This window comes from Paenibacillus sp. sgz302191 (assembly GCF_057749925.1).
Window position 1 is genome coordinate 1 of sequence record NZ_JBYLHY010000036.1, and the last position, 57,671, is coordinate 57,671.

Sequence of the window (57,671 nt, forward strand, 5' to 3'; positions counted from 1 at the left end):
CTGATAATAAGTATCGTTACGTAAAGATGGAACGCCGTATGCCGCGAAAGTGGCACGTACGGTGTGAGACAAGGGAAAAGGCAACCCTAACGGAATATGCCGAGGGTGAGCCTTACCTATTGTCATCTTCATGCAACGCAATATCGCACGCTGGTAGCTGTGAGCGGTACGAAACCTCTCCTTCATGAGTTGCAGTGCTGAAATAGGCCCACGACTCTTCCTGCACAGGTTGCGGTGTTGAAGTGAGCCACGTCTCTTCCTTCACGAGTAGCGGGGCTGAAGCGGGCCGTCCCTCCTCCTGCCCGGGTTGCGGGGCTGAAGCGGGAGGGGACTAGGCGGCTTGGCAGTGAAAAAACCTGCCAAAGTGCAGGTTTTTTCTGTAAAAACGGTTCATTTTGGTGAAAAGCCTGCGATAGTGCAGGAATTTTCGGTGAAAATGAGTCTGAGCCCATGTTCGCGGTGAAAAGCCTGCACAATTGCAGGAATTTGTCGTGGTCAGCGTTTCCATCGGGCAAAAACTGTACTTTTGCAGGTTTTCTTCGCGCAACCGGGCAGATTGTACGACCGTCTCTGGCGTGAGGGTTTCTCCACAACAGGGCACCGCGCGCAGCTCCCAGCACGCGGTGCCCTGCTGCATGTAGTCGGTCGGTCGACCAATCGTTCGAAACAAGCGCACCGTGAAGCAAAAGAATGTACTTTCGCAAGTTTTCCGACCGCTGAGCAGTCGGTGATAGCCCGGTCAGCGAGTTTTTCGAAAGCGCCGCATTGCAAGGTTTTCTACATTGGCTAAGCCGGTATCACACGAGCGGGCGCGAGGCATTTCAGCAATCTGACGCGCCTCTTTCACCCGCCTCACTTGGATGTGACGCGAAACGAGCCGATGCCGATCGTTCCCAAATTCCCGTCGGCATCCGTAACCCGGCCTTGCGCGGTTATCATTTTGCGGGACTGGTGGACGACCTCCGCCGTAACGAGCAGCCGCCCGGCATGGAGCGGCGACACGAACGTTACATTCAAATTCGTCGTCACCACTTTTTCCTGCGGCCGCTGCGCCATCGCGGCGATGCCCATCGCATTGTCAAGCAGCGAGGAAAGCACGCCTCCGTGTACGATGCCGATCGGGTTTAGATGATGCGCCTTGGCATCGATGGCTATCGTCACCTTACCTTCGTCCATGCCGACAAACTCGCAGCCAAGGTAGCCCCAGAACGTCGGCTCGGCGAGCTCCGCCATTCGCTGTAATTCTTGATTTTGATCCATGCAGCTCCCTCCCTCCGCTCTTTTCCGTATCCGCCGCTCTCTTTATTTGGCTTCCCGCTCTTCCTCCAGCAGCTGGCGGCGCAGCACTTTGCCGACCATCGTTTTCGGCAGCGACTGGCGAAACTCTACTTTTCGCGGCACCTTGTAGGCAGCCAGCCGCTCGCGGCACCACGTTTCCAATTCTCGCTCATCGAGCTTCATTCCTGCTTTTACGACTACGAACGCTTTCACCGTTTCTCCCCGGTAAGCGTCGGGAATCCCTGCAACCGCGGCTTCCAGTATGGCCGGGTGCTCGTAAAGCACTTCTTCGATTTCCCGCGGATATATATTGTAGCCTCCTGCGATGATCATATCCTTTTTCCGGTCGACAATCGCAAAATACCCGTCCTCATCCATCGTCGCCATATCTCCCGTGTACAGCCAGCCGTCAATCAGCGCTGTTTCCGTTTCTTGCGGGCGTCCCCAGTAGCCTTTCATCACCTGCGGCCCTTTTACGATAAGTTCGCCGATTTGCCCATAAGGCAATTCTGCGCCCGTGGCGGAATCGACGACTTTCACGTCCGTATCGGGAAACGGAACGCCGATCGTGCCGATTTTGCGGTAGCCCCACAGGGGGTTGGCATGGGTCACCGGGGAAGCCTCGGTAAGTCCGTAGCCTTCGATCAGTCTGCCGCCCGTTAGATCCTCAAACCGCTCCTGCACCTCAAGCGGCAGCGGCGCGGAACCGCTGATGCATACATTAACGGACGACAAATCGTACTCCCGAATCCGCGGATGGTTAATCAAGGCGATGTACATCGTCGGCGCTCCCGGGAAAATAGTCGGCTTCAACTGCGAAATAGCGCTCAAAATCGGCTCCGCTTCAAACTTGGGTATCAGGATCAGCATGCCGGCCGTAAGCGCGGACTGGTTGAGCAGCACCGTGAGCCCAAATACGTGAAAACAGGGCAAAGCCCCCAAAAAGCGTTCCTCTCCGTCCTTGATCCGGAAGCACCAGTTCCGGCTCTGATACGTATTCGCAATCAGATTGAAATGCGTCAGCATAACCCCTTTGGATACGCCTGTCGTCCCGCCCGTATACTGCAGCAGGGCCAGATCGTCCACCGCATCGACCTCCGCGCAAATCGGATCGGGCCGGGAGGCGCGCAGCAGCTTTTTGTAGCTGTACACGCCCTTGCCGTAAGGAATGCGCAGCCGGATGCCGTCCTTTCGCACTTTGACCGGGTACAGCGCGCTTTTCGGAAAAGGCAAATAATCTTTGATCGATGTGACGATCACGTGCTTGAGAGCGGTCTTTTCCTTGATTTTGTGCACACGCTCGAAAAGCAGGTCCAGCGTAACGATCGCAACCGCGCCGGAATCGGAAAGCTGGTAAGCCAGCTCGCGTTCCTTATACAGCGGATTCGTCTGGACGACGACCGCGCCGAGCATCAGGATGCCGAAATAGGCGATAACCGCCGACGGACAATTCGGCAGCATGATGGCGACGCGGTCGCCCCTGCCGATGCCCAGACACTGCAAAGAGCCGGCAAAACGGAAGGAAGACTCCTGAACTTCTTCGTAATTCAGCGTCTTCCCCATAAAATAAAGCGCCGGGCGAGCCGGAAATTTCCTGGCTGATTCAACAAGAAAGAGCGCAAGATTATGCTTCGGGTAGTCGTACGTCGGCGCCACTTCGCCGGGATAATGGCGCAGCCAAGGCTTTGCGGAATTCATACAAAACCATCCCCTTCAGCTTCCTGGAGTGGAGCTTGCCTGTCTTCGCAATTAAAGGGCGACTATACGATATATTTCTCCCCTTGTACGACACGCGCTGCGATTTCGCGCTTCAAGCTTACGGTATTGACCGGGGAGCGGCGGGACAGCTTTTTCAGAATCGACAGCTGCGTACGCAGCATATCGCCTTCCTCCATCGCGCTCAAACACGTTCTCGCCAAGCTCTCCACCGTGCCAAACGCATCGTGCACAAACACGGCCGTCATCCGGACCGCATGCTCCGCCTTCTCTTCCCCCGCCCGGTCGATCAGCTTGCGGGTGCGCAGCAGCACGCTTTCGGCAGCAAAAATTTGAATCATCATATCGGCCAAACCGCCGAGCACTTCCTGCTGCTGCTCCAGCGCCGGCCCGTACTTTTGCACGGCCAAAGCCCCCGTCATCAAAAATATGTTTTTCGCCGCCGAAACGAGATGCGCCTCTTCCGCAAGCGTCCCTTCGAACGATTGACCGGGCACGAGCGAAAGCAGCTCGGCTTGCAGTGCCTGCGCTTTTTGCAGCAGCGGCAGCTCGCCTTTCATCGCTTTTTTGATGAGCGTGCCGGGAATGAGCAGGCGGTTGATTTCGTTCGTACCTTCAAAAATCCGGTTAATCCGCGAATCCCGATAAATACGCTCAATGTTGTACTCCTGGATGTAGCCGCAGCCTCCGTGAATTTGCACCCCTTCGTCGGCGATTCGGTCCAGCGCTTCGGACGCGAACACCTTGTTGATCGAACATTCCAGCGCGTATTCGGCGATTGCTTTGGCGGATTGCTTGCCCGCATCCCCGCTCGCCAAATCCATATCCCCCAGCAAGCCGTCGAACAGTCCTGCCGTTCTATATACCATACTTTCCATCGCATAGGTTTGAATATTCATTTCGGCCAATTTGCCCGCGATCAGCGGGAAGCGCGAAATCGGCGTGCCGAACTGCTCGCGCGTATTGGCGTAGCGGCTGGACAAGCGGATCGTTTCCTTGGCCGCGCCAAGACAGCCTGCGGCCAGCTTGAACCGGCCGATGTTCAAAATGTTGAAGGCGATCACATGGCCCCGGCCGGCTTCACCGAGCAGGTTTTCCACGGGAACGTGAACATCCTCGAAAAACAGCGGGCGCGTCGAGGAGCCTTTGATGCCCATTTTTTTCTCCTCCGGCCCCAGCGTGAAGCCCGGAAGACCTTTTTCCACGATAAAGGCGCTGAAATCCGTTCCGTTGATTTTGGCGTAGACGATAAAAATATCAGCAAAACCCGCATTCGTAATATACAGCTTCGAACCGTTCAACATGTAATGCTTGCCGTCCGCGGACAGGCGGGCCGTCGTTTTGGCGCCGAGCGCGTCGGAGCCTGAAGCCGGCTCCGTCAAACAATAAGCGGCGATTAACGCCCCTGTCGCAAGCCCGGGCAAATATTTCCGCTTCTGCTCCGGCGTGCCGAAGAAGACGATCGGCAGCGTGCCGATTCCGACGTGCGCTCCGATCGACAAAGCGAAGGAAGAAGCGCGGGCCAGGTTTTCGGTGATCGCGGTCGTGCTGACTTTATCCAGCCCCAGGCCGCCGTACACTTCCGGCACATCCGCGCCCAGCAGCCCCAGATCGCCCGCTTTGCGCATGAGCCGGACGGTAAGCTCGTAGTCCAGCTTTTCCAGCTGCTCGTCGTGCGGCAGCACTTCCCCGTCGACAAAATCGCTCGTCGTCTCCGCAATCATGCGGTGTTCTTCCGTAAAATCCTCCGGCGTCACGATGCTGCGGAAATCCGTGTCCGCAATGATGAAACTGCCGCCGACCACTTTGTTTTCCATGCCGTCTCCCTCCTCAGCTGCCGGCCGCTTCCTTGGCCGGATGAACTTCAAACACGCCGGCGGCTCCCATCCCGCCGCCGATGCACATCGATACGACGCCAAAACCGCCTCCCCGGCGCCGCAGCTCATAGATCAGGCTCGCCGCCAGCTTCGCCCCGGTGCAGCCGAGCGGATGGCCGAGCGCGATCGCCCCGCCGTTCACATTGACCCGCTCCTCATCCAAATCCAGCTCGCGGATAATGTGCACGCATTGGGAAGCGAACGCCTCATTGATTTCATACAGGCTTACTTGGTCTTGCGTCAGACCGGCCATGCGCAGCGCTTTCGGAATGGCCTCGACCGGGCCGATGCCCATCACTTCCGGCTCGACGCCCGAGAGGGCGAACGCGCGAAACGTCGCCAGCGGCTCCAGGCCGAGCGCTTCGGCCCGCTCGCGGCTCATCAGCACGGCGGCGGCTGCGCCGTCCGACGTCTGTGACGCATTGCCGGCCGTCACGGTGCCGGCAAGGCTGAACGCAGGCCTAAGCTTCGCGAGGCCTTCCATCGACGTGTTCGGCCGGACGCCTTCGTCCGTATCGAACACGAACTTCCGCTCGAACGCCCGCCCGCGTTCGTCGATGCCTTTGACGATCGTGCCCACCGGCACGATCTCGTCTTTGAAGCGGCCCGCCTGCACGGCGGCGGCGGCCCGCTGGTGGCTGCGCACCGCGAAGCGGTCCTGGTCTTCGCGGGAGATGCCGAAGCGGCTGGCGACCGCTTCGGCCGTATGACCCATGCCCATATACACCTCGGGCATGTCGGTCGCAAGCCGCGGATGCGGCGAGAGCTTGAAGCCCGTCATCGGGACGTGGCTCATGCTCTCAACGCCTCCGGCGACGATCGCCTCCGCATGGCCCAGCATAATGCGCTCCGCCGCATAGGCGATCGCCTGCAGCCCGGAGGCGCAAAACCGGTTGACCGTGATCGCCGGCACGGTCACGGGAAAGCCCGCGTACAGCGACATCGCGCGGGCGAAGTTCAGCCCCTGCTCGCCTTCGGGCATCGCGCACCCGATGATGACGTCTTCGACGTCCTCTTTGGCGAGCCCCGGCGCCCGCCGGACGGCTTCCTCCAGCACGGCTTTGCCGAGATCTTCCGCCCGCGTCTGGGCCAGACTGCCTTTCTTCGCGCGGCCGACCGCCGTGCGCGTGATCGATACGATAACTGCTTCCTTCATCGGCTTCACCTCACAGCTTGATAGGAATAGGAATCCATAGCTTCAATTGCGCAGCGGCTTGCCTTTGGCGAGCATATACTGCATGCGCTGCTGCGTCTTCGGTTCGCCGCAGAGGCTGAGGAACGCCTCGCGTTCCAAATCGAGCATGTACTGCTCGCTGACCGCCGTCCCGGCCGGCACGTGGCCGCCTGTCAGCACATGGGCTAGCTTGCCCGCGATCAATTGGTCGTGCTCGCTGATGTATCCGCCCTGACGCATGCTGCTCACGGCAACTTGCAGGACGGCGCTGCCGTTCTCGCCGACGACACGGATCGGCTCCGGCCGCTGCGGCTCGTAGCCGGCCTGCTCCATGCGGAGCACCGCCTGCTTCGCTTCGTAAATCCGGTGATCGGCGTTGACGACGACCGTATCTTGAGGCCGCAAATAGCCGATTCGCCGCACGTCGTGCCCGCTCGCCGACACTTTGGCCATCGCGATCGTCTCAAACACGCTATTGACGAACGGCTGCAGGTCGACCTCCGGATTGTCGGTCAGCCGGCTGATGCACAGCGCCATCTCTTTGCAGCCGCCGCCTGCCGGGATAAGGCCGACGCCCGTTTCGACGAGCCCGAAATACGTCTCCGCGGAGAAGACGATCTGATCGGCCGGCAGGCACACCTCCACGCCGCCGCCGAGCGTCATGCTATGAGGCGCCGCCACTACAGGCTTTTCAAGCCCTTTGAGCTTCGTCATCGTGTTTTGAAACAAGCGGATAATGCCGTCCACTTCATCCCACTCTTCATCCTGGGCCTCCATCAGAAGCAGCATGAGGTTGGCCCCGACGCAAAAATGTTTGCCTTCGTTCGCGATGACCAGACCGCGCCAGTTGCGGCGCACTTCGTCTACGCTCTGCGAAATCATCGACAAAATGTCCGCGCCGATCGCATTGTTCGGCGAATGGAACTCGAGACATGCGACGCCGTCCCCGATGTCGATCAAGCTCGCTCCGCTGTTCGAGCGGACCGTTTTGTTTTGCCGCTTGAGCGCTTGCAGCGAAATGTTTTCCGGCCTCGTCTCCAGGCCCCGGTACTCGTTGTGCCAGTAATAAAAAGTGCCTCCGCTGCGGTTTTGGTAAAAACTGTCATGTCCTGCCGCAATCCAGTCCTTTACCCAAGCCGGAACCGCGTCTCCTTCCGATTCCATACGCTCTACGGAACTCGCCAGCCCGATGGCGTCCCACGTTTCAAAAGGGCCTAGCTCCCAATTAAAGCCCCATTTGAGCGCCCGATCCACCTCAGCAATCGAATCGGCGATTTCGTCCAGCTTCTCCGCCGAGTACAGCAGCACCGGCTTCAGCAGCCGCCATGCCAACTCGGAATACCGGTCCTTCCCGTTTAGCAGCGCTTGCAATTTGGCCTCGGCCCCTTTGGCCTGCTTCGCCGCTTCCAGCGAGGGCGAGCTTATTTTGCGGCTGGGAGCGTATTCCATCGTCTGCAGGTTCAACGCCAAAATCTCCTTGCCCCCGTCGCCGGCCACTTTTTTATAAAAGCCTTGCCCCCGCTTCTCTCCGAGCCAGCCTTTGGCGACCATTCCGCGAATCGCTTCGGGGGTGCCAAACACCTCTTTTTCCTCCGCGTCAGCCGCATGCCGGAACACATTGTCCGCCACATGGACAAAAGTGTCGAGCCCGACCAGATCGAGCGTCCTCAGCGACGCGCTTTTCGGCCGGCCCATGGCGGGACCGCTCACCGCATCGACTTCTTCCACGGAATAGCCTTTGCTCAGCATTTCGCGCAGTGTGACCAGCAGTCCGTACGTGCCGATCCGGTTGGCAATAAAATTCGGCGTATCTTTCGCCTGCACGACGCCTTTGCCCAGTTTCTTTTCGCCGAATGCCGCCATGAATGCCACGATCGCCGGGTCGGTGCGCTCGCCCGGAATGATTTCGAGCAGCTTCATATAGCGTGGCGGATTGAAAAAATGCGTGCCCAAAAAATGCTTTTTAAACGCGTCGCTGCAGTGTTCGGCCATTTCGCGAATGGAAATGCCGGACGTATTGGAGCTCACGATCGTCCCCGGCGTCCACACCGCTTCGATACGGCCGAGCAGCTGCTGCTTGATGGGCAAGCTTTCCACGACCGCTTCGATAATCCAATCCACAGCGCCGAGCTTTGGCAAATCGTCTTCGATATTGCCCGGCGTAATTTTTGCGGCAAACGCTTCGCTGAAAAGCGGGGCCGGGTTCGTCTTTTTCAGCTTTTCAACGGCGTTCAGAGCGAGCCGGTTTCTTACTTTGGGATCGTCCGGCGCAAGTCCTGCCGCCTCTTCCTCGGGGAGCAGGCTTGCGGGCACGACATCAAGCAGCAGTACGGGGATGCCGACATTGGCTAAATGAGCGGCGATACCGGAGCCCATCACTCCGGAACCGATAACTGCGGCTGTGCGGATTTTGGTCATAGCGGATAACCTCCTGGGCGTTGTGCTTCGGCCTCGCTTGCAGCGCTTGGCATAAAGCCGAATGCTCATCACAATGATTTTATGCCGTTCCGAATACGGACATTTCCAAAATTTCTGCAATATCGCGCGTTTGTACCCGTTCTTCGATCTCCTTCAGCTTCGTTCCGTCTTCCATCATCGTCAAACAGTACGGGCACGCCGAACCGATCACCGTCGGATTTACGGCCAGCAGTTGCTCGATTCGCGCCAGATTGACGCGCGTGCCTGCGCTCTCCTCCATCCACATCATGCCGCCGCCGGCGCCGCAGCACATGCTGTTTGCGCGCGAGCGCGGCTGCTCGACAAGCCGGACGCCGGGGATCGCTCCAAGCACGCTGCGCGGTTCCTCGTACACTTCGTTATAGCGTCCGAGATAGCAGGAATCGTGATACACAATTCGCTCCCGCACCTCGTGGCGGGGCCGCAGCCGTCCCTCTTTTACCCATAAGGCAAGCAGCTCCGTGTGGTGGTAAACTTCCGCCTGCAGACCGAAGTCCGGATACTCGTTTTTAAACGTATGATACGTGTGCGGGCAGGCCGTGACGATTTTCGTCACATTGTATTTTTGAAAAACCGCGATATTGTCGGCGCACAGCTGCTGAAACAAAAATTCATTGCCCATTCTGCGCGGCGTGTCGCCGGAGTTTTTCTCCTCGCTGTCCAAAATCGCGAAGGAAACGCCTGCTTCGTTCATCAGCCTGACGAAAGCGCGGATCACCTTGCGGCTGCGGTTGTCGTACGAACCCATCGAGCCCACGAAGAGCAAGTATTCGAAATCCGGGTTCTCTTTGACCGTGCGGATGCGAAGCTCGCCGTCCGGGTCGGTCTCCTTCACCCACTTGGCCCGGTCGCTCCTGCTGATGCCCCATGGATTGCCCTGCCTCTCGATATTAAGCAAAGCGCGCTGGCCATCGTGCGGCATGCTGCCCTGCGTAAGGACGAGATGCCTGCGCATATCGACGATTTTGTCCACGTGCTCGTTGCCGACCGGGCATTGGTCCTCGCAATTGCGGCATGTCGTGCAGGCCCACAGCTCCTCCTCCGTGATGACGCCGCCGATCAGCTCGGTCGCAAGCGGGTTCGGATCGCCGCCCCCGGCAAAAGCGAACGCCGGAACCCACGGCGATTTGGAGGTGACCGCTGCGCCTTTTACCGTTAAATGATCGCGCAGCTTGGTGATCAGATGCATCGGCGACAGCATTTTGCCCGTCGTATGAGCCGGACAGACGCTCGTGCAGCGGCCGCACTCCACGCAGGCGTACAAATCAAGCAGCTGCTTTTGCGTAAAATCTTCGACCTTCCCGGCGCCGAACGATTCCGCTTGCTCATCTTCCAGATCGAGCGTGCTGAGCTTCCCCGCCGGTCCGGTGCGGCGCAGCAAAATGTTGACCGGCGCCGTTATCATATGGAAATGTTTGGACTGGGGCACATAAACCAGAAAAGACAAAAAAATCAGCAAATGAACCCACCAGCCCGCATAAAAAGCCGCCGCTGCCGCAGATCGGGACATCCCGCCGAAAACGCCCGCAAGGAGCGACGAAATCGGCGCGAGCGCAGAGGGTTCCAATCCTTCCCTCAGCCGTTCGAAGCCCATCGTGAAGAGCACCGACAGCATCAAAAAGAAGATAAAAAACAGTACTGCGCTCGGTTTCCAGCCCCTTTTGAGCCGCTGCAGCTTTTCGACGTAACGCCTGTAAGCCGCATAGCCGATAGCCAGCACGATGAGCGCCGCCGTCAACTCCTGAACGAAACCGAACCATGCGTACCCGGGAATCGGCAGCCCTTTTCCGATCAGCCCTTTCACAATCAGGTCCAGCGCCCCCAGCTGCAAAATAAGAAAGCCGTAAAAAATGATGATGTGCATCACCCCGCTCCGGCGGTCTTTCAGCAGCTTCGTCTGCCCGAATACCTGGACCGCGAATTCGCGCAGCCGCTCCTTCACCTCCCTGTTCAAATTCACCGGCTTTCCGAGACGAATGTACAAATAGCGGCGATATACAGCCAAGCCGAACAAATAAACCGCATATCCGGCCACCGCAACAAACAGCGCAAACTGAACGAACGTACCGTTCACATCGATCACCCTCCCGGAAACCAACTTTCTTCAAAACACAGCATCGGACAACGCAAAAAAGCAACATTCACCCGCTATGGCAACCATACGTGAACAATGCTTCATAGATGCTGCGACCTGTGCGTGAGCTCCGGCTTGCTGCGTTTTCCGTAAACCATTCATTGACAGGGGGTCAGCCTTATTTTATGATGAAATCACCAAATGAATGAGTATTCATTCAGAAATATTTGTATTCTGCACCGGGGTGATCCGATTGACAAGCGGCAAAAAGCCTGATAAATATTACGCGATTCTCGAAGGCGCCCTCCGGGTTTTTGCGGAACACGGCTTCCACCGTTCGCAAGTATCGCGGATAGCCAAAGAAGCTGGCGTTGCGGACGGCACCATCTATTTGTACTTCAAGCGCAAGGAGGATATTTTGACCGGCTTGTTCCGGGAAAAGCTCGGCGAGCTTGTTGAAAAGTTCAACAGCGGACTCGACGAGCGCATGAGCGCCAAAGAAGCGCTGTACAAAGTGTGCGAGATCCACTTTTCGGAGTTGGAAGCCAATCTCCCGCTCGCCTACGTTACCCAAATTGAGCTGCGGCAAAGCGACCTGGAGCTGCGCAAAGAAATCGGCACCGCCGTCAAGCCATATATTGTTCTGATCGAAAATATACTGGAAAAAGGCAAGCAAGACGGCAGCTTCCGCGCCGATCTGGACGTCAAGCTCGTCAGGCTCCTCCTGTTCGGAGCGATGGACGAAGTCGTCACCTCCTGGCTCATCTCCGGGCAAAAGTACCGGTTATCCGCGCAGGTGAAGGGCACGATCGATTTTTTCATGAAAGGCGTCGAAAGCTAGCACTCTCTACATGTATATTCGGAAAGGAGCTTGGCTATGGACATTTTTGTACTGCTGAAGCAAACGTTCGATACGGAGGAAAAAATCGCCGTCGAAGGCGGAGCGATTGTGGAGGAAGGCGTTAAATTTGTCATTAACCCATACGACGAATATGCCGTCGAGCAAGCGATACGGATCCGCGACGGTCTCGGAGGCAAAGTGACTCTGCTCTCCGTCGGTCCCGAACGGACGGCGGAAGCGCTGCGGACTGCGCTCGCGATGGGGGCGGACGAGGCCGTGCTGATTGCAGACAGCCGCATTAGCGGGGATGAATACGAAGTTGCCGAAATTTTGGCCGCTTATTTGAAGACGCAGCCTGTCGACCTGATTCTCGGCGGCAATTTTTCCGTCGACAACGGTTCCGGCCAGGTGGCGGTTCGGCTTGCCGCCCTGCTCGGCCTCCCGCATGCAGGGGCCGTAACGAAGCTGGACATCGCCGGCGGCATCGCTGTCGCGCAGCGCGACGCCGAGGGCGACACCGAAGTGATCGAAGTCCCGCTCCCCGCCCTTTTCACCGCTCAGCAGGGCTTGAACGAACCTCGTTACCCTTCTCTTCCCGGCATCATGAAAGCCAAGAAAAAGCCGTTCCGGCAGCTCACTCTTGACGATATCGGCGCTGCCGGGACCGCCGCCCGTACGGTTCGCGTCGGGCTCGCGCTCCCGCCGCAGCGCAAGGCGGGCCGGATTTTGCAAGGCGACATTCCGCAGCAGGCCGCAGAATTGGTGCTGGCTCTGCGCCACGAGTCCAAAGTTATCTGAAAACAGGAACTCAAAGGAGGATGTTTGCATGGCACAACCATTTCTCGTTGTTGCGGAAGCCCGCGGCGGCAAGCTTCGCCAAGTATCGCTCGAAACGCTGCGCGCGGCCCGGCTATCCGCGGAGGCGGACGACCGCATAGCGGCTGCGCTCATTGGCGGCCCCGGCAGCAAAGCGCATGCCGGGCAATTGGCGGCCTGCGGCGCCGATGCCGTCTACGCCGTTGAGCACCCGGATTTGGACGCGTACAATCCGGAAGCTTATTTGGCCGCCCTGCTTGAGGTCGTACGGACCGCAGGGGCAAAAGCCGTTTTCCTCGGCCACACGGCCGTCGGCCGGGATTTGGCCCCGCTCGCGGCCGCGAAGCTGCAAGCCGGCCAGCTCTCGGACGTTACCGCCATCGAGCGCGGCGCGGATGGCGTCGTCTTTACCCGCCCGCTTTACGCAGGCAAAGCCGTCGAAAAGAAAGCGTTTGCCGATCCGGACGGAACGTGGATCGTGACGATCCGGCCGAACAACATCGCAGCCCCGGAGCCTGACGCTTCGCGTCAAGCCGCCGTCATCGATGTTGCCTATCCCGCTCCCTCCCTGCGCGCCGTCGTCAGGGAGGTCGTCCGTAAAACGTCCGGCGCCATCGATTTGGCAGAAGCCAAAATCGTCGTCTCCGGCGGACGGGGCGTGCGCAGCGCCGATGGCTTCAAGCCGCTCGAAGAGCTGGCTGCCGTCCTCGGCGGCGCTGTCGGGGCTTCCCGCGGAGCGTGCGACGCGGGGTACTGCGATTACGCGATGCAGATCGGCCAGACCGGCAAGGTCGTGACGCCGGTCCTCTACATCGCGTGCGGCATCAGCGGCGCCATCCAGCATTTGGCGGGGATGAGCGGATCGCGCGTCATCGTCGCGATCAACAAGGACCCGGAGGCGCCGATCTTCAAAGTCGCCGACTACGGCATCGTCGGCGATCTGTTCGAGGTCGTGCCGCTGCTGACCGCGGAGTTCCGCACGCTGCTGCCGTAGGCGGGTGCCGACCCCCTTACGGCCCCCGGCTCCCCACGCCCGAGTCGATAGCCATGATCTGCCGGGCGGTGCGAAGAAAACCTGCAAAAATACATGAATTTGCACCCTTGATCCACTAGCCACGAAAAATTCCTGCAATTGTGCAGGCTTTTTCGCCGCGCAGATGGACTCAGGTTCATTTTGACGAAAATTCCTGCACTTTCGCAGGCTTTTCACCAAAACGAACCATTTCTGCAGGAAAAAACTGTACTTTCGCAGGTTTTCTCCTGTCCTGGCTTGCAAACCGTCCCATGAACGCCCGCCATGCAGCCGCATAACCGCGATAGGGTAGGCACGAACGGGAAAGCACAACTGCGCCAAACATTAGGCGCCCGTTACTTCGAAAATATCACAAGTAATACGACGTGTTTCCATTTCTGCTTAGCCACTCTTCCTGAAGAAGACCCATGATCACCTGATCCCGGAAGCCATTCATCGTCCACAAGGCTTTACGCCGTACACCCTCGACAGTGAAGCCTACTTTTTCGTAACACCGAATCGCCCGTTTGTTATCAGCAAACGTGTCGATGTCAATACGGTTTAGGTTATAGCGCGCAAATAGAATCTTTACAAATTCCGACAATGCAGCCGTCCCGTACCCTTTGCCCCAAAAGTGGCGGTCGCCAATCAGCATGCCAATTGTTGCCCTTCGCGCTAACCGGTCCATATTGTTGAAGGAAATCTGGCCAATTACTATAGGCTCCTCTTGAGCATCCTCTTGTACCTCAATCACAAAAGCGCGCTGCGTATCTTGGGGTGACTGTTTTCGGACCTCTTCAACTAACTGCTCTCGTGCAGGAATCGCATTGCCAAACCCTCCTGCCGCCCAGAACATCACTTCTTCATCCAACTTAAACTTATAGATCGTATCCACATCGCGGAGTTCAACCGGTCGAATATTAACCATAAATTAGGCCCCTCTCATAAATTTAATAATTTTATGTTAAATTATTCCAGATAGCTAATCAAGTAGAATGAAACATCATCCAACAGGCCATTTGCGGACTGGATGATGTTGATGCAGCGCGCAACCGATCTGAAAGCTGTCTTGCAGCGATTTCATCCGTCGCCGCATCGCCGAGGCTGATTTTTTTTACTCTTTCACCCACACGACCGAATAGCGCCAAAACAAGTGAAGCTTGAACCGATGGGAAGGCAGATGGGCATCGTACAGCTTTTTAAGCTCGTGCGAAGTCATGTACACGTCATTCGCGCCGTGCTCTTGCCAGGCCAACTTCTCGGCTTCCGTCTGCCACGCTTTTTTTCGCCACAAATGCAATCGGCTGTACGGCGCGGCCCACAGGTTGGCGAGCTGTTCCCACCTGCTCTGCTCATACAGATCCAAAATGGCGAGCACGCCGCCCGGGCGAAGCGCTTTTTTCAGCTTGGGCAGCAGCAGGCCGAGATCCAGGTGGTGGAAAACGGCAAGCGAAGCGATGAAATCGAGCGATCGTTCCTCTAACGGCAGTTCCATAATATCGGCGTTCAAGTATGTAATATGGGGATACGATTCGGAGCGTTTCCGCGCCCTTTCCAGCATGCCTGGGGATAAATCCAAACCGGCAACATGCTTCGATTTTTCAGCGACAATACGCGTGAATTCACCCTTTCCGCAGCCGATATCCAGTGCGTGCCCGCAATTGCGAGGTGTGTACTGCACCAAAAACCCGTGATAGTGCGAGTTGTGATTCCATTTCTCCTGCTCTACGCCGGCCAGCTTGTCGAAATCTTGACGGATTGTATCCTTGTCCATCGAGCGATTCGTCTCCTCCTTCAAAACGTTGTACAATAGAGTAGACGAACACACATATCATTCAGTTTATTGCGAGGAAAGGATGGAGGAAACGCATGTCCCTGACAGAAGTCGTACGGCAATTTTTTGAGCAAGTCCGTTCCGGCAAAAACCCCGATACCGCCCATCAATGGATGGCCGGCCAAGTTCTCGCCCATCAAATGACGGCTGAGCAGGAGACAACCGTGCAGCGGACTCCCGGCAACTACGCCGATCATGTCCGGGAGATGGCGGCCGCCTACGGTCCGTTCGATTTGCAAATCCAGGAATTGCTTTGCCAGGATGACCGGGTCTATGTGCGCTGGAAGCAGACGGGCACCCATGTCGGCGAAGTCGACGGCTTCGCGCCGACGGGCAAGACGGTTGTCGAAATCGCCAGCGCCGTTTACCGCGTAACCCAAGGCAAAATCGTCGAGTACTGGATACAGATCGACCGCAAAGGCATTCGCGCCCAATTGGAGCGAAATGCCCGGGGCTAACTAGGGGTTAGAGCCTATTCCAGTTCCCGCTGAGTTTATTCTCGCTGCGCACCCCTGCTCGTAGTAGCGATAACCGTTCTCACCATAATGAGCGGGCTTGAGCAGTCCGATCTCATCGTAATAATGCAGCGTGCGGACGCTGATCCCGGTCATTTGCAAAACTTCTTTGACGGTGTAGGCCATCTGTCGTTCACCAAAAAAATAGATGGCGTCCGTCCGCCACCTACAATTGCGCATAAGTATCCAGCCATTTCACAATGTCCCGCATCACTTCATCCCGGTTGATCTCGTTCAACATCTCGTGGCGTCCGTCCGGATACAGCCTGCCGGTCACCTGCCGCAAGCCGAGCTCGCGGTACATGTCGAGCAGCCGCCGAACCCCTTTGCCGCAATCGCCGACCGGATCCCGATCCCCCGAAAAAACAAAAATCGGCAAATCTTTGCGGATTTGGACCAGCAGCTTCGGCTGATGAATGGTTTTGAGCCCTTTGAAAAAATCCCGGTAAAACCCGGCTGTAAAAACGGCGCCGCAGTAAGGATCGGCGACGTAAGCATCGACTTCCAGCGGATCCCGGCTGAGCCAATCCGCCGCTGTACGGTTAGGCGCAAATTTTTTGTTATACGCTCCAAAAGTAAGCGCATGAATGATGCCGCTGCGATGATCGTCCCCTCTAAGCCAGGCTTCAACGGCTGCGATGGCCAGACCCGCTTCGAGAACCGGACCTTGTTTGCCGTTCGATCCGGACAAAAGAACACCTTGCACCCGATTCGGATGCTCCGCCATGTAGGTTGCCATGTACAATTGCACGACAAACGATCCCATGCTGTGTCCCATGACGAACAGCGGCGAATCGCTATCGTAGCGGGAACGCACATATTCGGTAATTCCCGCCGTGTGCCATGCCATCCTGTGAAAGCTATTTTGCCCCAAAATGCCTACCCGATCCGGCGAACCGGCCGTTCGTCCATGGCCAATCTGATCATGGGCAAAAACCGCGTAACCATGCGCTGCCAAAACTTCGGCAAACCGCTTGTAGCGCCCTGCCGTTTCCGACATGCCGTGTACGATCTGCACGATGCCCTTAACACCGGACTCTTCCTCTGGAAGCCATTCGTATACGAAAATTTCCGTGTCCTCCGTGTCCAGCCAAATGAAATTCCGCTCCCGCATAGGCTCCTCCCGCCAAATTGTCGTTACTCTCAGTATAAAGGCTTCAAGCATACGAAAACAGCCCCCTTTCCAAAGAAAGAGAGCTGGCGGCAAGTCGTCATCGGGACGGATCGCGGTTCAGGTGTACAGGCAGGCGGCAGGCGTTCAGGCTTTGCTCTGCTTGACGGCTTTTACCGCTTGAAGCTGCTGCGCTTGAGATTCGAATCTTTTGCGTTCTGTCCGGTCAATCTGAGCGATTTTCCCGTCGTGAACTACAATTTGTACAGAGCCGTACTCCATCCCGTTAAGCATTTGTTTGATTCTGTCCACCCAAATATCATCCAGTTCCAAAGGTTTGGCCATCATGAATCCCTCCAACTATTAAATCGTCCAATCGTTCCATTCTTTTTTGCGTTTCTGTACAAAAGACAGCCAATCCGCTGTTTTCTCGAACAGCTCTTTGGTGGCGGAAGCAGTCGAGTACGTATGATCTGCATGATAAATAAGTTCCATGTCACACTGGCCTTCCTTGCGGAGCCAGAACATTTTTTGATAAAGCGGGGCGTAGTCGACCGGAATCGTCTCGTCGGCCGTGCCATGTATGACGAGCACGTCACCGTTGAACTTGCGAAGCTGCTCGAACGGCTGGTGCCGGGATAACGACTCGAAGAAACGGCTTGTCAGCATATAGCCATGATGATCGATCGAGCCTCCCTGCGGCAGTTTTTCATATTCGCTTTTGCCGACGATTCTTACGATATCGTTGTGCGGATGTGCGACGGCAGACCACAGCACGAGCGTTTTTACGCGATGATCTTTGGCTGCGGTCAACAGCGCGGCAGCTCCTCCGAGGCTGTGCCCCACGAGAATAACCCGGCTTAAATCCACGCAATCGATCGTAAGCGCATAATCGATAACGCTGCGGGTCTGATCGATCAGAACGTCAAGACCGCCGGCTCCGTAATCGCCTGTGCTTTCGCCGCAGCCTCCGTAATCAAACCGAAGAACGAGGTACCCCTTGGCGCTGAACTCACGAGCAGCTTTAACGAACAATCGATCTACCCCAATCCGGCTGCCGATGAAACCGTGGCAAATAATAATAAGCGGCCAGCGCTCGCAATCGGTTGTCGGAGCCCCCTGCGCAGTATGGGTCGGGTAATGCAGCGTCGCTGCCAATTCGGTATTGTCGCTCTGAATCGTGATCGTATGTTCCATGGGAAGACTTCCTTTCTTCGTGTCAAGTTGATCTGTTATGTTGAACCGGTGCGGATACTTCTTCTCCAGCTTCTAGGGTTTCCCGGTCAGATAAACGGTATCCGAACAAAAACGTCCTGTCCTGCCCCGCCCTTCCGCCCGCTGCACCGCTTTTGGAGTGTTAAAGTAAACGCTGTTCTTATCCAAGCCAACCCCTCTCGCGCTGCCATTAAAATAATTTTGAATAAAATGCCCAGCTGCCGCTGGAATTTACAAAATTACCGACATCATCTCCGGAGGTCCGGTGGATAATAATAAATAATTCCGATGTGTTTACTAAGATTAATTTACATTTATATTAGCACCACCCCGAAGAGGTGTCAATGCTGTTTTTGGAATATTTTTCGCAGCTCCCTCTTGATGACAAAAAGCCGCCAGTCAGGCGGCTTTTTCCGAAGCTCGTCTTATTTTCCGTCACCGTCAAGCAGGTTCCCCAAGCCTCCCAGAACGCTGCCCTCCTCTTTGCGCCCGAAAGGGCCGGAGGCCGCTACGATGCGATCAGCCAAACGGCTGAACGGCAGCGATTGGATCCAAACGCGTCCGGGACCTCTAAGCGTTGCGAAGAACAGCCCCTCGCCGCCGAACAGCGCCGTTTTCACGCCTCGCACCATTTCGATGTCGTAATCCACATCTTGCGTCATAGCGACGAGACAGCCCGTATCCACGCGGATCATCTCCTCGTGGCGGAGCACTCTCTCGCAGATGGTGCCGCCGGCATGGACGAAGGCGAGGCCGTCGCCTTCAATCTTTTGCATGATGAAGCCCTCGCCGCCGAAAAAACCCGCCCCCAGCTTGCGTTGGAACGCGATGCCGAGCGAAACGCCTTTTGCCGCGCAGAGAAAAGAATCCTTTTGACAGATCAGCTTGCCGTCCAACTGCCGCAGGTCCATAGCCATGATTTTGCCGGGATACGGCGCCGCAAAGGCGACCTGCTCTTTGCCATCGTAGCTGCGGTTCGTAAAAATGGTCATGAACATGCTCTCGCCCGTTAAAAGACGCTTGCCTGCACCGAACAGCTTGCCCATAAAGCCTTATTATCGTTGCTTCCGTTGCCAAATATGGTTTCCATCTGTATGTTTTGATCCATCATCATCATGCTGCCGGCTTCCGCAACGACGCTTTCCCCCGGATCAAGCTCGATTTCCACGTACTGCATTTCGTTCCCTAAAATCCGATAATCGATTTCGTGTGCGTTCATCAAATTACTCCACCTAAAATGTATACAAATTAGTATTGTATACGGTCTAAGGCAGCGAGAGTTTCATGAAGGCCGGAACTTCTTACAGCGGATTTCGTTCGGCTTTGCGCTTTTTCCTTGCTTCGTAGCGGGAGTGGGCGGTTTCGAACAGCCTCTTCTCCTCCTCGGTTTCCGGGATGACCGCCGGTACAGGGCAAGGCTGCCCCTGATCATCCAATGCGACGAATGTCAAGTACGAAGTTGCCGTCGTTTTCTTTTCTCCTGTCAGCAAATTTTCCGATTCCACTTTCACGTACACTTCCATGGAGCTGCGGTGCGTCCAGGTGACAAAAGCTTCCAGCTGAATCGCTTCGCCAAGCTTGACCGGGGCCAAAAAGTCCAGGCTGTCGCTGGAAGCCGTCACAACGGACCGGCGGGAATGGCGCATGCTGGCTATAGTTGCCACCTTGTCGATAAAATGCATGACGCGGCCGCCGAACATCGTATTGTGAAAGTTCGTATCGGCCGGAAAAATAATTTCGGTCATAATCGTGCGGGACAATCTGGCTGGTTTGGCTTCCAATGCAATTTCCTCCTGATGATAACTTGCCATGCCATGCTTGTGAAAAGCGGAATTTACTCGTAATTCAGCTTCAATGCGGATGCCGCCTGCTTGGCGCGGCTTCTCGCTTCTTCGACCGTCTCGGCGCTGCTGAGCGCGACCGCCATGCGGCGTCCTGTTTTCGTCTCGGGCTTGCCGAATACGCGAACTTGCGTGTTCGGTACGGACAGCGCATCCTCCAGCCCGCTGATTGTGTAGGACACTTGCTCCCGGTCCGCTTTCAGCGTATAGCTCGCTCCCGGCGTCAACAGCCGGATGCCGGTTATCGGCAGTCCGAGAATAGCTCTCGCATGCAACGCGAATTCCGTCAAATCCTGGGTCGCCATCGTCACCATGCCCGTATCGTGCGGCCGCGGGGAAACTTCACTGAAATAGACGCCGTCCTGCGAAAGGAACAGCTCGACCCCGTAGATACCGTAGCCCCCGAGCGCATCCGTAATCGTTTTGGCGATATGCCGGGCTTCGGCAATGTGCGCTTCGCTCATGGCATGAGGCTGCCACGATTCTATGTAGTCGCCGTCTTTTTGAATATGCCCGATCGGCTCGCAATACGTCGTTCCCGATACGGAACGGACCGTGAGCAGCGTAATTTCCGAATCAAAATGGATGAACTCCTCGATGATGACGCGGCCGTTCTTGGCGCGCCCGCCTTCCATCGCATAGTTCCAGGACTGCTCCGCGTCTTCCGGCTTCCGGCATACGCTTTGCCCTTTGCCGGAGGAGCTCATGATCGGCTTGATCACGCAAGGCGTTCCAATGCGCACCACAGCTTCTTTCAACTCTTCAAGCGTATCGGCGAACGCATATTTCGCGGTGCGCAGCTGCAGCGTTTCCGCCGCCAGACGGCGAATGCCCTCGCGGTCCATCGTCAGACGGGATGCCGTTGCGGTAGGGATGACGCGAAAGCCCTCCTTCTCCAGCTCGACGAGCACAGGCGTGGCAATCGCTTCGATTTCCGGCACGATCAAATCCGGGCGCTCCTGTTCAATCAAGCTTCTCAGCTGCTCGCCATCCAGCATGTCGATGACATGGCTGCGATGCGCGACTTGCATGGCTGGCGCGTTCGCATACCGGTCGACGGCAATCGTTTCGATCCCGAGCCGCTGCGCTTCAATGACGACCTCCTTGCCGAGCTCTCCGGAACCGAGCAGCATCATTTTTTTCGCGCGGGGGGTTAAAGGTGCTCCGTACATGAATCAAGTTCCTCCTGACTGCACTTTCGATCATTTTTACCTGTCTTATTGTAAAGGATTTGTTTATGAAAAGATAGATTTAAGCAGCAGTTTGCGCAGAACGGGGGCAAGCTGCTCCGGCAGTTCGCCAACGTTCGGCACGACGATGCTGCTGCGCCCGTAAATGTTGCGCATCGTCAACTGCTGCGTCTCATGAACCTGGCCGTTCGCAAGGAAGACGCTGATCACTTCCAGCCCCTGGCGGCGCGCTTGCAGAACGGCCTCGCAGGTGTCGAGGATGCCCGCATCGTTGTAATTCGCTGCCGAAGGCTCGCCATCCGAGAACACCAGGAGCACGCGCTGCCGCTCAGGCCGCCGCAGCAGCCGCTCCGCCATGCGGCGGATCGCGAAGCCGTCGCGGTTGTCCTGCTGCGGCTCAAGCGCGAGCAGAGCCGCTCCGCTTCCGGGCGCGCAGGAGGAGCCGAAGTCGACCGCAACCTGGAACAGGTTGGGCGCTTCCTGCTCCGTGACGCGGTCCGCGTCCTCCCAGAATCCCACCACCTCGTGGGGGATTCGCAAAAACTTCAGGGTCTCGTGGAACATCACGAGCCCGAGCTTCGTTTCGTCCATTTTGTCGTACATGGACGCCGAGCAGTCGACGAGCAGCGCGAACGCTGCGTCGAGCTGCGGCACAGGCGCGCGCTTCTTGTAGAAGAGGCGCGGCGCCTCCTCGACCACGGCTCGCGTCAAGCGCTTGTCGAGCCGCCCGAACAGCCGATCGCCGCGCGGGGCGATCCGCTTCTGCTCCAGCGTGCGCCGTATCGCGCGCCGGAGCTTGTTCGCGAGCGGCGCCACACGCTCGCTCATGCGCCTGTAGGCGGCCTCCTGCTCCGCGGTAGGCCGCCCAGGCGCCAGCCACGTCGCCGTCGCGCGCACGCCGGCGACGACCTTCCCGTGCCCTGCGGCTGCGGGCACGGCCTCGCTTCGGCGCCGCTCGCCTCCGGCGGCGCCGGTCTGCTGCGCGCGCAGCGAACGCGCCTGCGCGATCGCGAGCGCCTGGTCGGCGGCGTCGCCTTCGCGCGGCGACTCTCCTTGCGCGGCCGTCCGGGTGCCGCGCTCCAGCTCAAAGCGCAGCAGCCCCGGGCTGCGGTCACTGCTCTCGCGGTGCCAGGTCGGCATCCGCTCCTGGCCCGGAAGCTGCCGTTCCCCCGGCTCTGCAGGGAGCGCATCGTCACCGGCGAGCCGCTTTGCTCGCGCCAGCTCGCCGCGATAACGGGCCGGCAGCGGCTCGTCCACGCCGCTGCCGGCCTGTGTCCAAAAGTACAGCGCCTGCGCATCCCGCTGCACCCGAAAAGACAGCGACTCCATGATCGACTCGCAGCAAGAGCCTACTTCCGCCGTATGCTCCGCATCTTCTGCCATTTCCAGCAGCGGGTAGAGCGGCAGAAGCCAGGAGTGAAGCGTCCGGTACGTCTCGGCCGCCTGTTCGTCCGCCTGTTCCGGCAAAGCCCAGGCCGCTCCCGTAAACCAGCCATAAATGAGCAAAACCAGCGCTTCCGCGCGCTCATTCTTGCTCATATGCATTTTCAACTTATGCTGAAAAAAAGCCGCATAAATACGATGCCTGCTGTCAAATACTTTCGAAGTTCCGGGCCGAAGCCTGCGGCATATCCGTTCCAACCGCATGTCTTCGCATAGAGCAAACAGTTGATTTGCCAACCTGGGCAGAGCCGCAGACATGCAAAAATCCAAATAGTTGTCCACAGCCGAAGCCCCCGTAAACCATGCGCTGCCGATGCCGCGCAAATAGACGTCGCTCTTCATGCCCGCCTCCCGGTCGGCCGCAGGAAAATCGCGCCAAAATTGACTCACCGTCATTTTTGCCGCCGCTTCGTCATAATGAGAATGATATGCCGCTTCAACCTCCAGCTCCTTGACACGCGTAAACATCCGGGCCAGATCGGCCAGCTGCATATGCAGCATCGAGTCGATTTTATCGTCCAACAAGCTCAGTTTTCCTACAAACATCGGATTAGAACAACGTCTCCGCCGCATTGACTACGGCAGCACGTTCCCTCTCATCCGTCAATTTATCCGCAATGGCGCGGGTCACGGCACGTACGGGAGGAATGTACGCGGCCAAATCGCACGCATCCAGCAAAGCGCGGATCGATCCCGCTTCGTCCGGAAGCTGCCCCATTTGTATCAAAGTCAACAAATCCGCTGAAAGCTGAACGAAAGACCTCAGTAAAACCTCATTTTGTTGAATCGACTTCGTCCGCAGCAATTGATACAGCGACTTCCCTTGCAAATATGGCACATCAATCGTCACAAAACGATTTTTCAAAGCCTCATTAAGAGGCACCGTTCCGATATATCCTTCGTTAAGCGCAGCAATAACCCGAAAACCGGAACCCGCTGTAACCACTTCCCCCGTAAAAGGATTCGTAATCGATCTGCGATGATCCAAAACACCGTTAATCAACGGCAGCGTCTCGGGCTTTGCCATATTGATTTCATCTATATAAAGAAAATGCCCCTTGCTCATCGACTTCATAATCGGCCCGGGCACGAATTCAATGCGTGCCGTTCCTTTTTCATCATGCGTCAGCGTTTTAAAACCAAGGAGCGCTTCCGCATCGAGATCCGTCGAACAGTTCACGGCATGAAGCGGTTGTCCGAAAAGAAAAGACAAATGCTCCGCAAGTTTCGTTTTGCCCGATCCCGTAGGTCCTTTCAACAGCACATTTTTTCCTAAAAATAAAGCGATAACCGCATCCGAAAGCACCTCTGCCTGCGGCGACTCGAACTCGGGACTGCCAATCAAACTTCCGTCTTCTTGCGTAAGACCGGTTTCATTCCGCTCTTTTTGCGCGCGAATTTGTCCTTCCATTTCTTGCGGTATGAATAAAGTCGACATTGTTTGCCCTATCCTTTCCTGACCTATCTACCTATAACTATTTATCAGGAAGAAAATGTTGTCAAGCCGCACCCACCCCGGCAAATGGAAAACCCCCAGCTTGTTAAGCTGAGGGCAAGCCGCTCACTCTAGTGCCGCTGCTGCTGCATCCCGGCATTGTTGAACGCTTGATTTTGTTGATAGGACTGCTGCTGCATATGAACAGCTTGTTCCAGTTGGGCACATATTTGCATGCAATGCTGCATTTGCTGCATCGCGTTCGCGTGTCCTTGCAAAGCGTGTTGGATCATCTGAGCCGCTTGATGTTCCCGCTGCGCCAATTGCTCGAGCTGCTGCGCATTTTGCTGCTCCTGATGCAGCAATTGTTCGTACAATTGGCTGCCTTGCTGGGTTTGCGCCATCATCTGGGAAATCACTTGCTGGCATTGATTGATTTGCTGCAAAATCTGATGCATCGTTTCAAAATTCCTCCTGAAAATCATATAGTAGGCAGAACGGACTGCCCGACCATTATTATGGCTAATGTTTGCAAAATTAAACCGTTTTTTATGGAATCAAACGTTTTTGGCCTGTCGTATAATCCGGAAATGCATGCTGCACCATCGTATTAAATTCATTCAAATAACCGTCCATCGTCTTCCGCTCGCGCTGCTGCCTATCATAAAACAGCATTCTAGTTACAAAATGCGGATTAGTCGAAATAAAAACATTCGCTTCCGGATAAGCGCGGCGCAGCGCACTTCTAATCGCTTGCGAACTCTCGGCCGACAACGGCTTTGAAGAAACCCAGTCCAGTTGAGCACCTTTGCCTGAACCAAAAAGCCCGGCCCCTGCCGCCGGATCATTCTCGCTGCCTGGAGTCTGTTGTAGGTCCTGACCGGCCTGTTGAACCGCCACATAAATATTACTGCCGGCAAGCGCAACAGCGGCTGAACCTACGTGAGCGGTTTTCATCAGCTGATCCGCCAAATCCCGGTTCATAGCCAAATGCACATTGTCGTGAGCCATGGAGCTGTCCACAGTCGGAACTTTCCTGACAGGCTGCGAAGTCTGGCTCAACGTCTTGGCGCCCAAAGAGGGATTCTCATTATTTTTCAAACTCGCATCCCAATTCCCTGCATATTTACTCGCGGATCCGGCCTGCTTTTCTGTTGATGCCTGGGAACACGCCGCCAACAAGAGCGCACAACAAGCAGCAAGCAGCAGTGCTTTCGTCCATATATTTCTCATGAAATCAAATCCCTTCTGCCCTTACTTGTTATCTGCCGGCCGGGCGTTGTGCGCATACGCAATAAGAGCAATATCTTGTTCCAACTCACGCTTCATCCGCTCTTCCAGGACGCGTAAATCCTTCAACAAATCCTCCCTGCTGTTCAGATCGGCAAACTGATACGACTCCATCTCCATATAACTCAAACCCCCTATTCAGGCAATTTTTGAACATTAATAATATGGACCAAAACCTTAATTCTTACGATAAAAAACAACTCCCCCCAAACCTAGGTCTCCCATGTCCGTGGTATATTCATTTCCCAGCCCTTATTGCCACTATCCCCTTCGGTCAGAAACTTCTCCTTAAACATTCACAGATCGATAACCTGATCACCCCTCTCTGACGTGTATCCCCATTTCCTTATCCTTAACTGCCACTATCCCCTTCAGTCAGAATGCCCCAAAATACGATCCTAGATCGTAAAGAAAAAGCAAGAAATCGGATTAGGTCTGATGAAACCATGAACCTAGAGCATGAAATCGAGTGTCGATCCGGGGGTTGATACCTTTTTACATTGGTCACCGAAGTTGCTGTTAGTAAGGACGGGCAATAGTGCATGGGATTTTCCCCTGAGCCGCAGGGATAGTGGTCACATAGAGTCATCTGCGAAATGCTACTCTCACCATCACCCATTAATTCCCAATTAATAATCCCGCGACTTCCCGTTACTTACTGCTGCCATCCCTTTCTGCTAGTATGGTTTTCTTAACACCAGTCCTGGAGCGTAAGTAATATGTCTTTCTTAAGCCCAATCTTAAACCGTGAACCTGGAGCATGGAATCGAGTGTCGGTCCGGTGAGGGTACCTTTTTACATTTATGTCACGGAAGTTGCCGACCGTAAGGATGGGTACAAGTGTATGAGGTTTCCCTGAGCCGCAGTGATAGTGATCATAAGAAGTCGTCTGCGAGATACGCCCTTTGGAATGGCCACTCCTAATCCTTTATCACGCGTACATTAGGAGGTTGTTTGCTTCCTTTACCCCTGGTTTTTGGGGAAGACTCTGAACATAAAAAAACCTGCAGACCGACAAGCGGTCGCAGGTTTTACGAGGTTGCTTTTATTCTTTTTTCTTACGAGTGTCGTCCAGGTCTTCCAGCAGTTTGCTAACGGATTCCGGGTCGACATGGCCGAGATCGCGGAATTGCCGGAGTTTGAGCAGCAGTTCGGCTGCGATTGCTTCGTCTGTCTGGTTGTCTTCTCCATAGGAGGGATCGAACCAGATGTAGAAGCCTTCCGGACCGTTGCGCAGAAACGGTTTATGCCAATGATCCGGATACGCATAGGGCTGCTCGCCGAAAATAAGTCCGAGCACGTCATCGCTATCGATAGGCATGAAATGATGGAACGTTTCCGGCACTCCTGTGTCGGCCAAATTACGATGCATGTATGCGTAATGGAGGTAATGTTCTCCGGTCTCGTTATCTTTGGCGACTTCGTACATTTCGAGCTCGCCGGTTTGCAGTTCTTTGACGGTGACGACGCGGGATTCCAACATTTCGTAGGCGATTTTGGTCTTCAGCTGCAAGGATTCATCGTGCATGACGGATGTCCCTCCTTTCGGTTCGCTTTCCGGTTACCCTGACATTGTGTTGCGCAATGATCTTTTGGGGAGTTTCCATTTGTTAACAACGGAAAGCATTCTTAGTATCACGATGATGGCAAAAAGTACGGCCAGTTGCCACGTTCCCTGCACCCAGCCTAATCCGATCATCGCGCCGGCCAGCATGCCCCATACCGCGTAGATTTCATCTTTTAAAACGAGCGGCTTGCGTCCGGCCAGCACATCGCGTATAATGCCCCCGCCGATTCCGGTCAATACCGCGGCGACGATGATCGCGCTTAACGGGTGGCCCATGTTCGTCGCGTACAGTGCGCCTTGAATCGAAAAGGCCGCCAGGCCGATCGCATCAAAGAAAGCTTCCCATGTTTTCCAAAGTCGGATGTATCGTACCGGCATGAAAAACACGAGTGTCATCGCAAACAGTGCAATCTGGAAGTATAAACCTTGTTCCCAAAGCAATGTTACGGGCTTGCCGATGAGCAGGTTGCGTACGACGCCCCCGCCGAATGCCGTCACAAGCCCTAACACGTAGACCCCCAATATATCATATTCTTCTTCCATCGCCACAATCGCTCCGCTCACCGCAAAAGCGATCGTGCCGATGATGCTGAACAACTCCCAGTTCACTGCCTGCAGCTCCTGTTCCTTAGATGTCCCAATTCAGCTCTATTTCTCTTCCTGTTTGTGAGGAACGGTAAATGGCGTCTAAAATCAGGTTATTCGTATATCCGGTCATAACGGAAGTAATCGGCTGTGCGCCATCGCGGGTGCAGGCCAGAAAATGCTTTGCCATTCGAACACGCGAGCCTTCGTCGCGATCCGGGATGACAAGATCGACATCCGCTTTCCGGTCGAATACCTCGGCCAGCAGTTTGCCCGTGTTGCCGCGGATGGAAGCTCCGCCTTCAGAGCCAAGCAGCTGCACGTAAGGCTGCTCATCCGAATCTACCAGCGCAGCCCAACTGACGTCCAGGGACAGCGTCGCCCCGTTATCCAGCTTAATCAAGGCAGTCGCCAGATCTTCTACGTCGTAGGTCCCGTTCCAGTTCGGGGTTCCCCAGGAGCCGATACCTTTTTTGCGCGGTCCGAATTCCGAATAGGTGGCGCCATATACGGATACTGGCTTAGGATTGCCCATGAGATACAAGGAAAGATCCAGCATATGTACGCCAAGATCGATCAGAGGGCCTCCGCCCGATTTATTCATTTGCGTAAACCATGTACCCCAGCCCGGAATTCCTTTGCGCCGGACCCAGCCCGCTTTTGCATGATAAATATGCCCCAAGGCGCCTTTTTCCGCCTGTTCTTTCACCTGCATCGACAACGATTCCCAGCGGAGCTGGTGCGGGATCATCAGTACTTTGCCGGCTTTGCGCTCGGCTTCGACGATCTTTTGAGCTGATTCGAGGTTGATGGCCATCGGCTTTTCGAGCATGACATGTTTGCCCGCTTCCAAAGCCTGCACGGCAATCGGCGCATGCCATTCGTTGGACACGGCGATGATGACCGCATCGATGGATGCGTCAGCGAGCAATTTTTCCGATGTTTCGTATACGTTCTCGATCTGATACTCTTTCGCTCTTGCTTCCGCCAGCGGCAAATAAACATCGGTTACCGCAGCGATTTGCGCTTCCGGGATCTTTTTTAACACTTCCATATGGACATTGCCGATATTCCCGGCGCCGATAACTCCAATGCGAATCGGACTTTGCTGACTCATACGACTAACAACCTCCGCAACAATTTATAATGCAATCTTCACTATTATAAATCCGGGCATCTGCCGCCGCAACAGCATGCGGACAAAAATCATTGAATACATTGAAAATAGCCCGAAATGCGTAAGGCTAAAACTTTCCTAATAGTTCAATGAAACATATCTAACATTTGTTGTGTATCCTTAAGTTGAAAGTGATCGGAATAGGAGGGAAGAACATGCAAGCGATAACTATCAAGTTCAAAAATAAAGCGATCCCGGTGCTCAATTACACGCAAAAAAGATCGCAAATGGGCCAACTGTCCAGCAAGTTAAAGGAGCTTGAGCTTAATTTTGAATTTCGCAAAAAATTAAAAATGATCTCATTGATCGAGATCATCGGCGATGTTGCTATTTTTAAATATAATGACGGCACGAAGCTGTACCTTGAAGTTTCTTAGGATTTTTCCGGAAAATATTCCTTACTGAGCGTCTCAAGCTCCTGCAGAGAGCGTTTAGCCCATGCTTCCAGATCCGTCAGCTTGTTCATTTGCGCCATAAGCGCTCTCTTCAGTGAATCTTGATAATCCGGGACGTTGCCGGCGTAGGCTCTGATCGTTGAAATCGGCATCAAGGCGATCTCCTGGAAAGCAAGCGCTCTGCGTTGGTGAAAAAAAGCTACGCTGCCATCCATCGGATTATGCAAATCTCCTTGCGCCGGATGTTCCTTCACGGCCAAAATGCGCACCGCCGCCTTCATTGAATTCGTGAGTTCCACGATTTCTCCGTAATATCCTCCTGTTTTGTACTCTGCGGTAACGCGGTCTCCTACTTGAAAGGATCCTGTACTCATCATTCATGACCTCCGTTTATTTCGTTATTTGGCCTGCTTAGCGGCAGCAGCTTTAAATACAATTCGTCCACTGATTTCATACTGTACAAAAATTCCATTTCTTTATCGCGCTCTTTCATGACTATGCATGGAACGCTTTTGATTCGCCAATCGCGGACAAGCTGAGGCAAAAAATTAATGTTGCTTTTATAAAGAGGCAGCTCGGGCAGCATCGTCAGGATGATGCCGAGCATGCGCTCGGTCAATTGGCAAGTTCCGCAGAACGGCGTGTACAAAAATACTCCGAATGAGGGGCCGTTCCCGTCTTTCGTGTGATCCAGCAGCTGCTGCTGCGTCCATTCCTGCATGCTAGATCCCCCGTTCGTCCAGCCAAAGCAAGCTTTCGACGGCGCAGCCGATCAGATGAGGAAAATCGTCGATTTGCCCTTCGTCGATTTTGCGCCCGAACGATAAAGCGATTTCGTTGCCGTACCAGACCGGATCGGCGCCAAATTCATAGGTAAGCTTTTGCCTGATGTCCGGGCGATGTCCCCATATGCCGCTCACCTGCTTGGCGATTTGCGGGCATTCGCGATCAGGCTGCCGTACCTCGGTGTACAGCCTCACTTCAAGCGTACAGCCCGGCGCGGCCGACGGGTTTTCCAAAATTTCCGCGGCAAGGTCGCTGAGATGTGCATGCAGCTTAATTTCCGCGCGGCTCGGCTTCTTCGTGCTTATCGCGAATTCGATCGCATACGTGCGCGACATGGATGACATGTCAATCTGATCGGAGCGGCGGGTGACGATAAGGGTTCCCTCCAGATCCAAATCGTAGACGGAGCCTTCCAATACGACTTTCACGTTCTCAAAAACAGTCGGATCAAACAAACGGCGGACCTCCTTTCTTCTTTGCCCCGATTCGATTATACTAAAAGCATATTCACGTAAAGAAGGTGTTCCCGTATGTCAGACAAGCCTCTAGATCAAGAACAGCAGCCTGGAGAAACAGGCCCGAAAAAAGTCAGCCTAGCTGACGCGATCAAACAAAAGCTTGCGCAAAAAAAGGCGGATCAAGCCGCACAAAAAGCTAATCCCAAGCATGTAGCCGGAAACGGTCAGGCAATGAAAAGCCAAATGACCAAAAAAGTAAACAACCAACGCCGTCGTACCGGAGGCAGTTAGCAGCAACGCAAAGGCGCCCTGATGAAATCGTGATCGGGGCGCCTTTGTTCGTTTCTTAATCCGAATTGATAAACAGGTTAGGCGTACAGCGTTTCCCGTTGTTTTTTCACATCGTCGTTTTCCAAATATTCATCGTACGTAATCATTTTATCAATGAGTCCGTTCGGAGTAATTTCCATGACGCGGTTGGCGATCGTTTGAATGAACTGGTGGTCATGGGAGACGAACAAAATGGTTCCGTCAAAATCGACAAGCCCGTTGTTCAGCGCCGTGATCGATTCAAGATCGAGATGGTTCGTCGGTTCGTCAAGGATGAGCACGTTGGAGCCGCTCAGCATCATTTTCGAGAACATGCAGCGCACTTTCTCGCCCCCGGAAAGCACGTTCGCTTTTTTCAAAGCTTCTTCTCCGGAGAAAAGCATGCGTCCCAAGAAGCCGCGCAAAAACGATTCATCCTGATCTTTGGAATATTGGCGCAACCAATCGACAAGGTTGATATCGACATTGAAGTAGTCCTGGCTGTCTTTCGGGAAATAAGCTTGCGATGTCGTTACGCCCCAAGTGTAAGAGCCTTCGTCCGCTTCCAGCTCGCCCATAATGATTTTAAACAATGTCGTCTTGGCAATGCCGTCCGGTCCGACGAAAGCGATTTTATCGCCTTTGTTGATTGTAAAGGAAATGTTGTTAAGCACCTTAACGCCTTCAACGGTTTTCGTGAGGCTTTCAACTGCAAGCAGCTGCTTGCCCGCCTCGCGCTCGGCTTTGAAATGGATGAACGGATATTTGCGGCTCGACGGCTTGATATCTTCCAGCGTAAGCTTCTCGAGCTGCTTTTTACGGGAAGTCGCCTGCTTCGATTTGGACGCGTTCGCGCTGAAACGGGCGATAAAAGCTTCCAGTTCTTTGCGCTTTTCTTCGGTTTTCTTGTTCGCGTCGCGCGCCAGCTTCAGGGCCAGCTGACTCGATTCGTACCAGAAGTCGTAGTTGCCGACGTACATCTGGATTTTTCCGAAATCGATGTCGGCAATGTGCGTACATACCTGATTCAGGAAGTAGCGGTCATGGGAAACGACGATGACGGTGCCTTCGAATTTGGCCAGGAAGTTCTCCAGCCAGCGGATCGATTCCAAGTTCAAATGGTTCGTAGGCTCGTCGAGGAGCAAAATGTTCGGGTTGCCGAACAGCGCTTGCGCCAGGAGGACGCGGACTTTTTCGTTGCCGTCCAGGTCCTTCATTTTGACGTCGTGCAGCGATGTAGGGATGCCCAGACCGATCAACAGCTCCGCCGCATCGGATTCCGCCTGCCAGCCGTCCAGATCCTGAAATTCGCCCTCAAGCTCCGCCGCTCTCATGCCGTCTTCTTCCGAGAAGTCCGCTTTCGCGTAAATAGCGTCTTTCTCTTCCATAATTTTGTACAGGCGGGCGTGGCCCATAATGACGGTTTTCAGCACTTCAAAATCGTCGAACTCATAGTGGTTCTGCTTCAGTACAGCCATTCTTTCACCCGGAGCGATGCTGACTTCGCCTGTATTCGGCTCGATTTCGCCGGACATGATTTTTAGAAACGTGGATTTGCCGGCACCGTTGGCGCCGATCAGCCCGTAGCAGTTGCCTGGCGTAAATTTGATGTTGACATCCTCGAAAAGCGCTCTTTTGCCATAACGAAGCGTCACGTTGGATACGGTTATCATTCGGAAATTTTACCTGCCTTTATATATATTTGTTACTATCATACCTTATTTCTTTCGATTTGTTCTACCAGCTCGGATAAATAAGTCCATCTTTCCATCGCTTCTTCCAGTTCCAAGGCCGTCTGCTGCTCCTGCTCATACAGCTCTCTGACCTTGTCGAAGTCGCTGCCGGCCGTCTCGATTTGCTGCTTAAGCGAAGCGGCTTTGTCTTCCAGCGCGGCGATCCGGTCTTCGATCTCGTCCCATTCCTTCTGTTCCTTGAAGGTCAGCTTTTTCGGGCGGGCTTGCGCCGGAGCTGTGCCTGTGCCGGCAGTTGCAGAAGCGCTAACCGCAGATTTGGAAGCTGCAGCTTGTTTTTGCTGCTCTTTTCTGGCTTGCTCGGCCTCTTCCTCCTGCCGTTTCTCCTCCAGGTACTCGGAGTAGTTGCCGTTGAACGGCTCGATGCGGCCGCCCCCTTCGAACGCAAACAGATGGTTGACGGTCCGATCCAAAAAGTAGCGGTCATGGGAAACGGTGATGACGGCGCCCGGAAAATATTCCAGATAATCTTCGAGAATCGTCAGCGTCTGGATGTCCAGATCGTTGGTCGGTTCATCCAGCAAAAGCACGTTCGGCTCGCCCATCAAAGTGCGAAGCAGGTACAGCCGGCGCTTCTCACCGCCGGACAACTTGCCGATCGGCGTCCACTGCAGCGCGGACGGGAACAGAAAGCGCTCGAGCATCTGCGACGCCGAGATCGATTCGCCGTCCGAAGTGCGAATCACTTCCGCCGCTTCCTTGATGTATTCGATGACGCGAAGCTTCTCGTTCATCTCGGCGTTCTCTTGCGTATAGTAGGCCAGCTTGACCGTCTGGCCGGTCTCGATCGTGCCGCTGTCGGGCTGGATGCTCCCGGCGAGCATGTTCAGCAGCGTCGACTTGCCGCTGCCGTTCGGGCCGATGATGCCGAGGCGGTCCCCCGGCATCACGATGTAGCTGAAGTCGCTCATGAGCGGCTTCCCGCTTTCAAAAGCTTTGGTGACGGAGTCAAGCTCCATCACCTTTTTGCCAAGGCGGCTCCCCGCGAGCGCCATGTCGAGCTTATCGGCGGGACCGTCCACTTTGCGGTCCCGCAGCTCCTCGGCGCGCTGCACGCGCGCCTTCTGCTTCGTCGTCCGCGCCTTCGCGCCGCGGCGCAGCCAGGCCAGCTCGCGGCGCAGCAGGTTTTGCCGCTTGTCTTCGCTGGCGGCTTCGGACTCCATCCGCTCCGCCTTTTTCTCGAGGAACGCCTCATAGTTGCCCTCGTAGCTGTAAACCTTGCCCCGGTCCAGCTCCAGCATGCGGTTCGTCACCCGCTCCAGGAAGTACCGGTCGTGCGTGACGAGCAGCAAGGCTCCCTTCCACTTGCTTAAAAATTCCTCGAGCCATACGGCCGTCTCGTTGTCGATATGGTTCGTCGGCTCATCGAGGATGAGCAGATCGGCCGGCTGGATCAGCACGCGGGCCATCGCCACGCGCTTGCGCTGGCCGCCCGACAGCTCGCCGACGGGCTTGTCGAAGTCGCTGATGCCGAGCCGCGTCAGCACGGTTTTGGCAGTGGTACCGGCTTCCCAGGCGCCAAGCTCATCCATCCGCTGCTGGGCGCTGAACAGCCGCGACTGCTTGCTCTCGCTGGAGGCGTCCAGCTCCAGCTCGGCGAGGGCCCGCTCATAGGCGCGAAGCGTCTGCATGAGCGGCGAGTCGCCATGGAATACCTGCTCCAGAACCGTGGAGTTCGGATCGAACTCCGGGTTCTGCGGCAGGTATTCCACCCGAAAATGGTTCGCGTGCACGAGCTTGCCGCGATCCGGGGTTTCCAGTCCCGCAAGCAGCTTCAGCAGCGTGGACTTGCCTGTGCCGTTCACGCCGATGAGCCCGATGCGCTGCCGCTCGTTCACCGTGAACGAAATATCGTCGAAAAGCACCTTTTCGCCGTAGCTTTTGGTTATATTTTGAACGCTCAAAATGTTCATGGGTCATCCTCTTCCTTTCCGGCCGACAATCCGCCTCTTTTCGTATGCTGTCAACGAGCAGGCTCCAAAATATAGGCGGCCAGCAGCGCGGCCGTATGGGCGATAGCGTCCATATGCGTCCTCTCCATGCCGTGCGACGCATGTACGCCGGGACCCACGAGCGCTGCGCGGATATCGCGCCCGCCGCGCAAAGCCGCAGACGCATCCGAGCCGTATCGCGGATATATATCGACGGCAAAGCCGATGTTCAGCTTTTCCGCCAGTTCGATCATTTTCGACGTCATGTGATAATCGTACGGCCCCGACGAATCTTTGGCGCATATCGATACGTCGCGGTCGCTGCCGCTCAGATCGTCGCCCAGCGCCCCCATATCGACCGCGATCAATTCCGTGATGTCCTCCGGAATATAGGCGGAACCGTGTCCGACTTCCTCGTAAGTGGAGAAAAACAGCTTGACTGTCGCTGCAGGCTTCAGCTTGTTTTGCTTCAGCAGCTCCAGCAGCCCGAACAAGGCGGCGACGCTCGCTTTATCGTCCAAATGCCGCGACTTCACGTACCCGTTGTCCTTGATCTGCACCCGCGGATCAAACGAAATGAAATCCCCGGGACGAATGCCCAGCGCTTCCACGTCCTTTATCGCCTTGACCGGCTCATCGATGCGGATCTCCATGTTCGCTTCATCGCGCTTATATTCCCGCGCGTCTTCGTAGACATGTACGGAAGGATGAGCGGTTAATATCGTGCCGTCGTAGACGCGGCCGTCTCTTGTATGAATTTGGCAGTACTCGTTTTCGATAGAGCCCATCATAAAACCGCCGACCGAAGTAAACCGCAGCATGCCGTTTTCTTTGATCGAACGGACCATCGCGCCGAGCGTATCCACATGCGCGGAAATTCCGATGACACGGCCGCCATGTTCGCCCGGAATCGTCACCACGCCGCAGCCTTTGTTCGTGAAGGTCATATCATGTCCCAGCTTGCGCAGCTCCGCCTCCAGCTTGCTCATGATATGGTGCGTATAGCCTGTAGGGCTGGGTGTGCGCAGCAGCATTTCCAATATGCCGGCCATGTAGCTCCGGTTGATTTGTTCTTTCATGGCGGGGCTCCTTTCCGGCAGCGGTCTGGTGTTTCTTCGCGCACTAGTATCCCCGCTTGTTTGGAGGAAGCGCGAAATGAAAAAACAGTGCAGCCTCACATAAGGATACTACACTGTTTTTCATCGTTTTTCAAACGGGATCAGCTTTCATAATCTACGCAAACCGACGTTCCGTCCAAAACTTGTTTCATATGTACCTTCACTTCTTCATGAAGCGGATGCGCATCGTAAACTTTCAAATCGTCCACGGAATCAAAACGGGTCACAAGCGCGATATCGTAAGAACGTTCCAGTCGCAATACGTCCGTCCCTACTTCAATATGTTTGAGCACGGGAATTTTACCTTCCATATTAGCCAGCACTTTTCTTGTTGCTTCGATGGATTCCGGGCTGCGGTCTTTCAATTTAAACAAAACGATATGTGTCAGCATGCTAGTTTCCCCTTTTTGCTTGAATGGTCAAAATATACGCCTCTCGGCAACCGTTTTATTATACCACTAGCAAGGCAAGGCGGGAAATAGCAAAAATGCCGGAAACCTTTATGAGAGAAAATTATAAGAATGTTTAAAAAAGGAAATTCCCTGAGCATTGGCGAAATTTGCAATTACCCGGATTTCAACTACATTTGCGGAGGTAGGGAGATGACAAACCAAGAAATTCAGCGCCGTTATTCGCTGGAAAGGCACCTGGAGGAGTGCTGCCGATCCGACAGCAGCTTTTCCTTGCTGTACGATACGTTCAGGTTTAATAAAAGACAAATATGCGAAGTGCTCGAAACGATTAAACTATATTTTCCGCATTACAGCAAACACGGCGCCGCCCATTCCGGCTGCATCGTCACATCCGTAGAATTGCTGCTTGGCGAAGACCGGATCAGATCCCTGTCCGCTACAGATACATTTTTAATTTTGCTGTCGGCTTATTTGCATGACATCGGCATGTTTTTGAAAAACGAAGAAATAAGAAAAGAATGGGCGACTCCGGAATTCGGCATCTTTTTGGACGAGTTTGCGCTTGTCGACGATTCTGCAAAATTTGTGAAAAACTTTATGGCCGGGCCCGGCAGCGCGGTGGACTCGGATGTGTACATTCTTGATTTGATGGAGCATACCCGCGTCGTCATCGCCGAATACTTCAGGCGCAGCCATGGCCCAAAGGGCGAAGAAAGAATCGCCGGCAGCCTAAAGGATTTCGATATTATGCTGAACGCCGGCAATCAGATTCCGAGACGGCTTATCCGCCTTCTGTCTGTGCTCTGCTCCGCCCACAACAACACCATCGAAGAGGTCATGCAGCTGCGCCAATTGCAGTCCAGCGGTCTCGGCGACCTCATTCATCCGCGGTTCATAGCGATCCTGCTGCGGATCGGGGATTTGCTCGATTTGGACAACAACAGGTTCGACGACCTGGCTATTCTGTCCAGCTATTCGAAACTGAACCGCACGAGCCAGACTCATTACGACAAACACAATTCGGTTGAATCGCTGCTCATCACTCCGGACAAGATTCATATCCTGTCGGTCAGCGACGATGTGAACGTACTCGCCGAAATGCGGGGCTGGCTGAAACTCTTGGAAGATGAGCTCCGAAACCTTCGCGACCGGTGGCATGAAATCGTTCCGGACCGTTTGGCGGGCACGACCCCGCAGGTCGAGTTCATCGTGAGAAAAAGGAACGGCGAAGAAGATTTCACAGACAAAAATTTAAAGCTCGATTTCCCGGCTCAAAAAGCGTTTCAGCTCATCAGCGGCGAAAATATTTATACGGATAAACTCGCAGCTTTAAGAGAAATGATCCAGAATTCGCTCGATGCATTGAAAATCCAGTTTTGGCGCGATTTGCAAAAGGGCAATATTAGAACCCGCATCAAAGACGATCATTACAGCGGCATACTGCCTATCGATATCGAACAGGCCGAATTTGAAAAATACAACGTGCGGATTCATTTTTATGACGGACAGCGCGAGCAGGACCGACACATGTTAAAGGAACATATCGGACAAAATTTGCTGCAAACGCTTTGCGGCAACGATGAATTGGCGGACAGCCTCATTGTCATCGTTGAAGATAACGGCACCGGCATCTCCAAGGATGATTTTGTGAATCGTATCCTGCAGACCGGCAAGAAAGACGGCAAGCCGGGCAAATATGCCGAGGAGTGCAGGCAAATGCCGCTCTGGCTCAAGCCGACCGGAGAATTCGGAATCGGGCTTCACTCCGTATTTTCAATTACGGACGACATCGTGATCCAGACGAGATCGGAAGCCGATTTGGAAAACGGCAGACAAATATACATCCAGTCCGGGAAAATGAACGGGTACGTCCTGAGCGATATTTGGGATGCCCGTAAAACGGGAAACGGCAAACCGATGGCGCGCGGAACGCGAATTATCGTCCGAATCGGGAACGACAAAAATTTATTTGATGAAAGCGCCGCACCCATGCTGAAATCCGATTTTTTCAGGTCAAATCCGGTTGATTTCAAAATTAAATACATGCAGGCGCTGATCGAGAAAGAACATCCGCAGGCGCGTCCGCAGTTGAAGTCGCCTACAGGCACGTTTATCGTCAACATGAAGTATAAGCCTCCGGCGCATTTGTGGGGACATTCGGCGCAATTGACCGACAGTATCGATGACGACAACCATTATGCGGAAATTTGGGACCAATCGGGCGCCGTCCATGTATACATATATGACAAACGGGCCGGGCATCGGATCTGGTTTGCTCCATCGTCCGAATTCGGGGATAGCCCCCGCATCCATCTGGCCTATAAAGGTGTGACGGTGGATGACCAAGCGTTGAGCGGCGCGTTGACAAGCCTGCTTCTTTCGAGGGACACCCTCTGCGTCGATTATGCTTTTGAACAGACAGGCAGCTACGTGAATTTGAACAGAGCCAGCTTTGTGCGGGAAAAGAAAAATGAAATCGTACAAACGACCTCCGGTTTGGTACATACCGCTCTCACATTTTACAACCGTTTTTTGAAAAAACAATTCCAAAGCAGGCTTCCGGAATTTCAACGTTACAACGAATTAAATGATGCAATGCTGCACGTCATCGAGGATGCCTATGAAAGTTTGCAGCAGCAAAAAGCGGAAAAAAAGCTGGACTTCACGGCTGCTCTGTTCATCTATTCGGAAAAGCTTTCGGAACAGCTGCTCTCCCCCGAATCGTCCGGTTTCGCGATGCCGGATACCGGCTTCCCGAAAGAATTAGCGGCTATCATCTTTGCCAAAAGAATGTTCCATTGGCTGCATGTGCTTAAACGCGACTATCATCTGCACCTTTTTGATTATGATTACAGCAGTATGCTTCAAACATTTATCGACAGCTACGTCACCTCGATTCAAGAGTATTGCTGTCCGAACTTGAGCGCAGACGTCTTTGTGCGGGAGTTTATCAGACCTTTAACATCCGTATCCGGCGGCTACTCGTTTGAAATATCGCTTGTCAGAAACGCGCTGCCCGACTACTCCGTTTCATGGCTAAAGTCATACGTCCCTTATTGGAAACAGTCGAACGCCTTGAAAATGTTTTTGTATCACATCAAATACGGTATAGCTGCGGATGCCGATGACAAATTTCTGCAAATCATGCGCGTCCTGTCCGACGGCTACATTCACGACGACAATTACGGCCATTTCAACAATGGCTGGGAAAACGAGATGAAGCATCCCGTTACGTTTATTGAGCGCGGCAGCGAGCCCAGACAAGCGGCAAGAGCCTACTTCGGCTCGGAAGCTGTCCTTAAAAAGGAACGGTTGTTTTTTCCTTTGCCTACCGGGAGCGATCGAATTGTTTCCTTCCTGCCGCTTAAAACGCTGGATGTTATTTCAGATCAGGAACAAACGTATTTTCGCTTTGTGACCGCGGAATACAATGATGCCGTCGAAACCGCCTGCATACAGCTATCTGAAGATGCAAAACAATATCTGTTCGCGGATTTGCTGCATTACGAGACCGAAGAGCGAAATTGGTCCCCTTTTAACAGCGAATACTGCATCATGCCGGCTATCGAACAATATAAAGATATTGCGGTAAACGGCCTGCCGCTAGAGCTTCAAATTATTTATAACCAAAGCCTATACTCTCAAATCAGGCAGGGCAGCTATTTTTTAATTCCTTTCGCCAGATCGGAATTCGCGGATTTAATTAACGCCGTTGAATTTGTTTCCAGAGAATCGGATGAATCGTTCATTGAAACTATTATCGAACATCTTGAACAATACAGTATGGACATGTCAAAGGACGAAATTTCACCTGAAAACTTGCTCGTTTGGGCAGAACTGGAGTCCACGCTTTCCAATTTGCAATCCGGCGCGACGTATATGAATATCATAAATTTCACCGTCAGCAAAAAAGCTGACCCGAATACCGACGATAAACAACGCAGGGCATCCGTAGAAACTACATATAATAAGCTGGTCATAGACTTGCTCCACTACTTGTTTAAACGAATCAACTAGCTGATCGCTGTTGCAAGAGCGCCTTTGAGCCATTTATTGAATCGATCTACCGGACGCATTCAATGAATGGCTTATTTTCGCTTGCCCATTGCTCCTTTCGCTCTAAAAGCGAAACGTAATCTCCATGCGGACGATCCGAATCGTATCCCCGTCCTTCAAGGCGTACGCCTGATAGGGGACTAACGGTTGACCGTTCAAAAACGTCCCGTTCGTTGAGCCCAGATCTTTCACCGCGTATGCTTCATCGGTTTTTAAAATTTCGGCATGAAGTCTCGATATCCCCGTTTCATCACAAATGTAATCGGTGCCCGCCCCCTCTCCGCCTCTGCCGATCGTAAAGCTTTCTTTCTCTATCGCAGCCGTATGTTGAACGCCATCTTTGTACAATTCGATTCGCGGCCCTTGCGGTTTTGATAACACCGCTCCCAGAAAGACTGTTTCATTGGCGTTCGCCGTTTGCAGCAATGTCGTATGCATATGCAAGTTTTGGTAATACTGCTGCAGGTTAACCGGTTCCGGCTCCGCCTCCGCTCCCCGTTGTCCGGCTGCGAAGGTTTCGATTCCGGTTTCTGCCGCCGGTTGAACGGCGGGCTTCAAAGAAGCCGGAGACCTTTTTGCCCAAAACTGCGGAATACCGACATAGGCGGCTACGAACCAGGCATCCGTAAACAGAACTGTGATCCCCGATACGATTCGCAGCCCGGCTTCCGTCGGAGAGGAAAAATAATCCTGCCATATAAACGCGGTCAGAAGCAAACAAACAGCGAACACGATCCATTTTGCACGCCGTGTCGGAAGTGTGATTAGAGCCGGGGACGCCGGTCCCGGCTGCTGATCGAAAAGCCGGGGCTCGTCCTCCTCCCTCGTTTTCCATACCGGCTTCGGCAAGCTGGCCGGTTGTTCCTCCTTCCGGCTTGCCAAGCCGGATTCCGCCCGACTGCCGCCGATTTGCGCGGCATCGGTTCGCTCCGCCCGCTCCACGATTGCGGGCGGGGCGCAGTTTTCGCTCCTTGGATGCTCCTGTTCGTCCAGAAGCTCAAGCAGCCTCTTTTTGCATCCGTCAAGCTCCCATTCGTTCGAAAAGGACTCGATGAATCGTGATATGCCGCTGTCTCCTCCTGTTTTCACCTTGGACGCCAACAGAACAGCCAGTCCTTCCACCTGAACTTGCAGGGGAATTTCTTCTTTTGGCCGCTCAAGCGGAACATAGGTCAAATACACGTCGGACCAGTCATTGCCGATGAAAATAAAATTATCCTTCAACACATACTGCGTTTCAAGCAGCATATAATTTTTGCTTTCTTCCAACGTGCAGACGACGGCGTACAGCAGTTTGGCGAACTGCCGGCTTGTAAGCCCTTCGGCTTTCAGAACATGGGACAGCATCCGCTTACCGGTCAAGTTGTAAAGCAGGCTGATGCGAAAATCCATTTCCTGCATGCCGAGCGGAAGCAGCCGGGGAATCCGGTTCGATTCCAGCATGCGCAGTTGAAGCCCGGACAACTCCCCCGCCGGGATGCCGCCTTCGCGATGGAGCTCCATGTAGTGGCCATGGCGGTACACGAAATCGTAGCGCAGCCCAAATACTTCCTGAACCAAAGACACACCTCTTTTCACATAAAAGCGTAGCACCAGGCCGTTATGACTCCCGGCACAACCGCATACATAAACGGAAATGTAATGTTGGCCTGCCGCTTCATCCCGAAAGCCGCTGCTGTGTCCCGATACGCTGTTATCGCGATAAGCCAGCCTGCGAGCTTGTATCCTGTCGCCGTCAATTGTTTTTTGGCGATTAGAATCGTAAGCCCGATTACGCCTGCAAATAATACGGAGTAAACGATGCACTGCATCACGAACAATACTCCCATAATCGAGCCAATAGCGGCAAACAGCTTCACGTCTCCGGCTCCCAAAGCGCCGAACAAATGGAGCAGCAACAGCATCCCGAATCCGGCGGCAGCGCCGGCAACCGAGTAAAGCGCTCCTCCCCAACCGCCTGTCGCCGCATGAACCAGCAGACCGGCTGCCGCTCCCCCGATCGTTAATTTATTGGGCAGTATGGACTTCCGAGCATCCGTCCAAAATGCAATTCCGATCAAAGCAAACAATACAAAATGGATCAAAGAACCCCTCCCTCCTTTGCTTCTTGTATGCCAGAATGCACTTGCCGGCTAAGCGCCGACCCACGCCCGCTCTACGGCTTTCTTTTTTAAAACAATCGTCCGCTTCATAAACGGAAGCGGCAGTGTATACTCCACCTGCGCTTCCAGCGCGAAATAGGCGCTGCTTCCTTTTTGCATACCCGGCAAAGTAACGGAAACGACCTTCAGGCTCTCCTTGCGGATTGCACCGCTATCGCAAAATGCGTACACAATCGGCGTAAAAGCCGCGTTGATTCGCGGTGCAACATGTTCATCGATAAATTGGTCCGCCGTATCGCTCGCCTTACTCTCCCCTTGCGTGCGCAGTTCCTTCTCCCACTTGACAATTTCCAGCAGTGCATCGGGAATATAAGCAGCGTATTCGTCGGCAAAATCTTCGGCGCCCAACACTTGATTTCTGGCGCTCTCAATGCGCTCTATGGCCGAACCTACGAAATCCGCCGCAGGGCTTTGCTCATATCTGGCTTTCGCTTCTTGCACGAGCAGCCGCACCGGATACAGTTGGCCGGCCACCGTCTTCACCGTTTCCGATACGGCGCTCTGGAGTGCCATCTCCATGACGGCAATCTGAATAAACACGATAAGTCCCACGACAAATGATAGAAAAACCGGCAGCAGCAGCGCCGCCTCCAAAACGATGCCCCCCTGCTGCCCTGCATAAAATTTTTTGAGCATGCCAAGATACACCTCTCTGATCGCAATCCTCTGAGCCTGTCCGAAGGAAGTTCCTTTCTGCCGAGCTCTTCGGACAGCCCCCCCTGGCTCAATAAGCAAATGCTGCTGTGCCTGCCAGCCGGCAACGGTTCCCTTGCACTTCGCATCCTAATAACCCGGTGCCCTCCATGAGCCGCATCAATTGCGGAACGAACCACAGCCTTATCCAGCTTGCTGCGCTCCCTTGCACGTAAGTTGTTTCCTGCACGAGATCTTTGCCGGTATTCAGTTCGATCAACGCCTGCATTCTGGCCATCAGCTTCGAATCGTTGCTGTGCAGGAGCAAAAATATGCGCAAATAGTCCTTGTAAGTCAAACTGAGCGCTGACGAAGTTATTTTTGCGGAAAGCTCGACGGCTTCTCCCTTGACGAGCTGATTCATATCTGCAAAAGCTTTGACCGCTCCTTCCGCTGCGGCAGCGAGGAGAACGAGCAGAGGAGAGCCGATATTCAGCAGCTCCTTTTCCGGATCAAGCAGCGCTTCCAAAGTGCGGATGGCCAGCCGGAAAGAAAACATTTCCGCATAAGCCGAAGAAATATTGGCCGCGCAGGAAGAAAAGCCATACAGCAAATATTCGGCCTCCTGACCGTTCAAAGCATGTGTTCCCGGATCAACCAGCTCGTTCGATGATTTGGGCTGGCCTGACAGATCTTTCTCCATGCCGTACGTTCTGTAGTTGAACTTCGTTAATGCAAACTCATTGACGTACAGTTCGTCGCGCAATGAAGCCGCCGCATCGTTAAAAGCGTCCAGCATGGACATCGCTTTCAGGCTTACGGGCTCCGATTTTTCCAAATCGTACGCTACTTCACTGCCGATACCGCCTTCTTGGGCGTTCGCCTCGCGATATTTTTGATAATAGCCTCTGCCGGCTGCGGAACTGCCGCCATCGCCCTGCAGTCGCTTGTACAGCTCGGCTTCGCTTGACAGCGAATTGACGATGCCGCAGCCGCCTATCGCTTGCTTCGCCTGGTCCAAAACGGATTGGATCTTGCTTTTTTGCTCCCGTTTGGCAGCTGTAATCGAGCTCCTTTTCTCGATCCTCGCTCTTTCAAGCGCGCTTTGCTTCGCGTAAAACCCGCTCGATGTACGCCAGTATGCATCGTTCGCGTTGTTCGCCCTGCCGGTGTTATCCGGCGTATACAAGGCTACATCTTCAATGGCGGCTTGAAATGCGGCAAAAAGGGCGCTAATGCTCGCTGCCGCCGTCTGATAGCCGTCAAAATAATCGTCTCCGAAAACGGCTACGCTTTGAAAAGTTTCGTACGCTTGGGCAGCGCCGCCAGTACCGTTCGCGATCCCGCTCAATTTGCCGCGGATGCTTTCATTGACCTGCTTCGCTTTTTTGAGCGCCGGCTCGATTTCCTTGTGCAGGCCGCTGACAACGCTGCCGTTCGCCACTGCTTCCACCTTGACAGCGGCAAGCAGCGCCGCGTATTTCACTAGCAAATCCAGCAATCTGTCCAAATCCTGCTGCTGCTGAGCCAGCGCCTGAGCCTGCTCCTCAAGCGCGCGCCTTGATTCCATAATTGACTGAATCGTTTGCCAGCTTTGCGCTCCGGCCGCAGCTAACGATGCGAGATTCATATCCAGCCCGGCGATCGAATCGCGGACTGTTTTCAATTGATTTTTCACGCTCAGCAATTGGCCTTTTACTCCATCAACGGTGTGGACGCCGATTTGCTCGGTTAAGCTGTTCAATTCGGCGATGCGGGTTTCGTAATACGAATGATAAGCCGCCGTTTTCGTATGGAGCTCTTCCATGCCCGCCCACGCTTCATCCAGCGCTTCGTCTCTTTGTTCCAGCAGCTTTTCCAGCTCTGCGGATTCTTTGGCAAACTGCGATCCTTGCCGAAAGGGCTCAGCCGTACCGGTTTTCTGAAACTTGTCCGTAATTTCCAGCACAAACTCGATGGGCGCTTTAATTTTCATATCCTCCAAAATTTGCCGTTCAAAAACAGCGTGGCTCGCCAAGGAATAGACCGGAGTCAGACGCATGTCCTGATCGACGGGAGTTTGATCGATGTAATGAAATCGCTTCGAACCTGAGCTGCCGGACAAATTGCCGGCGAATACTTCGTGAAAAACCCGTTCGGCTTCCGCTTTCGGCAAACCGAGCCCGTACAGCCCCATCGCTTGAAGATCGGGATCAAAAGCCGACATCACAGAGCGAACGGCGGCTTTTACAGCCAAATCGTGTTCCTTTTCCGCCAGCTTGATCCTCGCATAATCGATCAGAACCGCCTGAAACAAAAAGATAGGTACGACGATCAGAATCAAATAGACGGAAACAGCCCCCGTTTCGGATACGAATAGTTTCCTCAAAAACGTTCTCCTTTCTAGTTATGTACGACGACCACAATGCCTTTTTGTTCCAGCTCCCTGCGCAATTGGGCCGAAGGAACGCCTTTCCCGTTTGCGCTCTTTTTAAAAAAGTGCCAGACGACGCCTTTGACTTGCTTACCTTCTTGCAGCAGTTCCATATCTTTGGGCAATTGGTCGGCAAGAAGCTGCGGTTCTGTAAATGTATAAAAAGCTTGATGGGCTACGCCGTTTGAGTCCAGCGCGTCAACGGTGCGGCTTTTGCCAGATAGCGTAACCAGCTTCACTTCCTTCCCGCCTGTGAGAGCTTGCAAATAGCGGGCCGCTTCCCGTTCCGAACGGATTGTCACGCTTGGACCGGAACCGTCGTCATTTGCAGGTTCTACAAGCGCCGCTTTCCCTTTTTGCGGGGAAATCCGCCCTTTTATCGCTTTGATGTACGTCCTTGTAATGTCCGTCAAGCGGATCAGTTCAACAGGTTCGATCACATGGGACACCGCTTTGCCGCTCACCCGCGCAGACCCAAGCATTCGCGCTACGAATGGGGGCATGAGGAACGGCTTATTCAGTTCCACCTCAATTTGGCGGTCCAGTACGAAATTTTTATAGCGTGCAGTACCTGTGATCCCGGGTGGCAATAGAGCGGACGATTTCGCCAATTTTTTCTCGACTTGGCCTGCAGCGCTGCCGGCTTCCCCTGGCAAGGCGACTTCCGCAGTCCGGCCGGAAACGAGCAGCCCGAATAAATCGGATACGCTGTCCTGCGTCAGCCTCCAGTATAAACCGTCCGTTTCACCGGGATTGAAGTTGCCCGAAGCCAAATCCTTGCGGCTGTTGTCCCATGTGAAAGCGAGCCGTTCCGCCGCCGAGCGGGCAATGTGCTGGACGACAACCTTTTGATATACAAATATCCCCAGGAACAGAAGCGTTAACGTGCAAATCATCACGATTGGAAAAACGAGCGTCGCCTCGATCGTAAAGCTGCCTCTGTCGTCCCGGCCAAAACCTGCGAACCGCTTAAGGCGCACAGGACGTTGTCGGACTCGGAGCGCACGGCGTTACAGAACTGTTGTTTTTCAGATCCGAGTTGGCGTCGCCGATCAGTTTTTGAAACCAGGAGACGATCCATTTTCTGAAAATAATCGCTATCGCGACAAGTATCGCAACGATCAGCAAAATCTCCAGCGTGCCGAGGCCGTCCTCATCTTTCCAAAAAGCTTTCAACCATACGGTCATCCGTCTCATTTTCAATTCCTCCTTGTATGTTATTGCTGCCTCATCATGATCAATGCAGGTGCGGCGACGATCACCATCACCACAACGAAAATAAGCACCATCGGAAATACGAGCTTGGACGAGGCTTCTTCGCCCAGCGTCCGCGACACCGCTTTGCGCCTTTGCCACAGATCCAGCGACAACGCCTGTAAAGCCATCACAAAATCGTTTCCGCCCCGCTTGTAATTGAGCAGCAACGCTGAGGTAAAAAGCGACACTTCATGCAGGGCGCAGCGTTTGCTGAAATCCTCCATCACTTTGGCAAACGGAATGTTCATTTCCAATTCGCGGACCGCTTGAGCAAGCTCCTTGAATAGAGGAGTTTCCTCGCGCCCCCTCCTCGCTTCGACGCAGCGGATCCATGCCCGGCCTACGGTTTCGCCCGCATTAACGAGCAGCACGATAGTATTCAGCACTTCCGGCAGCTCCAAAATCATGTGCTGCTGCTTTTTGCGGATTTTCACGTCCAAATCGCGCACCAGCAGCAATGGAACGGCCACGGACCCCAGCAGGCCCAGCCCCAGCAAAGAGGCGTCTCCGTCTGCCGCAACCGCAAGCAGGGAAAAAAACAGCAGGCATGCGTACCCGGCTGAAACGAGCTCCGCGTAAAACATTTTGCTACCATGCAGCGCATAGCCTCTGCCGAAAAGCGTCAGCAGCTTATGATGCACCCGCGCTGTAAAATCCGGCAGCTTCTCCATCAGCTTGAACCGATCGATGATGTACAAACTGAAGGGAAGCAGCCATTTGAGCTTAAACGGATACGGTTGTTCCCGCAAAAACGGTTTATACTTTTGACGTCCAAGAAGCGTCAGTACACAGCAAACGAGCATTTCGAGCAGCACCGCCAACGTGATCCACATTTCGGTTACACCTTGATATCCATAATCTTTTGAGTCAGCCAGCAGCAAAACGCCAGCATCAGCAAACTTGCGCTCATGATCAATTTCCCGCCGCCTTGATACAGCGGTTCCATATAATCCGGCGAAGAGAACGCCAATACGGCAACAATAATAATCGGGGCGAACAGCAGCACACGCGATTCGAACTTCTTTTGCGCGACCATAACCGCGATATCCTGCGTGATTTCCAGCTTTTCGCCGATAACCGCCGCCGTCCTCTTCATCACCTCGACCAAATTGCCGCCCGTCCGCTTGCAGGTCAGAAAGACGTCCGTGAAACCGGACACATCTTCCAAATGGCTGCGGTCAGCAAAATGTTTCAAGGCTGCCTCAATCGGCTCGCCGTTTTCCACCCGCCTGCAAATGATGCCGAACTCCACGACGATGAAGCAGGCCGGGTCCGGGTAAATCACTTTTAAATCGTCCAACGCTTCGCGAAACGCAGTCTCAATCGATTTGCCGGCCGTCATTGCGGAAGAAAGGCAGCTGAGCGACTGTTTGAACTGCACGTTCAGCTTGTTTTTGCGCTGGCGGATCATTTGTTTGCGGCGAATCTTCGGAAATAAAAGCGCTCCGGAAGCTAATAACAACGCAATAAGCGCGCTCTTGTAAAAAATGTACCCGACGAAAATGGCCGGCAGAGCCAGCATGCCGACGGCGAGCAGCCGTTCTTTGCCGGACATCGAATACTCGTCGTAATCGACAAACTTGTTCCCTGCGGGAGCGGGCTTGCCCGGCTCTCTGCGGTCTGATTGAAGACCGGCCGTTCTTCTCCTTTCCAGCCATACAATGAACAGTCCGCTTAAAGCCGCTATCGCCAGCACGATTAACACAATGGTCAAATTACTTTCTCCTCTCTTTGCGAAAACCAGTCCGGCAGCCGTCTTCCCGCCATACGTATTTTGTGCATGTTGACAAGCGCATTGCCGGTATAGGCAAGCTTCCCGAGCACCTTACGTCCAGCCGTCTCTCCGGTCTCTTCAAAAACAAAAAGCGGATTCAGCTGCACTTCCCCGTTTTCAACGCCCAACACTTCGTGAATTTCCGTTACTTTACGGGTGCGGTCGCGAATTCTGCTCAAATGAATCATAATGTCCAGCGCCGAGGCGATCTGCTTGCGGACGACCTGGACGGGAAGCGAGGCGCCGCTAAGCACCATCGTCTCCAGCCGGCTTAACATATCCGCCGAAGAATTTGCATGGCCCGTCGAAAGACTGCCGTCATGTCCGGTATTCATGGCTTGCAGCATGTCCAAAGCCTCTGCGCCCCGCACTTCCCCGACGATAATGCGGTTGGGACGCATCCTGAGCGAGGAACGGATCAGATCCCGGATCGTAATCTCTCCTTTCCCCTCCGTATTGGCGTTTCTCGTCTCCAGACTAACCAGGTTCGGCACCGTCCGAATTTGCAGTTCTGCCGAATCTTCGATCGTAATGATGCGTTCGTCCGCCGGTATCCAGGCGCTCAATGCGTTCAGGAATGTCGTTTTGCCTGAACCGGTGCCGCCGCCGATAAACACATTGAAGCCCGATTCCACGATAACTTGCAAAAATTGCGCCGCTTCGGTGGAAATGCTGCCCAGCCGGATCAAATCTTCCATCGCCATCGCGCGCTCGGGAAATTTGCGGATCGTCAGGGCGGGGCCACTGAGCGAGGCAGGCGGAAGCACGACGTTGACGCGCGAGCCGTCCTGCAGTCGGGCATCCACGATAGGCGAGCTCTGGTTGACGATCCGGTTGACTTTAGCCACAATCGTTTGAATCAAGTCTTCCAGCTTTTCGGCGCTTTCGAATGCGTACGGATATCGCTCGACCGCTCCCCGGCGCTCGACAAAAATGCGTTCGTGCCCATTGACCATAATTTCCGTAACGCTGGCATCATCCATCAGCGGCTGCAAGACGTCAAGTCCCCGAAAGGAGTAAAAAATCCGCTCCACCGCTTCGCGAATTTCAGTCGATGTCCACTCTTGCTCTTTCGACGCCGCAAAAACGGTTTCTTCGATTAGCTCCAGCATTTGACGGTCTGTTACCGTATGAGTCAGGTCAAGCCGCTCCTTGATCTGCTGTTTCAAATCAGCGAACAAGGACAGGTTCATGAAGCCTCCGCTCCTCTGGACTCCGCGGGGTGCTTGCAGGCTTTTGCATACATGCCGTACACCTGCTCCGAAAACAGAACGGATTGCCACAGCTGCTCGGGCGACTGCAAGATTTTCCAATCGGGAATGTAGGGCAGCGCGCTGCTCGGATTAATTCCCAGCGATCCCATATCATTGACCTGTTTGCCCGTAAACTTATTGAGCACAAAATGCACCCGCCGGATAGTTCCGGCCAGCTTGCGGAAAGCCATCGTCTTATACAGGCCGTGCAAATCGTCCAGCACGATCCAGAACACTTCGCTGCTCAGTTCAAGCGCTTTTAACGTCCGGGGGTGAACCGACGTTTCCAGATCGATTACGATGCAATCATACTTCTGCAAAGCGGTGAGCGCTTCAATCAGCAGCCGCACATCTTCCCCGTTCATTTCCTGCATTTCGCGAATATGGTCCTGGGGAGCGATGTAGTCGAAGCCGAGCCGCGCATCCCGCGATTTGAGCAGCTCGAACTTCGGCCCGAGCAGTTCCGGGGAGCTTTTGACGTAGTAAAGCAGCTGCGAAAACTGCGGATCGTCTCCCTGCAGCCAGGCCGAAGCCGAACTTACCGATTCCAGGCTGAGATATAGAATGGCCTCACCGCGGTAAGACAACTGCTTGGCCAAGTGAATCGCCGTTACCGTTTTTCCGCTGTTTCCCGTGCCGGAAAAGACGGAAAGCACTTGCGTGCCTTTGCGTTCGCGCGATACCGCCGGGCGCTGCCGCTTTTCCCCATAAAAAGCAAGCAGTTGGCCCAATAATTGATGAAGAGCCTGATAACGGTAAAGAAATTGTACGTTAGCTTCCGCCTCCCTGGTCGTAGAGATCGTCTCGCTGAGAATGATCTTGCATAATCCCGTATCCCTGTCCGCCCAATGCGGATAGTACGACTCCGATAAGAGCAAAATGCCGTCTCCATGCGGTTCGCCAAGCAGTTCTTCGACCAGCTCCGGCTTTGAAAAAAGCTTCACCTCAAGCGTGCCCGCAAACACGGATGTGCGTACAAATTCGTCCAGCCGCTGGGCATAGGTCAAATCGTCGTCAAGAAAATAAAGCTGCGTCTTGCTCACAAAATCCCTCCCTGTCTAGGAAATCATCGAATCGAATACACGCCGCTGCCGATCAAAATCAGCCCGGCGGCGGCGAGCACGACCGCTAACCGGATACGGGCCTTATTCCCCATGCATCAACCTCCTGGACAAACAAAAAAGCACTCGCCGATCGGGGAGACAACATTGTCTCTCCAACCAGCGGTGCTTCCGCTTGTCACATGTAATTACCCAAATAATACCACATTCACCCGAAAAATCAACACTTTTCGATAAAATTTATTCCCACGGATATTTCATCGTGAAAAATCCGGCCAGCTTTTTGCTCTCTTCCCTGCGGATGCGGCGTATTTCCGCGCGATGCGGCGCCGATTCATGCAGCTTCGTCTCTTCTTCCGTCTCGGGCACGACAACGGGAACCGGAACCGGTTTCTTATTATCGTCGAGTGCAACGAATGTCAAAAAGGAAGTGGCGGCGATTTTGCGCTCCCCCGTTTTCAGATCTTCCGTCACGACCTTGACGAAAACTTCCATCGAGCTCGTACCCGTCCAGGTTACGAACGATTCCAGACATACCGAGTCCGACGGCTTAATCGGATACAGGAAATCCACGGAATCCGTAGACGCGGTAACGACGGAGCGCCGGCAATGCTTGTGGGCGGCGATCGAAGCGATATCGTCAATATAAGACATCAGCTTGCCGCCGAACAGCGTATTGTGATTGTTGACATCCGTCGGGAAAATTCGCGACGTTTTGAAGCATCTGGATTCTCTGGCATATCTTTGTTCCATGCTTGTTTCATCTCCTGCTTCTGGCTGATATGTAGATATCATACCACAATTCGTCGTGGAATAATTGGATTTATTCAATTCCAATGGCTCAGCCTTGAGGCCGGCTAACCGTGCTTTTTGAACCGTTTGAATATCGATTTGCCGGACTCCTGCGGATTCGGAAACCGGATGTCCGGGACGATCGAGCGAAGCAGCGGAGCCAGCGACTCCTGCAATTGCCGCAGCACACCAGGTTGATCCTGGATGCAATCGCCTTTCCAAACCGCCCGCATCACGTCCGCATAAGGCACTTCCGGGATCATGCCGCACGGTTGTTCGGGCAGCGAATCCAGCCATTCTTGATGCATGCGCTCTGAAGACCATTGCCGGTTGGCGATAAACCGCACGCACTTTCCCCGCTTGCGGTACGTTTCCAGCAGCTGCATATGCGCTTTGGTCCGGCTTCGATTCAGCTTGCCGGGCGAGGCGTCCAGCACAACGACAATTTCGTCCGCGCTGTGGCACAGCTCCTGAACAGACGGTTCGCCCCACTCGGCCGACACATCCCAAATGACGATCGGTTTTTTGATCGCATGGAGCAGTTTGAACGTATCGGCCGGATTCCAAGTCCCCCTCCTGCTTCCTTCGGGATCGCTCGGCACCCATGTCGTGCTGCCGTTCGTCCAGGCTCCGCGTGAACCGCTCTGCTGTCCGTCAGCGAGCGCTTCGGCGGCAAACACATAGCCCTTCGGCGCTTTGCGGTCGCCGTAAAGCAGCATGTACAAATCCGGTTCGATCGCCGGATGTTCCGCAAGGGCATGCGGGACACCGGCCGCGTTCAAGACCCGCGCGATGGAAACCGCCGCAAACGTCGAGCCTACGCCCGGGTACAAGCCTCCCACGACGATCAGTTTGTCCGCGACCGCAGGTGCGGATGTTTTAGAACTTCTTACGCTCTCACGGTTCGCAGCGCGATCGATGTCGGAGCCAAGCGCCTGCAGCCTGCGTTTGACCTCCATCGCCGACTGGCAGCGCCCATCGGGCCGCTCGTTCAGCAGCAGCTCGACTGTATCCGAAAGCAGCGGCGGCACATCGGACCGCATTTGACTTAGCGGCAGCTGCTTGAGATAGGCGTACTGCCCCCCTGAGAGCAAATAGTACATCATCGCGCCAAGCGTAAACAAATCGGAGCGCGCATCCGTCTGCTTGCCGAGAAACTGCTCCGGAGCCGCAAAGCCGATCGTGCCGATCTGCATCGTGTCCGCCTGCTGCCCCTGCGTAAAATGCCGGGCGATCCCAAAATCGATCAGCCGCACCTGCTCCTGTTCGCCCAGCATCACATTGGCCGGCTTCAGGTCGCGGTAAATGATCGGTCTCGGCTGAAACGTATGCAAATAATGAAACAAATCGCAAAGCTGCATCGCGATACCGACAACTGCGGTTACAGGCACATGGCGATGCCGCTCCTCGAACCAATGCTGCAAAGTCGGACCCGGCACGTAATCCATCACCAAATAAGCACCGCCATCGTCCGCGGAAAAGTAATCCACAAGCTGCGGGAGCTGCGGATGATGCAGCTGCGCGAGCATTTCGGCCTCCTCCAGAAAGGACTCCATGTCGATGCAAGAAGCCAAGCATTCCTTAACCGCCCATTTTTTGCCCTTTAACTTCAAATCTTCCGCCAAATATACGTGTCCCATCCCGCCTTGGCCCAGCAAGGACACAATTCTGTATCTTCCCCCTATGCTTTCTCCAATCGATTTCGGTTTTTGACCTGCGATAATGAAACCGCCCCCTTATCAAGTAACAATCACCTTGATTATAAGAGGGCGGCATGCAAAAATCTACAATTTTTGTAAGTACAGCGTCAATTCTTCCCGGTTATGAAACAGCTGCTTCGCTTTAATGAGATGCAGAGCGGGTTCGAACATGTGCATAAGCTCGCGGATCGTTTGGAACGGCTTCTTGTGCATCAACTTGACGGTAATGATCGCCGTGCCTCCGCTTTGCAGCGCATAAAGCAAATCGGCTACAAGCCGTCCCATCTGGCGCGGGCTCCAGCTCATATCGCAGACGAGCAAATCGAACTCATCGTGGCGCAGCTTGACGTCTCCCGCATTTTTTTTATGAATGGTCAGCATCGGGTTGCCTTGCAAATTAGGGTGCATGCTGGCCGGATCGATCGCCGTCACGCGCAAGCCTCGTTCGAGCAGCAAAGAAGTCCACCCGCCCGGTGCGGCGCCGATATCCAGAGCGGCCCTGGCATAGCTGAAATCAATCCCGAAGCGCTGCTCCGCTTCAAGCAGTTTAAACTTGGCGCGGGAAATTTGATCCTCTTCCTTCTGAAAGCGAATCGCGCCGCCCGACCAATCGGACAAATTGTCCTCAGGCTTCGATATGCCGGCAAACAGCTTGCTTGCGCCCACGTAGACGGACACGATCCTGTCCGCTTGTCTGACGACCGGCTCGCATTGCAAACCGCTTGCAAGCACATCGTCTAACGCCGCTTTAACGGCAAAAGGCGCGTAAGGAACGTCTGCCCGCTCCTCTTTTCGCACTTGTACGGCGACCTTCTGTCCGGCCTCTGTTAGCCCGGCGTCGGAAGCTTGTCCCAACCACCGGCGAAGATTGTCCAAATCGGCATCGGAACGGGTCAAATCCCATTCCTGATGGACAGGCTGCACATGGCGAAGAAAGATCGGCTCCCGCTCCCCGATCGTCGCCAGCACTTCCCGCCAATCTCCTGCCATTTCAAATAAAAATACCTCTGTCGGCACCAAAAGCGCGAACTTGGCGGCAGGAAACAACCGGCGAATCTCTTCCTGCGCGTATTGGGCAAACCCGTGATTTGACGTGCCTATAAATTTTGCTGATGTTGTCATAGCCGCATCCTTTATCTATCGGTTACTTTAATCCAGGGCCGCTGGCGGAACCATTCCAGTTCAAGCTTGACCCCGAAAGCCTGGTACAAATGGTCGGGCGTGAGCACATCTTCCTTGCGGCCGGCAGCGATCAGCTTGCCTTGCTCGATCAGGGCCACATGCGTGAACAGCGGAATAATTTCCTCAATATGATGCGTCACGTACACGACGGCGATGTCCTGTTTGCTCAGATCGTTAATATCTTCGAGCAACCGTTCCCTTTCGTACAAATCCAGCCCTGCCGCAGGTTCGTCCATAATGAGAATAGAAGGAGTCATCATCAAAGACCTTGCCAGCATCACTTTCTTGCGCTCGCCCTGCGACAGCGTACCCAGCGGCTGGTCGGCCAAATGTGGAATTCGTACGCGTTCCAGCATTTGAAGCGCCCGCTCCTTCACCTCTTGTGGAATATCCTGGTAAAAGCGCAAAAAAGCATATTCGCCTGTAGCGACAACCTCCCAAACCGGGTCGGCCAAGTTCAGCTTTTCAAACAGCGATTGGCTGATGTAACCGATCCGTTTGCGCACTTCCCTGACATCGCATTGGCCATAAACGTTGCCAAGCACTTCCACTCTGCCGCTGCCCGGAAATTCGTAGCCGTTCATCATTTCCAGCAGCGTCGTTTTGCCGGAGCCGTTGCGGCCCAGCAGCACCCAATGCTCGCCTTTGTTCATATGAATGTTGACATCTTGCAAAATATGCCGTTCCTGCCGAATAAAATGAATGTTGGATAAATGAATCATTGCGTGTTTGTTCCTTTCTAACCGTACTCCGAATGTGGTCAGGCCAAATGCCGCGGCGTACTTGTCATGCTTCCAGAGCTATTCTGGCAAGCAGTTCTTCGGGAATTTTGGACGGATGAACCTGCGCGGATTCCGGTTTGGCCATGTACAAAATTTGATACATTCTGGCACCCGCCGACAAGCTCGACGTATGAATATAAATGTGCCGGGGAAATTTCCGGTGCTGAACGATCCAATGAGCGACATCCATCCCCGTTTGCTTGCTTCCCCAGCCCAAGTCATGATCCAACGACAAAATGCCGACTTCGCATTCCTCCAGCAGCATGATGCATTCTTCCGCGTTTTTAGCCAAAGTAAAGCCTTTCGGGCATGGACGCATGTCGTCCAAGTATACGTGAATCAACCGGATTTCCCCCTTTCCGCCGCTCCCGGCAATTTATAATCCGATCCCGGCCAACGCTTTCACATGAGCGATTTCATGACGATGCGTGCCTTCAGCCGAAACAGCGGTTTCAAGCACGACCGGAATGTGCCGGACATATCGGGAGGCGAGAAACTGCCTCATATGGACGTCGCCGATATAGCCCCTGCCGATATTGGCATGGCGGTCCCGCCGGGAACCGAACGGATGAACCGAATCGTTCAAATGCACAGCCCCCAGATGCTGAAAATAGTCCAATTGTTCGCCTTTGGTTTCTACCTCGCGCCAATTGTCTCCCCGCCAAAGCCCGCTGGCAAAAGCGTGGCAAGTATCGAGGCAAAATCCGATTTTCTCCGGCTGGTCGCACAGCCTGCGAACTTGAACCATTTCTTCCAATGTCAGCCCGAGCTGCGCTCCTTCTCCGGCTTGATTTTCCAGAAGGATCAGCGACTTGCCGTGAAATTGCCTAGTGGCGCTATTCAAACATTGTATAATATTTTTGTATCCTTGTAACGGGTCTTTGCCCGGATATTTGCCAAAATGAACCACAAGCCCCACGGAGCCGCACGCATCCGTAATTTCCAGTCCGTTGACGAGCAGCCTCACCATCCCTTCGCGGTTCTCCGTCTCGGCGGCAGGATTGAGCGGATACGGGGCATGGCCTATCGATAATAAACCGTGCTCCCGGCTAAATAAAGCGCAAGCTTCCGTGTCCTTGGCATTCGGCGTCTTGGTCGACAGGCTGCGCGGATTCATCGGAAAATATTGAAAAGCGCCGGCTCCAAGCAAAACCGCCGTCTTGGCCGCGCCCAAATAGCCCCCTCTTGTGCTGACGTGCGAACCGATGTGCAACGTTGAACCGCTCCTTCACTTTTGGCAGTTTGGACAATAAAAACATTTGCGCGAGGACAACTGTATGCGGACAAGCGGATAACCGCAGCGGACGCACGGCTCCCCTTCCCGGTCGTATACCCGGCACATGCTGTCAAACTGCCCCGTCAAGCGGTCTCCTGTATACAGCGGAACATCCATATAGCCGCCGAAGCGGGTCGCCTCCGAGAGCACGGACAGCATCGACTCAAACAAGCGCGCCAGCTCGTTAGCTGTCAAAGAAGCCGCTTTGCGGGCAGGCAATAAGCCGGCGAAAAAGCAAATTTCGTCGGAATAACAGTTTCCGATACCGGAAAGCACCGATTGATCGGTCAAAGCGACCTTCAAGCTTATGTTTTTTGCGCGCAAAATGCGTTGAAACCGCTCGAGCGTAAACCCCGGGTCCAGCGGTTCAGGCCCCAGCTTGGCGAGCAGCGCCGCTGCTTCTTCGGCACGGCCGTGAAGATGCAGGTATCCGAGGCGCAGCCCGATAAAATATAAGTTCCGGCTGCCGAACGCAATCTCAACCTGGGCGGTCCGGTCGGGCTTCTCCTCTTTCGCGCCGAAAAACATGGAGCCGCCCAGCATCAGATGAAGCAGCAGCACATGGCCGGAATCGAGATGAAAGAGCAGATGCTTGGCCCTGCGCTCGACCCGCCCGATGCGATTCCCGGTCACAACCGACGCGAACAGCTCGGGCTCCACATTGAGCGACTTCGGGCGCTCAACCGTCACACCGGTCATTTCCTTCCCTTGAATGAGCGGCATTAACAGCCGGCGGTACGTTTCCATTTCCGGCAGCTCAGGCATTCTTCCACTTCCTCGCTGTTTTTTACCTTGTATGTCCAAAACAGCGGCAAAGTAAACAGACGTGCCGGCGCGAATCGGAAGTGGAAGCATCCGCCGGCTAGATCAGCCCTTCGCTGGCATAAACCGGCTTTAACCGGCGTGTTTTGCGCGGCTTTCCGCGCGCCGGAGCAGGTTTGCCCGGCGTATCCGGCGACGCGTGAAGCTGCGCCTTTTGCTGCTTTTCCCGAAGCCGCTTCAGTCTGCGCTCAAGCGCTTCCTCCAACTCCGCGCTTCCCTTGTCGCTGCGTTGCAGCGAACGGCGCCGCCACAGCTTGGCCCATGCCTCTTCCGCGTAGAAGAGCGCCTGGCCGTAATCTTTTGCCTTATGCTCATAAAACATCGCTAGCTCCAGATAAGGCTCCATCTGCAAGGATAGACCGGAGCTTTTCGATGCGATCCAGTGTTTCCAGAGCGCAACCGATCGCTCGTAGGCGCCTTTTTTCTTGTAAAAGGCCGCCAACAGCAGCATCGCTGACAACCGGTCCGTTTGCCGCTCTGCGGAGGCGGTACGTTCTTCTGCGGGAGCGGCATCTTCCGCCAATCGGGCGAACAGCTCGTCCAGTACCAACCCGGCCAGATCGGGCCGGCCCATCTTCTCCAGCCACAGGCCCGTTCTGTAAATTTCTTCCAGTTCCATGTCGTGGGGTAAAGTTCCGCAAGCCGCATGTTCATCGCCTTCGAGATGCCAGGCCGTCCCGCCGAGCAGCTTGCCAAAATGAATCGCAAGCGCCGCCAACGTGACGATGTCGTGCTCATTATGGATAAATACGCCTTGCAGCACGGCCGGATCTTTTTCGGCCAAATATTGAAAATAATAGACAGGCGCCATCGATCCGGGAACATCGTCGACCCGTTCGAAGCCAAGCCGGCTCTCCTCGACTTTGCTAAGCCGGCAGGAGGGCAGCGTATTCCGCCAC

General features: G+C 54.4%; 53 protein-coding genes and 2 pseudogenes (1 of these 55 running past the window's edge). 7 read left to right on the forward strand and 48 right to left on the reverse strand.

Annotated features, from left to right (window positions below; all coding sequences use genetic code 11):
- Positions 1-852: 852 nt before the first annotated feature.
- From AC3G2T_RS32995 to AC3G2T_RS33020, 6 genes are all read right to left on the reverse strand, one after another.
- Positions 853-1,260 (reverse strand): PaaI family thioesterase, encoded by a 408-nt coding sequence (locus AC3G2T_RS32995; protein WP_474687139.1) that lies wholly within the window; start codon positions 1,258-1,260, stop codon positions 853-855.
- 42 nt (positions 1,261-1,302) lie between these two features.
- Entirely contained in the window at positions 1,303-2,976 is a 1,674-nt protein-coding gene (locus AC3G2T_RS33000) for a long-chain-fatty-acid--CoA ligase (protein ID WP_488438146.1), read from the reverse strand.
- Positions 2,977-3,038: 62 nt separating this feature from the next.
- The gene (locus tag AC3G2T_RS33005; protein WP_488438147.1) at positions 3,039-4,811 is read right to left on the reverse strand and encodes an acyl-CoA dehydrogenase family protein; all 1,773 of its coding nucleotides are present in this window, start codon (positions 4,809-4,811) and stop codon (positions 3,039-3,041) included.
- 13 nt (positions 4,812-4,824) lie between these two features.
- On the reverse strand, positions 4,825-6,027 hold the full coding sequence (locus AC3G2T_RS33010; RefSeq protein ID WP_488438148.1) for an acetyl-CoA C-acyltransferase: 1,203 nt from the start codon (positions 6,025-6,027) through the stop codon (positions 4,825-4,827).
- Between the two features lie 42 nt (positions 6,028-6,069).
- Positions 6,070-8,463 carry a 3-hydroxyacyl-CoA dehydrogenase/enoyl-CoA hydratase family protein gene (locus tag AC3G2T_RS33015; RefSeq protein ID WP_488438149.1) on the reverse strand — a complete coding sequence of 798 codons (2,394 nt, stop codon included), beginning with the start codon at positions 8,461-8,463 and terminating at the stop codon, positions 6,070-6,072.
- A gap of 79 nt (positions 8,464-8,542) precedes the next feature.
- The gene (locus AC3G2T_RS33020) at positions 8,543-10,576 is read right to left on the reverse strand and encodes a heterodisulfide reductase-related iron-sulfur binding cluster (protein ID WP_488438150.1); all 2,034 of its coding nucleotides are present in this window, start codon (positions 10,574-10,576) and stop codon (positions 8,543-8,545) included.
- Positions 10,577-10,781: 205 nt separating this feature from the next.
- On the opposite strand from AC3G2T_RS33020, the gene fadR reads away from it, so the two are divergent.
- Genes fadR through AC3G2T_RS33035 form a run of 3 tightly spaced genes read left to right on the forward strand, consistent with a single transcriptional unit; the run spans position 10,782 to position 13,227 of the window.
- Complete coding sequence (fadR, locus tag AC3G2T_RS33025; RefSeq protein ID WP_488438151.1) at positions 10,782-11,417, forward strand: fatty acid metabolism transcriptional regulator FadR; 636 nt, start codon at positions 10,782-10,784, stop codon at positions 11,415-11,417.
- 36 nt (positions 11,418-11,453) lie between these two features.
- Positions 11,454-12,215, forward strand: a complete 762-nt coding sequence (locus AC3G2T_RS33030) for an electron transfer flavoprotein subunit beta/FixA family protein (RefSeq protein ID WP_488438152.1) — start codon at positions 11,454-11,456, stop codon at positions 12,213-12,215.
- 28 nt (positions 12,216-12,243) lie between these two features.
- Positions 12,244-13,227 carry an electron transfer flavoprotein subunit alpha/FixB family protein gene (locus tag AC3G2T_RS33035; protein WP_488438153.1) on the forward strand — a complete coding sequence of 328 codons (984 nt, stop codon included), beginning with the start codon at positions 12,244-12,246 and terminating at the stop codon, positions 13,225-13,227.
- A gap of 388 nt (positions 13,228-13,615) precedes the next feature.
- Here the strand turns inward: AC3G2T_RS33035 and AC3G2T_RS33040 are convergent, their stop codons facing one another.
- Positions 13,616-14,173, reverse strand: coding sequence for a GNAT family N-acetyltransferase (locus AC3G2T_RS33040; protein ID WP_488438154.1), 558 nt, complete (start codon positions 14,171-14,173; stop codon positions 13,616-13,618).
- A 186-nt stretch (positions 14,174-14,359) separates the two neighbouring features.
- Complete coding sequence (locus AC3G2T_RS33045; RefSeq protein WP_488438155.1) at positions 14,360-15,019, reverse strand: class I SAM-dependent methyltransferase; 660 nt, start codon at positions 15,017-15,019, stop codon at positions 14,360-14,362.
- Positions 15,020-15,114: 95 nt separating this feature from the next.
- On the opposite strand from AC3G2T_RS33045, the gene AC3G2T_RS33050 reads away from it, so the two are divergent.
- Complete coding sequence (locus AC3G2T_RS33050) at positions 15,115-15,537, forward strand: ester cyclase (protein WP_488438156.1); 423 nt, start codon at positions 15,115-15,117, stop codon at positions 15,535-15,537.
- A gap of 54 nt (positions 15,538-15,591) precedes the next feature.
- Here the strand turns inward: AC3G2T_RS33050 and AC3G2T_RS33055 are convergent.
- The 15 genes and pseudogenes from AC3G2T_RS33055 to AC3G2T_RS33125 form a co-directional block, all read right to left on the reverse strand.
- Positions 15,592-15,720: pseudogene (locus AC3G2T_RS33055) on the reverse strand (MerR family DNA-binding transcriptional regulator); the annotation flags it as partial.
- A 40-nt stretch (positions 15,721-15,760) separates the two neighbouring features.
- Complete coding sequence (locus tag AC3G2T_RS33060) at positions 15,761-16,759, reverse strand: alpha/beta fold hydrolase (RefSeq protein WP_488438157.1); 999 nt, start codon at positions 16,757-16,759, stop codon at positions 15,761-15,763.
- Positions 16,760-16,852: 93 nt separating this feature from the next.
- A complete protein-coding gene (locus AC3G2T_RS33065; RefSeq protein WP_474687170.1) occupies positions 16,853-17,050 on the reverse strand; it encodes a YezD family protein in 198 nt (65 codons plus the stop codon).
- 18 nt (positions 17,051-17,068) lie between these two features.
- Positions 17,069-17,902, reverse strand: coding sequence for an alpha/beta hydrolase family protein (locus AC3G2T_RS33070; protein WP_488438158.1), 834 nt, complete (start codon positions 17,900-17,902; stop codon positions 17,069-17,071).
- A 443-nt stretch (positions 17,903-18,345) separates the two neighbouring features.
- Positions 18,346-19,139, reverse strand: a pseudogene (locus AC3G2T_RS33075) (TIGR00266 family protein).
- Between the two features lie 82 nt (positions 19,140-19,221).
- Positions 19,222-19,701, reverse strand: coding sequence for an acyl-CoA thioesterase (locus AC3G2T_RS33080; protein ID WP_474687165.1), 480 nt, complete (start codon positions 19,699-19,701; stop codon positions 19,222-19,224).
- A gap of 53 nt (positions 19,702-19,754) precedes the next feature.
- Positions 19,755-20,933 (reverse strand): formate-dependent phosphoribosylglycinamide formyltransferase, encoded by a 1,179-nt coding sequence (purT, locus tag AC3G2T_RS33085; protein WP_474687166.1) that lies wholly within the window; start codon positions 20,931-20,933, stop codon positions 19,755-19,757.
- Positions 20,934-20,996: 63 nt separating this feature from the next.
- Positions 20,997-22,919, reverse strand: coding sequence for a nitric oxide reductase activation protein NorD (locus tag AC3G2T_RS33090; RefSeq protein ID WP_488438159.1), 1,923 nt, complete (start codon positions 22,917-22,919; stop codon positions 20,997-20,999).
- 25 nt (positions 22,920-22,944) lie between these two features.
- Positions 22,945-23,832: an ATP-binding protein gene (locus tag AC3G2T_RS33095; protein ID WP_488438160.1), complete on the reverse strand. Its 888-nt coding sequence runs from the start codon at positions 23,830-23,832 to the stop codon at positions 22,945-22,947.
- Between the two features lie 128 nt (positions 23,833-23,960).
- Entirely contained in the window at positions 23,961-24,287 is a 327-nt protein-coding gene (locus tag AC3G2T_RS33100; protein WP_474681695.1) for a hypothetical protein, read from the reverse strand.
- A gap of 91 nt (positions 24,288-24,378) precedes the next feature.
- The gene (locus AC3G2T_RS33105; protein ID WP_488438161.1) at positions 24,379-24,930 is read right to left on the reverse strand and encodes a hypothetical protein; all 552 of its coding nucleotides are present in this window, start codon (positions 24,928-24,930) and stop codon (positions 24,379-24,381) included.
- 153 nt (positions 24,931-25,083) lie between these two features.
- Positions 25,084-25,239 (reverse strand): hypothetical protein, encoded by a 156-nt coding sequence (locus AC3G2T_RS33110; RefSeq protein ID WP_474681697.1) that lies wholly within the window; start codon positions 25,237-25,239, stop codon positions 25,084-25,086.
- Between the two features lie 925 nt (positions 25,240-26,164).
- Positions 26,165-26,647 (reverse strand): hypothetical protein, encoded by a 483-nt coding sequence (locus AC3G2T_RS33115; protein ID WP_474681698.1) that lies wholly within the window; start codon positions 26,645-26,647, stop codon positions 26,165-26,167.
- A 33-nt stretch (positions 26,648-26,680) separates the two neighbouring features.
- The gene (locus AC3G2T_RS33120) at positions 26,681-27,295 is read right to left on the reverse strand and encodes a trimeric intracellular cation channel family protein (RefSeq protein ID WP_474681699.1); all 615 of its coding nucleotides are present in this window, start codon (positions 27,293-27,295) and stop codon (positions 26,681-26,683) included.
- 19 nt (positions 27,296-27,314) lie between these two features.
- A complete protein-coding gene (locus AC3G2T_RS33125) occupies positions 27,315-28,388 on the reverse strand; it encodes a Gfo/Idh/MocA family protein (protein ID WP_474681700.1) in 1,074 nt (357 codons plus the stop codon).
- 215 nt (positions 28,389-28,603) lie between these two features.
- On the opposite strand from AC3G2T_RS33125, the gene AC3G2T_RS33130 reads away from it, so the two are divergent.
- Entirely contained in the window at positions 28,604-28,825 is a 222-nt protein-coding gene (locus tag AC3G2T_RS33130; protein ID WP_474681701.1) for a hypothetical protein, read from the forward strand.
- Here the strand turns inward: AC3G2T_RS33130 and kapB are convergent.
- Genes kapB through AC3G2T_RS33145 form a run of 3 tightly spaced genes read right to left on the reverse strand, consistent with a single transcriptional unit; the run spans position 28,822 to position 30,084 of the window.
- Entirely contained in the window at positions 28,822-29,217 is a 396-nt protein-coding gene (kapB, locus tag AC3G2T_RS33135) for a kinase-associated lipoprotein KapB (RefSeq protein ID WP_474681990.1), read from the reverse strand. The genes AC3G2T_RS33130 and kapB overlap by 4 nt on opposite strands.
- On the reverse strand, positions 29,217-29,564 hold the full coding sequence (locus AC3G2T_RS33140; protein ID WP_474681702.1) for a thioredoxin family protein: 348 nt from the start codon (positions 29,562-29,564) through the stop codon (positions 29,217-29,219). The genes kapB and AC3G2T_RS33140 overlap by 1 nt, the downstream gene beginning before the upstream one ends.
- A gap of 1 nt (position 29,565) precedes the next feature.
- Complete coding sequence (locus AC3G2T_RS33145; protein ID WP_488438162.1) at positions 29,566-30,084, reverse strand: hypothetical protein; 519 nt, start codon at positions 30,082-30,084, stop codon at positions 29,566-29,568.
- Between the two features lie 75 nt (positions 30,085-30,159).
- On the opposite strand from AC3G2T_RS33145, the gene AC3G2T_RS33150 reads away from it, so the two are divergent.
- Entirely contained in the window at positions 30,160-30,378 is a 219-nt protein-coding gene (locus tag AC3G2T_RS33150) for a hypothetical protein (RefSeq protein ID WP_488438163.1), read from the forward strand.
- Positions 30,379-30,455: 77 nt separating this feature from the next.
- Here the strand turns inward: AC3G2T_RS33150 and AC3G2T_RS33155 are convergent, their stop codons facing one another.
- The 4 genes from AC3G2T_RS33155 to AC3G2T_RS33170 form a co-directional block, all read right to left on the reverse strand.
- On the reverse strand, positions 30,456-32,069 hold the full coding sequence (locus AC3G2T_RS33155) for an ABC-F family ATP-binding cassette domain-containing protein (protein ID WP_488438164.1): 1,614 nt from the start codon (positions 32,067-32,069) through the stop codon (positions 30,456-30,458).
- A 38-nt stretch (positions 32,070-32,107) separates the two neighbouring features.
- Positions 32,108-34,060 carry an ABC-F family ATP-binding cassette domain-containing protein gene (locus AC3G2T_RS33160; RefSeq protein WP_488438165.1) on the reverse strand — a complete coding sequence of 651 codons (1,953 nt, stop codon included), beginning with the start codon at positions 34,058-34,060 and terminating at the stop codon, positions 32,108-32,110.
- A gap of 50 nt (positions 34,061-34,110) precedes the next feature.
- The gene (locus tag AC3G2T_RS33165; protein ID WP_488438166.1) at positions 34,111-35,157 is read right to left on the reverse strand and encodes a M42 family metallopeptidase; all 1,047 of its coding nucleotides are present in this window, start codon (positions 35,155-35,157) and stop codon (positions 34,111-34,113) included.
- A gap of 140 nt (positions 35,158-35,297) precedes the next feature.
- Complete coding sequence (locus tag AC3G2T_RS33170; RefSeq protein ID WP_474681708.1) at positions 35,298-35,588, reverse strand: Dabb family protein; 291 nt, start codon at positions 35,586-35,588, stop codon at positions 35,298-35,300.
- 210 nt (positions 35,589-35,798) lie between these two features.
- Here AC3G2T_RS33170 and AC3G2T_RS33175 point away from each other — a divergent pair, with 210 nt between their 5' ends.
- A complete protein-coding gene (locus tag AC3G2T_RS33175) occupies positions 35,799-39,626 on the forward strand; it encodes an HD domain-containing protein (RefSeq protein WP_488438167.1) in 3,828 nt (1,275 codons plus the stop codon).
- Positions 39,627-39,728: 102 nt separating this feature from the next.
- On the opposite strand, the gene AC3G2T_RS33180 is transcribed toward AC3G2T_RS33175, so the two are convergent.
- From AC3G2T_RS33180 to AC3G2T_RS33265, 18 genes are all read right to left on the reverse strand, one after another.
- Positions 39,729-41,225 carry a DUF6382 and FHA domain-containing protein gene (locus tag AC3G2T_RS33180; RefSeq protein WP_488438168.1) on the reverse strand — a complete coding sequence of 499 codons (1,497 nt, stop codon included), beginning with the start codon at positions 41,223-41,225 and terminating at the stop codon, positions 39,729-39,731.
- A gap of 14 nt (positions 41,226-41,239) precedes the next feature.
- Complete coding sequence (locus AC3G2T_RS33185) at positions 41,240-41,749, reverse strand: A24 family peptidase (protein WP_488438169.1); 510 nt, start codon at positions 41,747-41,749, stop codon at positions 41,240-41,242.
- Positions 41,750-41,797: 48 nt separating this feature from the next.
- On the reverse strand, positions 41,798-42,463 hold the full coding sequence (locus tag AC3G2T_RS33190; RefSeq protein WP_474681712.1) for a TadE/TadG family type IV pilus assembly protein: 666 nt from the start codon (positions 42,461-42,463) through the stop codon (positions 41,798-41,800).
- Between the two features lie 88 nt (positions 42,464-42,551).
- Positions 42,552-44,828 (reverse strand): hypothetical protein, encoded by a 2,277-nt coding sequence (locus tag AC3G2T_RS33195; protein WP_474681713.1) that lies wholly within the window; start codon positions 44,826-44,828, stop codon positions 42,552-42,554.
- Between the two features lie 14 nt (positions 44,829-44,842).
- A complete protein-coding gene (locus tag AC3G2T_RS33200) occupies positions 44,843-45,853 on the reverse strand; it encodes a TadE/TadG family type IV pilus assembly protein (protein ID WP_474681714.1) in 1,011 nt (336 codons plus the stop codon).
- A complete protein-coding gene (locus tag AC3G2T_RS33205) occupies positions 45,843-46,070 on the reverse strand; it encodes a Flp1 family type IVb pilin (protein ID WP_474681715.1) in 228 nt (75 codons plus the stop codon). Before AC3G2T_RS33205 ends, AC3G2T_RS33200 begins: the two co-directional genes overlap by 11 nt.
- Positions 46,071-46,090: 20 nt before the next feature.
- A complete protein-coding gene (locus AC3G2T_RS33210) occupies positions 46,091-46,963 on the reverse strand; it encodes a type II secretion system F family protein (RefSeq protein WP_474681716.1) in 873 nt (290 codons plus the stop codon).
- 5 nt (positions 46,964-46,968) lie between these two features.
- Complete coding sequence (locus tag AC3G2T_RS33215) at positions 46,969-47,835, reverse strand: type II secretion system F family protein (protein WP_474681991.1); 867 nt, start codon at positions 47,833-47,835, stop codon at positions 46,969-46,971.
- A 5-nt stretch (positions 47,836-47,840) separates the two neighbouring features.
- Positions 47,841-49,097 carry a TadA family conjugal transfer-associated ATPase gene (locus AC3G2T_RS33220; protein WP_474681717.1) on the reverse strand — a complete coding sequence of 419 codons (1,257 nt, stop codon included), beginning with the start codon at positions 49,095-49,097 and terminating at the stop codon, positions 47,841-47,843.
- A complete protein-coding gene (locus AC3G2T_RS33225; protein ID WP_474681718.1) occupies positions 49,094-50,200 on the reverse strand; it encodes a nucleotide-binding protein in 1,107 nt (368 codons plus the stop codon). Before AC3G2T_RS33225 ends, AC3G2T_RS33220 begins: the two co-directional genes overlap by 4 nt.
- A gap of 258 nt (positions 50,201-50,458) precedes the next feature.
- The gene (locus AC3G2T_RS33230) at positions 50,459-50,971 is read right to left on the reverse strand and encodes an acyl-CoA thioesterase (RefSeq protein ID WP_474681719.1); all 513 of its coding nucleotides are present in this window, start codon (positions 50,969-50,971) and stop codon (positions 50,459-50,461) included.
- A 104-nt stretch (positions 50,972-51,075) separates the two neighbouring features.
- Positions 51,076-52,674, reverse strand: coding sequence for a serine/threonine protein kinase (locus AC3G2T_RS33235; RefSeq protein ID WP_488438170.1), 1,599 nt, complete (start codon positions 52,672-52,674; stop codon positions 51,076-51,078).
- 120 nt (positions 52,675-52,794) lie between these two features.
- Complete coding sequence (locus tag AC3G2T_RS33240; protein WP_488438171.1) at positions 52,795-53,832, reverse strand: SAM-dependent methyltransferase; 1,038 nt, start codon at positions 53,830-53,832, stop codon at positions 52,795-52,797.
- An 11-nt stretch (positions 53,833-53,843) separates the two neighbouring features.
- Positions 53,844-54,614, reverse strand: a complete 771-nt coding sequence (locus AC3G2T_RS33245; RefSeq protein ID WP_488438172.1) for an ABC transporter ATP-binding protein — start codon at positions 54,612-54,614, stop codon at positions 53,844-53,846.
- A 64-nt stretch (positions 54,615-54,678) separates the two neighbouring features.
- On the reverse strand, positions 54,679-55,017 hold the full coding sequence (locus AC3G2T_RS33250) for a cyclic-phosphate processing receiver domain-containing protein (protein WP_488438173.1): 339 nt from the start codon (positions 55,015-55,017) through the stop codon (positions 54,679-54,681).
- 33 nt (positions 55,018-55,050) lie between these two features.
- A complete protein-coding gene (locus AC3G2T_RS33255; protein ID WP_474681724.1) occupies positions 55,051-55,887 on the reverse strand; it encodes a deoxyribonuclease IV in 837 nt (278 codons plus the stop codon).
- A gap of 15 nt (positions 55,888-55,902) precedes the next feature.
- Complete coding sequence (gene mutM / locus AC3G2T_RS33260) at positions 55,903-56,715, reverse strand: bifunctional DNA-formamidopyrimidine glycosylase/DNA-(apurinic or apyrimidinic site) lyase (RefSeq protein ID WP_488438174.1); 813 nt, start codon at positions 56,713-56,715, stop codon at positions 55,903-55,905.
- 97 nt (positions 56,716-56,812) lie between these two features.
- On the reverse strand, positions 56,813-57,671 hold the 3' portion of the coding sequence (locus AC3G2T_RS33265) for a ribonuclease H-like domain-containing protein (RefSeq protein WP_488438175.1). The gene runs 575 nt beyond the window's last position; 859 of the gene's 1,434 nt are visible here — the last part of the coding sequence; the start codon falls outside the window, past its right edge; it ends in the stop codon at positions 56,813-56,815.

Bases quoted from the DNA above. Each gene is read 5' to 3' on its own strand.
- AC3G2T_RS33045 (WP_488438155.1), bottom strand. From the start codon at position 15,019: ATGGACAAGGATACAATCCGTCAAGATTTCGACAAGCTGGCCGGCGTA.
- AC3G2T_RS32995 (WP_474687139.1), bottom strand. From the start codon at position 1,260: ATGGATCAAAATCAAGAATTACAGCGAATGGCGGAGCTCGCCGAGCCG.
- AC3G2T_RS33240 (WP_488438171.1), bottom strand. From the start codon at position 53,832: ATGACAACATCAGCAAAATTTATAGGCACGTCAAATCACGGGTTTGCC.
- AC3G2T_RS33190 (WP_474681712.1), bottom strand. From the start codon at position 42,463: ATGCTCAAAAAATTTTATGCAGGGCAGCAGGGGGGCATCGTTTTGGAG.
- AC3G2T_RS33165 (WP_488438166.1), bottom strand. From the start codon at position 35,157: ATGAAAGAACAAATCAACCGGAGCTACATGGCCGGCATATTGGAAATG.
- AC3G2T_RS33175 (WP_488438167.1), top strand. From the start codon at position 35,799: ATGACAAACCAAGAAATTCAGCGCCGTTATTCGCTGGAAAGGCACCTG.
- AC3G2T_RS33245 (WP_488438172.1), bottom strand. From the start codon at position 54,614: ATGATTCATTTATCCAACATTCATTTTATTCGGCAGGAACGGCATATT.
- fadR (WP_488438151.1), top strand. From the start codon at position 10,782: ATGAGTATTCATTCAGAAATATTTGTATTCTGCACCGGGGTGATCCGA.
- mutM (WP_488438174.1), bottom strand. From the start codon at position 56,715: ATGCCTGAGCTGCCGGAAATGGAAACGTACCGCCGGCTGTTAATGCCG.
- AC3G2T_RS33230 (WP_474681719.1), bottom strand. From the start codon at position 50,971: ATGGAACAAAGATATGCCAGAGAATCCAGATGCTTCAAAACGTCGCGA.
- AC3G2T_RS33040 (WP_488438154.1), bottom strand. From the start codon at position 14,173: ATGGTTAATATTCGACCGGTTGAACTCCGCGATGTGGATACGATCTAT.
- AC3G2T_RS33015 (WP_488438149.1), bottom strand. From the start codon at position 8,463: ATGACCAAAATCCGCACAGCCGCAGTTATCGGTTCCGGAGTGATGGGC.
- AC3G2T_RS33000 (WP_488438146.1), bottom strand. From the start codon at position 2,976: ATGAATTCCGCAAAGCCTTGGCTGCGCCATTATCCCGGCGAAGTGGCG.
- AC3G2T_RS33070 (WP_488438158.1), bottom strand. From the start codon at position 17,902: ATGGAACATACGATCACGATTCAGAGCGACAATACCGAATTGGCAGCG.
- AC3G2T_RS33010 (WP_488438148.1), bottom strand. From the start codon at position 6,027: ATGAAGGAAGCAGTTATCGTATCGATCACGCGCACGGCGGTCGGCCGC.
- AC3G2T_RS33150 (WP_488438163.1), top strand. From the start codon at position 30,160: ATGTCAGACAAGCCTCTAGATCAAGAACAGCAGCCTGGAGAAACAGGC.
- AC3G2T_RS33160 (WP_488438165.1), bottom strand. From the start codon at position 34,060: ATGAACATTTTGAGCGTTCAAAATATAACCAAAAGCTACGGCGAAAAG.
- AC3G2T_RS33115 (WP_474681698.1), bottom strand. From the start codon at position 26,647: ATGCACGATGAATCCTTGCAGCTGAAGACCAAAATCGCCTACGAAATG.
- AC3G2T_RS33140 (WP_474681702.1), bottom strand. From the start codon at position 29,564: ATGCAGGAATGGACGCAGCAGCAGCTGCTGGATCACACGAAAGACGGG.
- AC3G2T_RS33210 (WP_474681716.1), bottom strand. From the start codon at position 46,963: ATGTGGATCACGTTGGCGGTGCTGCTCGAAATGCTCGTTTGCTGTGTA.
- AC3G2T_RS33035 (WP_488438153.1), top strand. From the start codon at position 12,244: ATGGCACAACCATTTCTCGTTGTTGCGGAAGCCCGCGGCGGCAAGCTT.
- AC3G2T_RS33130 (WP_474681701.1), top strand. From the start codon at position 28,604: ATGCAAGCGATAACTATCAAGTTCAAAAATAAAGCGATCCCGGTGCTC.
- AC3G2T_RS33205 (WP_474681715.1), bottom strand. From the start codon at position 46,070: ATGAGACGGATGACCGTATGGTTGAAAGCTTTTTGGAAAGATGAGGAC.
- AC3G2T_RS33050 (WP_488438156.1), top strand. From the start codon at position 15,115: ATGTCCCTGACAGAAGTCGTACGGCAATTTTTTGAGCAAGTCCGTTCC.
- AC3G2T_RS33170 (WP_474681708.1), bottom strand. From the start codon at position 35,588: ATGCTGACACATATCGTTTTGTTTAAATTGAAAGACCGCAGCCCGGAA.
- AC3G2T_RS33110 (WP_474681697.1), bottom strand. From the start codon at position 25,239: ATGGAGATGGAGTCGTATCAGTTTGCCGATCTGAACAGCAGGGAGGAT.
- AC3G2T_RS33100 (WP_474681695.1), bottom strand. From the start codon at position 24,287: ATGCATCAGATTTTGCAGCAAATCAATCAATGCCAGCAAGTGATTTCC.
- AC3G2T_RS33095 (WP_488438160.1), bottom strand. From the start codon at position 23,832: ATGTCGACTTTATTCATACCGCAAGAAATGGAAGGACAAATTCGCGCG.
- AC3G2T_RS33065 (WP_474687170.1), bottom strand. From the start codon at position 17,050: ATGGCCAAACCTTTGGAACTGGATGATATTTGGGTGGACAGAATCAAA.
- AC3G2T_RS33005 (WP_488438147.1), bottom strand. From the start codon at position 4,811: ATGGAAAACAAAGTGGTCGGCGGCAGTTTCATCATTGCGGACACGGAT.
- kapB (WP_474681990.1), bottom strand. From the start codon at position 29,217: ATGAGTACAGGATCCTTTCAAGTAGGAGACCGCGTTACCGCAGAGTAC.
- AC3G2T_RS33030 (WP_488438152.1), top strand. From the start codon at position 11,454: ATGGACATTTTTGTACTGCTGAAGCAAACGTTCGATACGGAGGAAAAA.
- AC3G2T_RS33125 (WP_474681700.1), bottom strand. From the start codon at position 28,388: ATGAGTCAGCAAAGTCCGATTCGCATTGGAGTTATCGGCGCCGGGAAT.
- AC3G2T_RS33155 (WP_488438164.1), bottom strand. From the start codon at position 32,069: ATGATAACCGTATCCAACGTGACGCTTCGTTATGGCAAAAGAGCGCTT.
- purT (WP_474687166.1), bottom strand. From the start codon at position 20,933: ATGTACGGAGCACCTTTAACCCCCCGCGCGAAAAAAATGATGCTGCTC.
- AC3G2T_RS33060 (WP_488438157.1), bottom strand. From the start codon at position 16,759: ATGCTTGAAGCCTTTATACTGAGAGTAACGACAATTTGGCGGGAGGAG.
- AC3G2T_RS33220 (WP_474681717.1), bottom strand. From the start codon at position 49,097: ATGAACCTGTCCTTGTTCGCTGATTTGAAACAGCAGATCAAGGAGCGG.